The sequence below is a fragment of the Bradyrhizobium sp. UFLA05-89 genome, assembly GCF_059803475.1.
In genome coordinates, this window is record NZ_JBANBA010000004.1 from 1 (window position 1) to 52,473 (window position 52,473).

Annotated in this window: 77 protein-coding genes, 1 tRNA gene and 1 pseudogene (1 of these 79 only partly in view); 3 read left to right on the forward strand and 76 right to left on the reverse strand. The window is 57.6% G+C overall.

The window, feature by feature from the left end; all coding sequences use genetic code 11:
* Positions 1-176 precede the first annotated feature (176 nt).
* The 12 genes and pseudogenes from SO139_RS03010 to SO139_RS03065 all read right to left on the reverse strand — a co-directional run bounded on the left by SO139_RS03010 (position 177) and on the right by SO139_RS03065 (position 6,030).
* Positions 177-707 carry a hypothetical protein gene (locus SO139_RS03010; protein WP_498539591.1) on the reverse strand — a complete coding sequence of 177 codons (531 nt, stop codon included), beginning with the start codon at positions 705-707 and terminating at the stop codon, positions 177-179.
* Positions 704-988: a hypothetical protein gene (locus SO139_RS03015; RefSeq protein ID WP_498539592.1), complete on the reverse strand. Its 285-nt coding sequence runs from the start codon at positions 986-988 to the stop codon at positions 704-706. The genes SO139_RS03010 and SO139_RS03015 overlap by 4 nt, the downstream gene beginning before the upstream one ends.
* 255 nt (positions 989-1,243) lie before the next feature.
* The gene (locus SO139_RS03020) at positions 1,244-1,441 is read right to left on the reverse strand and encodes a hypothetical protein (RefSeq protein WP_498539593.1); all 198 of its coding nucleotides are present in this window, start codon (positions 1,439-1,441) and stop codon (positions 1,244-1,246) included.
* Positions 1,438-1,683 carry a hypothetical protein gene (locus tag SO139_RS03025; protein ID WP_498539594.1) on the reverse strand — a complete coding sequence of 82 codons (246 nt, stop codon included), beginning with the start codon at positions 1,681-1,683 and terminating at the stop codon, positions 1,438-1,440. Before SO139_RS03025 ends, SO139_RS03020 begins: the two co-directional genes overlap by 4 nt.
* Complete coding sequence (locus SO139_RS03030; protein WP_498539595.1) at positions 1,680-2,102, reverse strand: GNAT family N-acetyltransferase; 423 nt, start codon at positions 2,100-2,102, stop codon at positions 1,680-1,682. The genes SO139_RS03025 and SO139_RS03030 overlap by 4 nt, the downstream gene beginning before the upstream one ends.
* Positions 2,102-2,356, reverse strand: a pseudogene (locus tag SO139_RS03035) (septal ring lytic transglycosylase RlpA family protein); the annotation flags it as partial. The pseudogene SO139_RS03035 and the gene SO139_RS03030, both read right to left, overlap by 1 nt.
* Positions 2,357-2,809: 453 nt before the next feature.
* Positions 2,810-3,952, reverse strand: a complete 1,143-nt coding sequence (locus SO139_RS03040) for an oxidoreductase (protein WP_498539596.1) — start codon at positions 3,950-3,952, stop codon at positions 2,810-2,812.
* A 219-nt stretch (positions 3,953-4,171) separates the two neighbouring features.
* Positions 4,172-4,462, reverse strand: coding sequence for a hypothetical protein (locus SO139_RS03045; RefSeq protein WP_498539597.1), 291 nt, complete (start codon positions 4,460-4,462; stop codon positions 4,172-4,174).
* Positions 4,462-4,734: a hypothetical protein gene (locus SO139_RS03050; RefSeq protein ID WP_498539598.1), complete on the reverse strand. Its 273-nt coding sequence runs from the start codon at positions 4,732-4,734 to the stop codon at positions 4,462-4,464. Before SO139_RS03050 ends, SO139_RS03045 begins: the two co-directional genes overlap by 1 nt.
* Positions 4,731-5,132: a hypothetical protein gene (locus SO139_RS03055; RefSeq protein ID WP_498539599.1), complete on the reverse strand. Its 402-nt coding sequence runs from the start codon at positions 5,130-5,132 to the stop codon at positions 4,731-4,733. The genes SO139_RS03050 and SO139_RS03055 overlap by 4 nt, the downstream gene beginning before the upstream one ends.
* Positions 5,117-5,806, reverse strand: a complete 690-nt coding sequence (locus SO139_RS03060) for a glycoside hydrolase family protein (RefSeq protein ID WP_498539600.1) — start codon at positions 5,804-5,806, stop codon at positions 5,117-5,119. Before SO139_RS03060 ends, SO139_RS03055 begins: the two co-directional genes overlap by 16 nt.
* Positions 5,803-6,030: a DUF7940 domain-containing protein gene (locus SO139_RS03065; protein ID WP_498539601.1), complete on the reverse strand. Its 228-nt coding sequence runs from the start codon at positions 6,028-6,030 to the stop codon at positions 5,803-5,805. The genes SO139_RS03060 and SO139_RS03065 overlap by 4 nt, the downstream gene beginning before the upstream one ends.
* Before the next feature lie 134 nt (positions 6,031-6,164).
* Here SO139_RS03065 and SO139_RS03070 point away from each other — a divergent pair, with 134 nt between their 5' ends.
* Entirely contained in the window at positions 6,165-6,941 is a 777-nt protein-coding gene (locus SO139_RS03070) for a phytanoyl-CoA dioxygenase family protein (protein ID WP_498539602.1), read from the forward strand.
* Between the two features lie 163 nt (positions 6,942-7,104).
* Here SO139_RS03070 and SO139_RS03075 read toward each other — a convergent pair whose 3' ends face one another.
* From SO139_RS03075 to SO139_RS03135, 13 genes are all read right to left on the reverse strand, one after another.
* Positions 7,105-7,530, reverse strand: coding sequence for a hypothetical protein (locus SO139_RS03075; RefSeq protein ID WP_498539603.1), 426 nt, complete (start codon positions 7,528-7,530; stop codon positions 7,105-7,107).
* Complete coding sequence (locus SO139_RS03080; RefSeq protein WP_498539604.1) at positions 7,527-9,482, reverse strand: hypothetical protein; 1,956 nt, start codon at positions 9,480-9,482, stop codon at positions 7,527-7,529. The genes SO139_RS03075 and SO139_RS03080 overlap by 4 nt, the downstream gene beginning before the upstream one ends.
* Positions 9,479-9,805: a hypothetical protein gene (locus SO139_RS03085; protein WP_498539605.1), complete on the reverse strand. Its 327-nt coding sequence runs from the start codon at positions 9,803-9,805 to the stop codon at positions 9,479-9,481. The genes SO139_RS03080 and SO139_RS03085 overlap by 4 nt, the downstream gene beginning before the upstream one ends.
* Positions 9,802-10,218 carry a hypothetical protein gene (locus SO139_RS03090; RefSeq protein ID WP_498539606.1) on the reverse strand — a complete coding sequence of 139 codons (417 nt, stop codon included), beginning with the start codon at positions 10,216-10,218 and terminating at the stop codon, positions 9,802-9,804. The genes SO139_RS03085 and SO139_RS03090 overlap by 4 nt, the downstream gene beginning before the upstream one ends.
* Positions 10,218-10,787: a hypothetical protein gene (locus tag SO139_RS03095; protein WP_498539607.1), complete on the reverse strand. Its 570-nt coding sequence runs from the start codon at positions 10,785-10,787 to the stop codon at positions 10,218-10,220. Before SO139_RS03095 ends, SO139_RS03090 begins: the two co-directional genes overlap by 1 nt.
* Complete coding sequence (locus SO139_RS03100) at positions 10,787-11,233, reverse strand: hypothetical protein (protein WP_498539608.1); 447 nt, start codon at positions 11,231-11,233, stop codon at positions 10,787-10,789. Before SO139_RS03100 ends, SO139_RS03095 begins: the two co-directional genes overlap by 1 nt.
* Before the next feature lie 2 nt (positions 11,234-11,235).
* Positions 11,236-11,445, reverse strand: coding sequence for a hypothetical protein (locus SO139_RS03105; RefSeq protein ID WP_498539609.1), 210 nt, complete (start codon positions 11,443-11,445; stop codon positions 11,236-11,238).
* Between the two features lie 215 nt (positions 11,446-11,660).
* Positions 11,661-14,384, reverse strand: coding sequence for a phage tail protein (locus SO139_RS03110; RefSeq protein WP_498539610.1), 2,724 nt, complete (start codon positions 14,382-14,384; stop codon positions 11,661-11,663).
* 9 nt (positions 14,385-14,393) lie between these two features.
* The gene (locus tag SO139_RS03115; protein WP_498539611.1) at positions 14,394-14,831 is read right to left on the reverse strand and encodes a GNAT family N-acetyltransferase; all 438 of its coding nucleotides are present in this window, start codon (positions 14,829-14,831) and stop codon (positions 14,394-14,396) included.
* Positions 14,828-15,487: a hypothetical protein gene (locus SO139_RS03120; protein ID WP_498539612.1), complete on the reverse strand. Its 660-nt coding sequence runs from the start codon at positions 15,485-15,487 to the stop codon at positions 14,828-14,830. Before SO139_RS03120 ends, SO139_RS03115 begins: the two co-directional genes overlap by 4 nt.
* Complete coding sequence (locus tag SO139_RS03125) at positions 15,487-16,116, reverse strand: hypothetical protein (RefSeq protein WP_498539613.1); 630 nt, start codon at positions 16,114-16,116, stop codon at positions 15,487-15,489. The genes SO139_RS03120 and SO139_RS03125 overlap by 1 nt, the downstream gene beginning before the upstream one ends.
* Positions 16,116-18,293, reverse strand: a complete 2,178-nt coding sequence (locus SO139_RS03130; protein ID WP_498539614.1) for a hypothetical protein — start codon at positions 18,291-18,293, stop codon at positions 16,116-16,118. The genes SO139_RS03125 and SO139_RS03130 overlap by 1 nt, the downstream gene beginning before the upstream one ends.
* Positions 18,294-18,468: 175 nt before the next feature.
* Positions 18,469-18,873 carry a gene transfer agent family protein gene (locus SO139_RS03135; RefSeq protein ID WP_498539615.1) on the reverse strand — a complete coding sequence of 135 codons (405 nt, stop codon included), beginning with the start codon at positions 18,871-18,873 and terminating at the stop codon, positions 18,469-18,471.
* 90 nt (positions 18,874-18,963) lie between these two features.
* Between SO139_RS03135 and SO139_RS03140 the strand changes: the two genes are divergently transcribed.
* The gene (locus tag SO139_RS03140; protein WP_498539616.1) at positions 18,964-19,101 is read left to right on the forward strand and encodes a hypothetical protein; all 138 of its coding nucleotides are present in this window, start codon (positions 18,964-18,966) and stop codon (positions 19,099-19,101) included.
* Complete coding sequence (locus SO139_RS03145) at positions 19,101-19,292, forward strand: helix-turn-helix domain-containing protein (RefSeq protein WP_498539617.1); 192 nt, start codon at positions 19,101-19,103, stop codon at positions 19,290-19,292. The genes SO139_RS03140 and SO139_RS03145 overlap by 1 nt, the downstream gene beginning before the upstream one ends.
* A gap of 2 nt (positions 19,293-19,294) precedes the next feature.
* Here the strand turns inward: SO139_RS03145 and SO139_RS03150 are convergent, their stop codons facing one another.
* The 51 genes from SO139_RS03150 to SO139_RS03400 form a co-directional block, all read right to left on the reverse strand.
* Entirely contained in the window at positions 19,295-19,684 is a 390-nt protein-coding gene (locus tag SO139_RS03150) for an HK97-gp10 family putative phage morphogenesis protein (protein WP_498539618.1), read from the reverse strand.
* The gene (locus SO139_RS03155) at positions 19,684-20,130 is read right to left on the reverse strand and encodes a phage tail tube protein (protein ID WP_498539619.1); all 447 of its coding nucleotides are present in this window, start codon (positions 20,128-20,130) and stop codon (positions 19,684-19,686) included. Before SO139_RS03155 ends, SO139_RS03150 begins: the two co-directional genes overlap by 1 nt.
* A gap of 92 nt (positions 20,131-20,222) precedes the next feature.
* Positions 20,223-20,633, reverse strand: a complete 411-nt coding sequence (locus tag SO139_RS03160; RefSeq protein ID WP_498539620.1) for a DUF3168 domain-containing protein — start codon at positions 20,631-20,633, stop codon at positions 20,223-20,225.
* Positions 20,626-20,829 (reverse strand): hypothetical protein, encoded by a 204-nt coding sequence (locus tag SO139_RS03165; protein ID WP_498539621.1) that lies wholly within the window; start codon positions 20,827-20,829, stop codon positions 20,626-20,628. The genes SO139_RS03160 and SO139_RS03165 overlap by 8 nt, the downstream gene beginning before the upstream one ends.
* 5 nt (positions 20,830-20,834) lie before the next feature.
* Entirely contained in the window at positions 20,835-21,185 is a 351-nt protein-coding gene (locus SO139_RS03170) for a phage head closure protein (RefSeq protein ID WP_498539622.1), read from the reverse strand.
* Positions 21,186-21,262: 77 nt separating this feature from the next.
* Entirely contained in the window at positions 21,263-22,576 is a 1,314-nt protein-coding gene (locus tag SO139_RS03175) for a hypothetical protein (protein ID WP_498539623.1), read from the reverse strand.
* Positions 22,577-23,338: a hypothetical protein gene (locus SO139_RS03180; protein ID WP_498539624.1), complete on the reverse strand. Its 762-nt coding sequence runs from the start codon at positions 23,336-23,338 to the stop codon at positions 22,577-22,579.
* 13 nt (positions 23,339-23,351) lie between these two features.
* Positions 23,352-23,540, reverse strand: a complete 189-nt coding sequence (locus SO139_RS03185; protein WP_498539625.1) for a hypothetical protein — start codon at positions 23,538-23,540, stop codon at positions 23,352-23,354.
* A gap of 2 nt (positions 23,541-23,542) precedes the next feature.
* A complete protein-coding gene (locus tag SO139_RS03190; RefSeq protein ID WP_498539626.1) occupies positions 23,543-24,037 on the reverse strand; it encodes a hypothetical protein in 495 nt (164 codons plus the stop codon).
* A 483-nt stretch (positions 24,038-24,520) separates the two neighbouring features.
* The gene (locus tag SO139_RS03195) at positions 24,521-24,811 is read right to left on the reverse strand and encodes a hypothetical protein (protein WP_498539627.1); all 291 of its coding nucleotides are present in this window, start codon (positions 24,809-24,811) and stop codon (positions 24,521-24,523) included.
* An 87-nt stretch (positions 24,812-24,898) separates the two neighbouring features.
* Entirely contained in the window at positions 24,899-25,534 is a 636-nt protein-coding gene (locus SO139_RS03200; RefSeq protein ID WP_498539628.1) for a head-tail connector protein, read from the reverse strand.
* Between the two features lie 215 nt (positions 25,535-25,749).
* Entirely contained in the window at positions 25,750-25,938 is a 189-nt protein-coding gene (locus SO139_RS03205; RefSeq protein ID WP_498539629.1) for a hypothetical protein, read from the reverse strand.
* A gap of 50 nt (positions 25,939-25,988) precedes the next feature.
* The gene (locus tag SO139_RS03210; RefSeq protein WP_498539630.1) at positions 25,989-27,269 is read right to left on the reverse strand and encodes a phage major capsid protein; all 1,281 of its coding nucleotides are present in this window, start codon (positions 27,267-27,269) and stop codon (positions 25,989-25,991) included.
* A gap of 77 nt (positions 27,270-27,346) precedes the next feature.
* Positions 27,347-27,994, reverse strand: a complete 648-nt coding sequence (locus SO139_RS03215; RefSeq protein ID WP_498539631.1) for an HK97 family phage prohead protease — start codon at positions 27,992-27,994, stop codon at positions 27,347-27,349.
* Positions 27,991-29,253 carry a phage portal protein gene (locus SO139_RS03220; RefSeq protein ID WP_498539632.1) on the reverse strand — a complete coding sequence of 421 codons (1,263 nt, stop codon included), beginning with the start codon at positions 29,251-29,253 and terminating at the stop codon, positions 27,991-27,993. Before SO139_RS03220 ends, SO139_RS03215 begins: the two co-directional genes overlap by 4 nt.
* Before the next feature lie 6 nt (positions 29,254-29,259).
* On the reverse strand, positions 29,260-30,846 hold the full coding sequence (locus SO139_RS03225) for a terminase large subunit (protein ID WP_498539633.1): 1,587 nt from the start codon (positions 30,844-30,846) through the stop codon (positions 29,260-29,262).
* Between the two features lie 26 nt (positions 30,847-30,872).
* Entirely contained in the window at positions 30,873-31,292 is a 420-nt protein-coding gene (locus SO139_RS03230) for a phage terminase small subunit P27 family (protein WP_498539634.1), read from the reverse strand.
* Between the two features lie 189 nt (positions 31,293-31,481).
* Positions 31,482-32,231 carry an HNH endonuclease gene (locus SO139_RS03235; protein WP_498539691.1) on the reverse strand — a complete coding sequence of 250 codons (750 nt, stop codon included), beginning with the start codon at positions 32,229-32,231 and terminating at the stop codon, positions 31,482-31,484.
* A complete protein-coding gene (locus SO139_RS03240; protein WP_498539635.1) occupies positions 32,231-32,533 on the reverse strand; it encodes an HNH endonuclease in 303 nt (100 codons plus the stop codon). The genes SO139_RS03235 and SO139_RS03240 overlap by 1 nt, the downstream gene beginning before the upstream one ends.
* Positions 32,534-32,609 (reverse strand) — tRNA-Pro (locus SO139_RS03245). It abuts the gene before it with no gap.
* A gap of 4 nt (positions 32,610-32,613) precedes the next feature.
* The gene (locus SO139_RS03250) at positions 32,614-32,838 is read right to left on the reverse strand and encodes a hypothetical protein (protein WP_498539636.1); all 225 of its coding nucleotides are present in this window, start codon (positions 32,836-32,838) and stop codon (positions 32,614-32,616) included.
* A gap of 99 nt (positions 32,839-32,937) precedes the next feature.
* Positions 32,938-33,084, reverse strand: coding sequence for a hypothetical protein (locus SO139_RS03255; RefSeq protein WP_498539637.1), 147 nt, complete (start codon positions 33,082-33,084; stop codon positions 32,938-32,940).
* 133 nt (positions 33,085-33,217) lie between these two features.
* The gene (locus SO139_RS03260) at positions 33,218-33,787 is read right to left on the reverse strand and encodes a hypothetical protein (RefSeq protein ID WP_498539638.1); all 570 of its coding nucleotides are present in this window, start codon (positions 33,785-33,787) and stop codon (positions 33,218-33,220) included.
* A complete protein-coding gene (locus SO139_RS03265) occupies positions 33,774-34,475 on the reverse strand; it encodes a hypothetical protein (protein ID WP_498539639.1) in 702 nt (233 codons plus the stop codon). The genes SO139_RS03260 and SO139_RS03265 overlap by 14 nt, the downstream gene beginning before the upstream one ends.
* Positions 34,465-35,010: a VRR-NUC domain-containing protein gene (locus tag SO139_RS03270; protein WP_498539640.1), complete on the reverse strand. Its 546-nt coding sequence runs from the start codon at positions 35,008-35,010 to the stop codon at positions 34,465-34,467. Before SO139_RS03270 ends, SO139_RS03265 begins: the two co-directional genes overlap by 11 nt.
* A 218-nt stretch (positions 35,011-35,228) precedes the next feature.
* Positions 35,229-37,442: a bifunctional DNA primase/polymerase gene (locus SO139_RS03275; RefSeq protein ID WP_498539641.1), complete on the reverse strand. Its 2,214-nt coding sequence runs from the start codon at positions 37,440-37,442 to the stop codon at positions 35,229-35,231.
* Positions 37,432-37,614, reverse strand: coding sequence for a hypothetical protein (locus tag SO139_RS03280; RefSeq protein ID WP_498539642.1), 183 nt, complete (start codon positions 37,612-37,614; stop codon positions 37,432-37,434). Before SO139_RS03280 ends, SO139_RS03275 begins: the two co-directional genes overlap by 11 nt.
* Positions 37,614-37,976 (reverse strand): DUF6511 domain-containing protein, encoded by a 363-nt coding sequence (locus SO139_RS03285; RefSeq protein ID WP_498539643.1) that lies wholly within the window; start codon positions 37,974-37,976, stop codon positions 37,614-37,616. Before SO139_RS03285 ends, SO139_RS03280 begins: the two co-directional genes overlap by 1 nt.
* The gene (locus SO139_RS03290; protein ID WP_498539644.1) at positions 37,973-38,542 is read right to left on the reverse strand and encodes an MT-A70 family methyltransferase; all 570 of its coding nucleotides are present in this window, start codon (positions 38,540-38,542) and stop codon (positions 37,973-37,975) included. The genes SO139_RS03285 and SO139_RS03290 overlap by 4 nt, the downstream gene beginning before the upstream one ends.
* Positions 38,539-39,108 carry a phosphohydrolase gene (locus SO139_RS03295; RefSeq protein WP_498539645.1) on the reverse strand — a complete coding sequence of 190 codons (570 nt, stop codon included), beginning with the start codon at positions 39,106-39,108 and terminating at the stop codon, positions 38,539-38,541. The genes SO139_RS03290 and SO139_RS03295 overlap by 4 nt, the downstream gene beginning before the upstream one ends.
* 52 nt (positions 39,109-39,160) lie before the next feature.
* Positions 39,161-40,849, reverse strand: a complete 1,689-nt coding sequence (locus tag SO139_RS03300; RefSeq protein ID WP_498539646.1) for a DEAD/DEAH box helicase — start codon at positions 40,847-40,849, stop codon at positions 39,161-39,163.
* Positions 40,849-41,337, reverse strand: a complete 489-nt coding sequence (locus SO139_RS03305; RefSeq protein ID WP_498539647.1) for a sigma-70 family RNA polymerase sigma factor — start codon at positions 41,335-41,337, stop codon at positions 40,849-40,851. The genes SO139_RS03300 and SO139_RS03305 overlap by 1 nt, the downstream gene beginning before the upstream one ends.
* Positions 41,334-42,464, reverse strand: coding sequence for an RNA ligase (locus SO139_RS03310; protein WP_498539648.1), 1,131 nt, complete (start codon positions 42,462-42,464; stop codon positions 41,334-41,336). The genes SO139_RS03305 and SO139_RS03310 overlap by 4 nt, the downstream gene beginning before the upstream one ends.
* A complete protein-coding gene (locus SO139_RS03315) occupies positions 42,442-43,143 on the reverse strand; it encodes a hypothetical protein (protein WP_498539649.1) in 702 nt (233 codons plus the stop codon). Before SO139_RS03315 ends, SO139_RS03310 begins: the two co-directional genes overlap by 23 nt.
* Entirely contained in the window at positions 43,143-44,096 is a 954-nt protein-coding gene (locus SO139_RS03320; protein WP_498539650.1) for a phosphatase domain-containing protein, read from the reverse strand. The genes SO139_RS03315 and SO139_RS03320 overlap by 1 nt, the downstream gene beginning before the upstream one ends.
* Before the next feature lie 361 nt (positions 44,097-44,457).
* Complete coding sequence (locus tag SO139_RS03325; RefSeq protein WP_498539651.1) at positions 44,458-45,399, reverse strand: PDDEXK family nuclease; 942 nt, start codon at positions 45,397-45,399, stop codon at positions 44,458-44,460.
* 2 nt (positions 45,400-45,401) lie between these two features.
* On the reverse strand, positions 45,402-45,644 hold the full coding sequence (locus SO139_RS03330) for a hypothetical protein (protein ID WP_498539652.1): 243 nt from the start codon (positions 45,642-45,644) through the stop codon (positions 45,402-45,404).
* Positions 45,644-45,907, reverse strand: coding sequence for a hypothetical protein (locus SO139_RS03335; protein ID WP_498539653.1), 264 nt, complete (start codon positions 45,905-45,907; stop codon positions 45,644-45,646). The genes SO139_RS03330 and SO139_RS03335 overlap by 1 nt, the downstream gene beginning before the upstream one ends.
* Positions 45,904-46,104, reverse strand: coding sequence for a hypothetical protein (locus tag SO139_RS03340; RefSeq protein WP_498539654.1), 201 nt, complete (start codon positions 46,102-46,104; stop codon positions 45,904-45,906). Before SO139_RS03340 ends, SO139_RS03335 begins: the two co-directional genes overlap by 4 nt.
* Before the next feature lie 199 nt (positions 46,105-46,303).
* Positions 46,304-47,353: a DNA polymerase III subunit beta gene (gene dnaN, locus SO139_RS03345; protein ID WP_498539655.1), complete on the reverse strand. Its 1,050-nt coding sequence runs from the start codon at positions 47,351-47,353 to the stop codon at positions 46,304-46,306.
* Between the two features lie 231 nt (positions 47,354-47,584).
* Positions 47,585-48,376: a Gabija anti-defense Gad2 family protein gene (locus SO139_RS03350; protein WP_498539656.1), complete on the reverse strand. Its 792-nt coding sequence runs from the start codon at positions 48,374-48,376 to the stop codon at positions 47,585-47,587.
* Positions 48,376-48,888 carry a siphovirus Gp157 family protein gene (locus tag SO139_RS03355; protein WP_498539657.1) on the reverse strand — a complete coding sequence of 171 codons (513 nt, stop codon included), beginning with the start codon at positions 48,886-48,888 and terminating at the stop codon, positions 48,376-48,378. Before SO139_RS03355 ends, SO139_RS03350 begins: the two co-directional genes overlap by 1 nt.
* Positions 48,888-49,052: a hypothetical protein gene (locus SO139_RS03360; RefSeq protein ID WP_498539658.1), complete on the reverse strand. Its 165-nt coding sequence runs from the start codon at positions 49,050-49,052 to the stop codon at positions 48,888-48,890. Before SO139_RS03360 ends, SO139_RS03355 begins: the two co-directional genes overlap by 1 nt.
* The gene (locus tag SO139_RS03365; protein ID WP_498539659.1) at positions 49,049-49,321 is read right to left on the reverse strand and encodes a DUF3850 domain-containing protein; all 273 of its coding nucleotides are present in this window, start codon (positions 49,319-49,321) and stop codon (positions 49,049-49,051) included. The genes SO139_RS03360 and SO139_RS03365 overlap by 4 nt, the downstream gene beginning before the upstream one ends.
* A 5-nt stretch (positions 49,322-49,326) precedes the next feature.
* Positions 49,327-49,713, reverse strand: coding sequence for a beta-sandwich lipoprotein (locus SO139_RS03370; protein WP_498539660.1), 387 nt, complete (start codon positions 49,711-49,713; stop codon positions 49,327-49,329).
* 59 nt (positions 49,714-49,772) lie between these two features.
* Complete coding sequence (locus SO139_RS03375) at positions 49,773-50,372, reverse strand: DUF669 domain-containing protein (RefSeq protein ID WP_498539661.1); 600 nt, start codon at positions 50,370-50,372, stop codon at positions 49,773-49,775.
* A 76-nt stretch (positions 50,373-50,448) separates the two neighbouring features.
* Positions 50,449-50,952: an HNH endonuclease gene (locus tag SO139_RS03380; protein WP_498539662.1), complete on the reverse strand. Its 504-nt coding sequence runs from the start codon at positions 50,950-50,952 to the stop codon at positions 50,449-50,451.
* Between the two features lie 150 nt (positions 50,953-51,102).
* Positions 51,103-51,291 (reverse strand): hypothetical protein, encoded by a 189-nt coding sequence (locus SO139_RS03385; RefSeq protein ID WP_498539663.1) that lies wholly within the window; start codon positions 51,289-51,291, stop codon positions 51,103-51,105.
* Positions 51,288-51,464: a hypothetical protein gene (locus SO139_RS03390; protein WP_498539664.1), complete on the reverse strand. Its 177-nt coding sequence runs from the start codon at positions 51,462-51,464 to the stop codon at positions 51,288-51,290. The genes SO139_RS03385 and SO139_RS03390 overlap by 4 nt, the downstream gene beginning before the upstream one ends.
* Positions 51,464-51,781: a hypothetical protein gene (locus SO139_RS03395; protein ID WP_498539665.1), complete on the reverse strand. Its 318-nt coding sequence runs from the start codon at positions 51,779-51,781 to the stop codon at positions 51,464-51,466. The genes SO139_RS03390 and SO139_RS03395 overlap by 1 nt, the downstream gene beginning before the upstream one ends.
* A protein-coding gene (locus SO139_RS03400; RefSeq protein WP_498539666.1) for an ATP-binding protein crosses the window boundary here: on the reverse strand, positions 51,781-52,473 show its 3' portion. It continues 120 nt past the right edge of the window; only the last 693 of its 813 coding nucleotides appear in the window; its start codon lies beyond the right edge, outside the window; its stop codon occupies positions 51,781-51,783. Before SO139_RS03400 ends, SO139_RS03395 begins: the two co-directional genes overlap by 1 nt.

Sequence of the window (52,473 nt, forward strand, 5' to 3'; positions counted from 1 at the left end):
CATGATGTGGCTCGCACTAAGATTCTCCAAGCCACCTAGGCCGATCCGACCCGAGATCCTTGAGCGCGCGGTTCAACGAGCGTTGTTTCCCGGTACGTCATGGAGCAGGATAGTAAAACGCCGCCTACTGCGCGAGCAATAGACGGCGTTTGCACCACCCGCACTGTGGTCGACGGTTAACCCGCCTTATATCTAGCCGCGCCGCCAGGCAGCACATACCCAGTCCCGCGCTGTTCATGCATCCACGCCACAGCGCCAGCCAGATAGTTGATTGCGCCAAGGCACTCCGCTTCCGCGGCGTCAAGCTCGCCGCGGTCAATCATGCCGGCCGCCTCTCCGGCCTTCTTGATAGCCTGGCCGAGCGGGAATCCCTTACCGACAAGGCGCGTTGTCGTCATCATGGGCTGCTCATCGAACGGCAGATCTCGTGCATGGCGCTCCTTGCCTTTGCCGGTTGCGGCGTGGTTGAACGCGGCATCGAGGACGGTTCGGAGCGTGCGATAACCAGCCGGGTCAACGCGAGTGCCGACGTCAAGGCGCAGGCTCACAAGCCCGACTGCGCCACCACTCGCTAGCGGAGTAACCAGTTCAGGACCGCCCTCATTGTTGGCGTCGCGGCCAATAGTCGGGTGCCATTCTGATGTGGGCAGCATCTCTCTTGGTGCCGTGTCGTACTTTTCTTTTTCGTATTGGCTTGCGTAAATCACACCGCCTCCAATTCTTTCTTCTTCACACCACCGACCAGAGGCCTGAACCGCCACGAGGCGAACGGCTTCTCGAAGTCCACAATTTCACCGCCAACCTGGTAAGGCAGGCGATCGTTGCGGATCTCATTCAACAGCAGTCCCTCCACGCCGAAGTGGTCAACCACCACGTCACGCACGGTGTAGGTTTCGCCTTTGGACGGATAAAGTTCGTCGCCGTAGCCGAGCGTGCCAAGGTTGGTGTCATCGACAAAGGCAACGGAGTCGCCAGGGTTGAAGTACATGCTAGTCCTCCCACTCGCCTACAGACGGCACCATCCGATACACGCCATCGCCACCACGCGCCCACTTTGGCCTTCCCGAAGACACCCATGCATGGAGGTCTGTTAGATTCTCACGCAGATTGCCGAGTCGCCTTACATAGTGATCGGCCACCGCGACTGCGGAAATTGTTGCCACAGCAATAAGCGCCGCCGCGAACGCTAAAGCTCCGGCGCCAAGCACTCCAGCGCCAGTCCACCAGATTGCGGTCTCCAGCATCACTTGTCGTAAACCACGTCGTCAAACTTCACCAGCCTGCACTGGATTGTGTCAAAGTCCGCTTTGTTGAGATACTGACTTGCAGCCAACACCGCGTCCCGGGCCGTGTAGCAGTTGCGCGGCTCAGAATATTGACCAAGCGTTACCTGGTGGGCATTGGCCAAGGTTAGCACCAGAGCGAAGATTGCTGGGGTCACGCGGCCTCCGCAGCTTGCGTAGTGGAGCGGAATAAGTGCGGATACAAGGCGCGTGCCGAATACTCCAGCCACGGAGCTCTATGGTGAATTGTCAGCCACCAAATATCGCGCCTCATTGCATTAGCCAGCCTGAACTTACCGAAAAACGGATGATTCCATTTCCAGCCAACTTTAAATAGCTTGGCTTTCGGCAATTTGCGCTTTACGTGATCCCATTCACTATCGAACTCTGGATTTTTCACCGTAACTCCTTCTTCCAATATAAGCTGTGCTCCAGCGCCCATGGCTCAGGTCGAAACAATAGATATCCAGCCTTGATGAGATTGTTGGAACTCGGCACGTTGTCAGTCGTGTCCGTTATGACTGAGGTCCAGCCGAGTTGACGAGCCTTGCGCTCGCGCACCTTCAGCAAGCGCCGTTGTAGCCCTTGCCCTCTGTGCGCTGGCAGAACGCCTGCGCGCTTCAGGTAGCCAACGCCAGGACCGATTGAACTTGGCACTATACCGGCAAAGCCAACCGGATCCTTGCCATGGTAGGCTAGCCACCAGTGGCCGTAGTATTTGACCTTCGGGGCAGCATCCAGGAAGCAAGCGTCGTGAAGCTCATCTAGAGTTTCGGCAATGTCTTCGTCGTCACCGTCCACTCCGCGGATGGCGTACATTACTCACGCCCCAGCGTCACATTGCCGGTACCGTGCAATCCAATCGATCGAGCCGCCCCCTTCGATAGATCAATGCACCGACCGCGCACGAATGGCCCCCGATCGTTCACACGCACCACAACACAGCCGTTATGGCATACCTTCAGCATCGTTCCGAACGGCAGAGTCCGATGTGCCGCGGTCAGTCCGTTTGGGTTGAACCGCTCGCCAGAAGCCGTGCGCGGACCAGATTCCGCGCCATACCACGACGCCACACAGGCGGGCGCTGGCGTGGCGAATAGGAGGATAGCCAAGACAATCGGCAGGTGCATCACGCCCTCCGCGCCAGCAGAGCAACGGCCGGCTGGCCGCCATTAATCCACAATTCCACAGACCCACCAGCATTAAGAATTTGCAGATCCGCCCGCGACGGGCGCCATCGACTGATTGCGAAATCTGCCGTGCGCTGCACAGGAAGGTCAACGCACGGGCCATTAGCGGCTTCATCCCAGTCGGCTGGGGCCTTGTATATTGCGGTGACTTCTGGGAAGTGGATTGGCTGCATTATGCTGCCCTCTCAATGCAATCGCGCTTCATGGCCCAGCATTTGAACACTGCACCGCTGAAGCCTCGCGCCGTTACTTTGACCATCCACGGCAGCAGCGTCTTGCCGGTAACAACCCCACGAAACGCAACGCCAGGGCAAGCCTCAAGCCAAATACGTTTCCTCACGCCGCCCTCCGCAGTTCGTTGTCGTTCGCGGCGCCGGGCAGGCCAGACGCGCCAGCAACCATCTCGGGTCGCAACGTTAGTCGGCCAACTTCGCCGTATTTCTTGCTGTATGAGATGACCTTGGCAGATCGGCCCGAGAGCCACCCACCCCCAGCAGCATACGCATCAGGCGCTGCGAGCGTCTCGTGGCGCTCGATGTGCATCAGCTGCGTTGATACAACAGCATCGCTGTGAAGATGCCCACCGTGGCCATAGTTGAACTTGCAGCGCCCATACATCTCACGGAACATGCCAGCGAATACGCGGTCCAGGTCTTTCACGCCGCGTTTGTGCATGTGATGGTAGTAGAGGCCGGTGGAGCCCCACTCGTATGCATAATAAAGCGACGGACTTCGGTCGACCGTAATGCGTGGCTCGTTCTCGTACAGCGTCGCAAGCAACTCGCGCACCCAAACCGACGACGCTGGATCATGATTACCAGACGCCATGACGATGTGGACTCGCCTGTGCTTCTGCAGCAGCATATCGATGACGCGCCGCAACGTGCGAACGACAACGCGGATAACCTTGTGCAATCTCGAATCCGCGTCCAGCACGTGCTTGTGCAGCGGCGTCACGCTCTCAAGCGAATCGTGGTGGAGCAGGTCGCCTAGCTGGGCCAGCACAGCCGTGTCCGCTTCTGGGGCACACTTGATGGCAGCAGCAAACCAATCGGTCAGCAACTGCTCAGCCAGCTTCAGGTCGTAGTCCGCGCCGGTCTCCTCTCGGTGCGCCAACATCCCGAAATGGTTGTCGGTTACGGTGTACTGGTTGAGCAAGTCGTCGGCCGCATTGCCAAGGAATGGCATGGCCATAAGGCGCGGCAAGTCCTCCTTCGCCGCATCCAGTGCAGCCTGCAAAGCTGCGTCCCGCGACTTCGCGTCGGCGCGCTCCATCACCACCTGCTGAGTGACGCGCCCCTCGGCGTTCACCCACGTGGTTTTGCCCTTAACCTCCAACCCAGAGGTTGGCTCAAATTCCGGCCCAGCCTCTTTGGTAAACTTAACTATGGAGCCATCAGCGGCCTTCGTGGTTAGGCTTTTGACGGCATACCCAGGCTGGGCAGCAAGTGGCCCCAGCAGACCCCGTTCTGCGGCCATGACCATATGCCGGCGCACCGTCTTCTCATCAACGCCAAGCTCTCTGGCCGCCTCAACGTTGGTTGAATGGCGCCTCCGGACGTCTACGGTGCGGGCAATATCTTCGCTAGAAATAGGCGGTGTAGGCATATGGCCCCATGTTTGGATAACTAAACAAATATGGTATGTGGCGTAGAAAATGTGCTGGAAAAAAATGGCCCGGATTACCGGGCCTTTTTCTTAGGGCTTGGGCAGGAAATGCAGGAATAGGCCGTCCAGCCTGTCACCCAGTCTATTAATCGCTGCGGTAATCTCGGCCATGGCATCTCGCGAGACATATTCCGCAGCCACATGCTCGCGGTGCTCGGCAAGGTCGCGCTCCAGCCCACTGGCCTTAGCCGAGGCATTTGATGCAGCCGTTTCGGCCCCAGTGATTCGGCCCTCCTGGCTGGCCAGCCTCCACGAGAGCCGCCAAATGAGTCCGCCAATGGCGATAACGGCCGAGACTGCCCCCCACTCGAAAATGCCCATCACCGCCAGCCCTTCCTGAGATCGCCATACCAGGCCAGAAACCGCTTGCCGCAGCGCTGCTCTACAATCAGGCGCACACGGTCCTCTTTCCAAAGAGACTCAACCTCGGCCACGGTCAGGGCTTTCTGCGGCACGCTGGCGGGGCCCGCTCGGAAGCAGGTCTGAATGTCGGCCGGCACCGATGGCAGCGAACCTGACACGGGGGGAGTCCCCTGGCAGCCTGCCAGCGCAAGGCCAACGGCGAGCGCCAAGGCTATTGCAATGTACTTCACTTGATATCCCTCACCCTCTTGGCTGCATCTTCCGGCAAACATGCTGCGTCATTGGCTGGCGTCTGCGAGGCCATCTGTCTCAGCCTGCTAAGTTCGGCTGCATCAGCCACAGCGCGTGCAGCGTCATTGGCGCTCGCTTGCTCGAGCACCGCGATGCGCCCCTGCAGCACGGTCACCTCACGGGCCTTCTGCTCGGCCTGCGCTCTGTTGTAGGCGTTGTGGTCAATCTGCTGGTATGCAAGGCCGGCGATGAGGACGGCCCCAGCGGCGACAGCCACCTTCCAGTTCTTGGCAAACCACGCGATTGCGCCCAAGGCCAGCACGGCCAAGGTGACGGCAATGATTAGCGCGAAATTCGCGCTAATGTAGGATAGAGCCCATATCATTTGAAAATCCACTTGTGCCAGGCAGGCTTGGCAGGTGCCGGTGCAGACGCGACAGGGCACTGCTTGCCTGCACTCATCGCCTGATACCGCCCGGCGCCGAAGCAAGCGTACGGATCCGCGTCGAACTCCGCTTTGGTGATCGGCTTTGGCGCAGGTAATGCCGGTGGCTTATCGAGATCAGAAAAACACATCTTCTGGTCGTCGCGGCGCCGGTTGATTAGGCCCTTGACCACCCTGCCCTGCGCGCGAATGTACCAGCCAGTATAGATGCGCTTTCCCTCAACGATCTTTGAAGTCAGCAGCGCAGCGCACGCGCCTCGGAAGTCGCCTCTGTTAATGGCCGCAACCATAGGCGACTTGCAGACCGCTCCAGTGCCAGCATTGTACGACGTGGTAATCATCGCAGCGCGAACGCTGTCCGGTGCGTCAACCTTGATGCACTCGCCAATGCGGGCATCGTACTCGCGCAAGCGCACGGCCAGCCTATCGGACCAGAACTTTTCATCGTGCGTCTCGCCGCACTTGACGCCTTCGGTCTCGCCATAGCCGCCCGTGCAGGGTCGGCCAGTGCCGATGGTGTCTACTTTGACGGTCGGCCAGTAGCCCTCGGACTGCTTGACGGCCGGCAACACCATGGCGAGAGCAGCCGCGCTGGCGACCGTGATTGCTGTCTTGCGCGCACTCATGCGGCGCCCCCGATGTCAGCGGCCGGCACCTGCTTGACCAAGCGCAGATACCCAATCAGGCCGTATCCGGCGCAGCTCAGCCCCAGAAAGAACCATGGGTTGAAAACATCAACGAAGGCCGCCAAACCCAGCACGGCGCCCGTCAAAACGAACATGAACAGACTGGCGCGCACCGTCCACAGCCGGTGAATTTCGGTTTTCCAATTATCAATGAGCCGCGGCAATTGGCGGTCCTTTTCGCAATACGTGTGGGGCGAAGCACGGGCCGAGGCTCACCGCGCGGGTAGTGTCAAGCCCCTTGCACGGGGCGGTTGTGACGGGGTAGGGTTCCTATGCCCAATCGTTTACAGGTGTCGCAGTGCGATTTTCGTTTTCCCGACTTCTCCGACAGCCAGCCGCCCTAGACGAAATCCAACTATTTGAACGCGATGGATACGCGGTCTTTCGATCCGCACTAGACACCGGACTGATGCGGGAAGTGAGAAGCCACGTTGACCGGTTAACGCAAGTTCTCGGCACCGATCCCGAAAACATCGCGCATCACGAACAGCCAAAAGACCCGTTTTGGTTACGGCTTGTCAGTGATCCCCGCTTGCTTGACATTGCAGAAAAGTTTATCGGCCCTGACATTGCCCTGTTCGCGTCGGCTTACATCAGCAAGCCGCCCCGCGACGGCAAGCCAGTGCTTTGGCATCAGGACGCAAGTTACTGGCCGATTGAGCCGATGAAAGTCGTATCTCTATGGCTGGCCGTTGATGACGCCACACCGGAGAACGGCTGTATGCGCGTCATACCGGGAACGCACAGATCCGAGATCGGAAGTCTTATTCCGCGCGGCGACGTTGCGAACATTCTTGGATCGAGCATGGACGAAACGCTTGTTGACGAGTCAAAGGCGGTCGACATTGTACTTAAGAGTGGTGACGTGTCCGTTCACCACCCGAACATTTTCCACGGGTCGAAAGCAAACCTCTCTGACAAGAGACGCTGCGGACTAACGATCCGATACATTCCAACAAGTTCGAAGATTGTCCTAAATGGCAACGCATTCGAACCGTTGACAGTCGGCGGCATCTGGCCAAGCGCCTTTCACTTGCGCGGCAAGCCCGGCGTGAACGCTTACAATACGCTTTAGCCCACATCCGCGATGCCGTAGCTTCCGTCGTCTGGAACGTTGCAGCCTGCCCGGCGAGCGAGAACGAGCCAGCAGCAGCCGTTAGAACTATGTTTGTCGGGCCACCCCGGATCTGCCCAAGGGCGAGCCTGCCGATCGCGTCAAAGCCGAGCAATGACATCCGCTACAGCTCCGCGGCGGCGCTAAACAGCGCGTCCATCTGAGCGGGCGTCCACCCGTACGCCTGCCCGATCGCGATAGTAAGCGGGTGGTTGCGCTCAAATGTCGTCGCCCCAGCAACGATCATGGTCGCACCGAACTGCTGATCCGCCGGCAGGCCGGCTATGAGCTGCTGCAACGCCGCAGGAATTGCACCCGTCTTGACGGCAGCAAGAGCCTCATCCTGTGTGATGATCCCCTGCACCGCGAGTTGCTGGAAGAACTGCCGATCTGAAATAGAGGACGGCACCGGAGGCGTGGGCGGGTTGCGAAACGCAACGACCGCAGGATCTTCGTCGGAGAGCGCCTCTTCGGCATACCCCGGCTGTAGGTTCGCGTAGATGCCCTGGATTGTTCCCTTGGCGTTACGCTGTACGTAAACGATCATCACGCATCGCTCCCTCTGCGGTCAATCCAAGCTTGGGTGGTGATGTACAGGGTGGTGCCGGATGCTGATAGGGTAAGGCGACTACGCACCTGCGCTAATGTGTTTGTCATAACAGACGCCATGCCGCCGATCTGGGAGTTGGCCTGGTAACTAATAATGGTTAGGACGCCGGTCACATTCGGCGCTTGATCCGAGATTGAAAGGTCGGATATCAAGATACCGGCGGAATTGTCCGTCGCTGGGGTGGCGAACAGACCGCACACATTCATTATCGCCCGAACACGAACGCCTGTAGGCACCGTCAAAGTTCGCGTGACCGCAGATGTTCCCGGATTTACAGCAGCAACGTCAGCAACGGCTGCGTCCCATTGGAACAGATCGCCATCCTGAATGAACTTAACCCACACCAACGAGCCGTTAATCTTCGCTGATCCGATCCGCCTAAAGAGCGTGTAAGACGACGGAATGTTGACGCCGAAGGTCGGGGCGGTTGCCGACAATGACATGCAAAAATCGACCACGCCGGTATCGGGGCGCTTCATGATGTAGATATGATACCATGTGTTCGCAGCGCCTACGCTCCCGGTGTCCAGCAATCCGCCTGAACCCGGACCCGCCCAATTAGCGATATTTCGGACGGATCCTGCCGAAATCAGTACATCGGCGCTTGTACTATCGGTCGCCGATCCCGCTGCAATCGTGATGACGTTCGACCCGCCCGCCGTAGATAGTGTCAGGCCAGCAATGTATCCCCGCAGTGCCAGGGGGATGCCGGTGTTCTTTTGGGCTTGGGACTTCTGCAAGCTGGTCAGCGATTGCGCAACGTTGTAATTTACACCATGCAAGTTGATAAGCGCAGTGTCAGGGCTAGCAACGTCAGATAGGTTATTTGCGCTTGAAAGATCGCCGGCGCCGGGCTGACCCGCAATATTAAGATTCCAGTCGGTAAACGTGCCAGCACCGTTCGTCTTGTCTACAGTGATTGTAAGCGTAGTGCCGCTATACGTCGCCACGCCTTCCATCCAATTGGATGGACTGCCGTTCGATGCAGCGCGAACTCGCGCGCCGTTCTGGTAGGCCATGCCGGCTTGCGTGGCGAACACCTTGCTGCCTGTGCCAATCGCAAGTGACGTTGCAGACGTTCCGCCATATGTAGGCGCGTTCACGCCTGCCTGTGCAACCAACCCCCACTTGCCGTCCGCAAGATCGGTCGCAAACGAACCCGATGTATGTGCAACCAAGCACATATACGAAGACCCGCCGCTACTGACGTAATCAGCGGGCGGCCCGACGACGTATGCATGTCCCGTCACCCACGCTGCGACGGGATTTAGCACAGCCGGCCCGACGCTACCGACCGCCGCTAGTTGTTGCCAGTACGTCGCGTTGGGCGGCGCGTGGCCAGAGCCCGATGCAGCGTTGATCCAGACATACGAAGAGCCGCCAGAAGTGACGTAGTCGCCAACGTTATACGTTGCCGCGTTGTCGTACGCTCCGCGCGCGTTGAACGCCTTATATATCCCGAGATACGACCAAGCGCCAGAAACCTTCGCCCATGTCTTACCGGTTGTCGGCTGAAACGCATACTGTCCATCGTCGCCGTATGAGGGGTCCGGCACGGTGTCAGACGGCCCGACGAAGACGTAAAATCCAGTCGTGTTGAGCGCGGCAACAAGGTCACTGACCTGTTGCATCGCTTGCGCGCCGGTGACGCGCTGCGGAAACCACTGCCAAATGGTGTATGCGACACCAGACTGCGCGGCGCCGCCCCACGGAGGAATGACAAGGTGATTGGTATCGGTGACGTCTGAAATGATTGTCTGAAAATCGCCAACCTGAAGAATATCGCCCGGCCGAACGTTGACACCAGACCAGATAGTTCCAGTCCCGGTCACAGTGGTGCCGTTCGCGGCGATCGTGACGGTGCCGGTGGAGTAGGAAGAGAGAGCGGTCATTTATACCCCAAAGTAGCCGCGTCCAACTCCGCGGGAGTCGTCGCAGCATCGATTTGCAGAAGCGCGGTCTGGCGCTTGAATTCGCGCGTCGCCGAGTTGTCGGGCTTGGACAGGATTAGCGTGGCCAAAGCTTCCACAGTCACGCCGCGCAACTTTGCCTCGTCGGCAAACTTGTCCAACTGCCCAGCAGCAGCCCATTCGCGTTTTTGCTTGTGCGCGGCGTCCCGGTGCAGGTTGCACGCAGCGTCTTCATTCGCGCGACCGTTCACGTAATCAATCGCGGCCTGCTTCAGCGCAGGGAATGGATCGGCCTTGATCTTCATCGCGCGTCTACCGTGATTGTCGTCGGCAGGTAGCGCGGCAACATGAACAGGAACGTATAGGTGCCTGCAGTTGTGGTTGAGAATTCAACCTGGCCGTCAGTCACTGTCTCGTCAGCCACGTCCGCACCTGAGCGGGTGACGCCGAGCGCAGCGCCGTTCGGAATGCCGGTGATTGTAGCCGTATCTAAGCCGTCCGCATTGATTGCGGCCTTGTCGGCCGTGAGCGTCATCTCTTGTTTCTTCACCACATCCAACGTCACCGGATCAAGGCAGTCGGTAATGGGATTTACGCTGACGTTCTCAGTATAGAACTTCCACTTCTTACCTTCCTTGGTCAGAAGATCGCCGTACGTCTCGTCTGGGCCAATTATGGTTGCGATGATTTCAAAGTTGTCACTATAGACGACAAACACTATTGGTTCTCCAAAACGAGATACTTGACCGTCACGTTGGATTTGCAGTTCATTTTGAATTCGACGTGATCGGTAAATGGAATGATGATGATGCGCGCCGAGTACCAATCAACTCGCAGATGATCATTAGTTGAAGCGCCATCCTTGAACAGAACCTTGCCGGGCCAATAATCGCCAATATTAGTATTCGCAAAGCATGTCTCCATGATCTGCGTGTGCCATAGGCCAGCTAGGTAATTCAGACTTCCATTGTTGTTCGTTAGAGTCAGCGTCCAGTCGGATGCCGTTGCGATCATGAATGCAGCAGGCGCACTGGCGAGCGTTTGGCCGTATGAAATGGACAGCGCGCTCTCTGCCGCACCGTTCGAGACTCCGGAACCAAACGGTGCAACTCCACTGGTTGGCGCAATTACAGCCGACCCTTGGATAACCACCTTAGGATGAACGTAGTCCGACGAGAACGCCATCTGCATGATGTTGGCCGTTTTGACGTCGAAACCCGGCTTGGATATCCAAAAGCCGTAAGCGCCAGTGTTTGGGTTCTTCCCGCGCAGAAACCGTCCGACCATCAAAATCCGCCTCGAAAGATCGTGTACGCTGCGCGGTGAGAGAAGCTCACACTGCTGCTTCCCGTGCCTCCATTTGAGCGAAACGTCAGGTTAAGGTAGAGAGTGCCGCCAGCGATGTGAAACGTGAGATAGGTAATGGAAATGTTCGGCGCGGTGAACACGGTGCCATTGTTCTGCACTATGTAGTATGTCGCCAGCATTGCCAGGTTGGAGAACGGGGCAAACGCGGCAGGCAGTGCTACTGTAGTCGTATATGTACCGGCCGGGACCGTTGCCGAGCCCTCTGTCTTGACCAGAGAGTCGCCCGCCAACACGGACTGAAACACCTGCGACGTCGTGTCGACCAAGAACTGGCCTGTTACGGCGGTCGTTACGTCAATGCCTGGCTTGGAAATCCAGGCACCATAAACCCCGCCACGTTTACCGAATTGCGCGCGCCACACCATGACTAACCTGACGCAAAGACGTAGTAGAGATAATATTGGCCATTCGGGTTGTAGACACCGAGGTTGCTATACCAGGGGAACGAATGTGCCTTCACCTCAATCGTGCTCTGCGTCACCACCGCGTAGGCGGGCAACCACATATGTCCGACACCGCTGCCATAGACGTAAACGTAATCAGACAGATTGGAGCCGTCCCACGCAAGGATCTGCACAATCGGCACGTACGGCAGTGTGCCAGGGAAGCTGATTGGACCTCCACCGCACTGAATAAGGCCGGACGCGATGACAGTTCCGATGTCGCTAATGCGCGTATCAAGCGCAATACCGACCGAGCCAAGCGGCTCGGCGCTGACATCGTAACCGGGCCTGGAGACGCGAAGTCCGTATGCACCTCCACCAAGGCTTCCACTGCGTACACGTCCGGTCATCAGTCGCTGATAAGTTCGTATTCGTTATTGAGGTCGATCAGATATTTTCCGCTCGCGCTCTGGATAACGCCAGCGGTCAGCGTGCCCATGTTTGCTGTAATGGCGCTGAGCGTCCCGACGTTGAGAACCCGCGCCGTAATGGCGCCGTCAAGGTAGAGGTTTCCGCTAACGCCAATCGCTGGCGCTCCGGACAACGTGCCGACCGTGAACACAGATAGGGGCGCACTGCCATTGTATCCCGGCTGCTGGATCTGAAACTTGTCAGAAACAATAGTGAAGGCCGATGTGCCGGCACCACCGTTGACCAGGTTGAAACCGGTGGCGTAGCCGTTGACGTTCAGTGTCACCGCATACTGCGCGGCGGCGTATCCGTTGAGCGTGGCAATTGCCGTGCTATTGGTAGTAACGCTGGCGTTGGTCGATGCAAACTGCGCGGTGACCGTCGTCTCAAAACTCGCAAGCGCGGTCTGCGTGCCGACGGCAACTGTCTGCACTTGGTCGATTTCGGCAAACGCCGCATCAGACCTTGCCGCAAGCTGAGAGCGAACTTCCTTCTTATCCAACCAATTGCGCGCATCCTGATTTGACGCAATCGCCGCGATGGACTGCGTGATCGCGTCAATCTGGTCCTGCAACTGGTCCTGGATCTTTGTCACCTGCGCCTTCAGCGCAGCGTCAAAGTCGGAAAGGCTAGTATTCGCGTTAGGCGTGGTGACATCGATCCAATCGGACCACAGCATGTCGCGCGGCGCGTTGGGGATGTACTGCCCTCGCACACGGTAGGGCTCGTCGGCCAGCAAGCCGTTCCAGATAATGAGCGCGCCCGCGGCAACCTGATCCGTGCGATTGCGGTCAATCGTAACCCATGCGTCGGTGCTGTAGTCCTGGTGAGCCAACTCATACTGCACACCGACAACACCTGGCACATCACCATCCCACGACAGTTGGATGGCCGGCCTGCGGGTATACCCGTCGCGGTCAATCAGCGTATAGCCGGTGGCCGCCCACGAAAGTACGCCTTGGGCTGGCACCCAGACGACACCAACCTGTCCTGTCGTCGGGGGTTGGTATTCGCCATGGTCCCAGTCGTAGTCGGACGGGTCGACCTCGGTTATGACCAGAATTACATCAAGATTTGCCTTATCTGTGCAGCCATCGACGCGGAAAAGCTTGTTGACGTAGCCGTTACGGGCCGACGTCCACGATACGAAGTCGCCCGGCTCAACCGGCCAGAATCCTGGCGGCAACACGATGGTGTGCTGACGGGCGCGGCGCGCCTCGTTCAATGCCGACTTCATCAGCCGCTGGACTTGCTCCGAATACGGAACAAAGTCGTACTGCACGGCAGCCATAAGGCGGCGATTGCCGTCCTCGGTCTCGAAATCAGAGTCTGTCAGGTCAGGCGCAGGCTTGCTCGCCCAGCCTTCAGCCGGCTCTGGATAAGAACCGGAGATACCGTTGACGCTTTCGCTCAAGCCGAAGAATGGCGAGAAGGATTGCTCTTCGGTCGACAGAATATCGTCATCGGTGAAACTGGCGCTGGATCCGTCAGGCTCGCCAACATGCAGTTTATAGGCGCCGCCGACCTCCGATAGGCGCCCCTGGCAGCCGGTCAAAAATGCCTGAACGGTGTCCGCAATCTGCGCACTGACGTTTACCTGACCGCCAGTGCGATACTGAGGCTCAGAGCCGTCAACGCCGGTAACCGTGGCGCGGCACTTGTTAATCGCTTGCGACCAGCTGACGTAAGGCAACTTGGCCGCAGTTACGTTCTGAAGCCCGTAGAACCACCCGCCGTTATAGTCGATGCCGCGCAGGATGTTATAGATTTGGACTGCCGGCAGATTATCGCCATCACCACCCCACGTTGATGGGTCTGACCATCTGTGCGAGCCAGAGCCGCCCGCTGTAGTGTCCTTGCTAATGTCGTAAAGCTTAGCGCCCTGGATCTCGAACTTGAACTGCGGGATACCGGTGTAAAGCGTGTCCTCTATGAGCGCGGTGCAAACGGCATAGGCGCAGCCGTATCCGACGCGTGACGACTGATATGGTCGGGCTGCTGTCGAGACCTTCGTTGTGCAGAGGCTATCAGCTGCGGTCTGCGTGCCGTCATAGAACTTGACCCACAGATAGTCCTTGCTGTTTTTTCTGTACTCGAGAACCGGAAGGCCCTTATCAACCAGGATGCCATCGGATGGGCCAAACGCTCCATTAGTAGCGAGATAATTGGAGATGAAGCTCGTACCAGCCGAGCTCCACGGGACACTGCCGGCTGCTCGAGCCGCCGCAATAGCCGCCTGCAGCAGCGATTGATTGGAGGTACCGTTGCTAGGCGCGTCGGTAGTCAGCGTGCATTTCAGGCCATTAACCCAGACACCAGCCAGCCCGGACACTGGTATATCGCTGAGTGCGATGACCTGAGTGACATAGGCGTTGGGCGTCTTGCCGTCCGTGGATGTTCCCCACGTATTCGCATACACCAGCGAACCTGCCGTGGCGCAATAGCCAAGAAGAGCGCAACGCGCGACGGTGCCGCCGAACGATAGCGTGCCCTGCGTGGAGAAGGACGGTGTGTCGGATGTGGTGGCAGACGGCTTCCCAGCGAGTGCCTGTGCGGCGTAGCTGATGCCAACCGACGCGGCCATGGTGATGCCGAAGTCAATAGCAGCCGCAAAGAATGTGCCAGCGCCAGCAATGGCGGCGCCGATACCTATAAATGCCACAACGTAACCCTAGATTAGTCGCTTCACGCGATTGGATTCCGCGAACTGATAGCCGTTGCGATCGCACCACTTGGTGAGAGCGCCGTCATCGCTGATGTTGGTGAGCGAACAGCCGTTACCGACTGCCCACGCTTCAAACCAACGCACCATCTTGGGCCACGCCGAGCCGCGATGCTTTGGCGAGATCCATTTGACGATTTCAACGCCTATGCGTAACGGTGCATTCGGATAGTCAACTGCAGCGCCGACAAACAGGCCTTCCGCTTGGCCATTGACATCGTGCACCAAGCACAGTGAGGCGCGCGAGCCGAGGTGATTCAGAAATTGATTGCGCGCAATCTCAGGCGAGAATGTCGTATATTGCGCGAATGGCGAGGCAGGGAATGCTTCCTCGCAAAGGGCAACAACACGCTCGGTATCGCCGATATTCGCCAGACGAACCGTCACCGCGACACTATCCGAGCCGGTGGCGCGGCAGTGGTGCCGCCGTCCTTGCCCCAGAATAACTGCCAGTCCCCAACGACAGTTGTGTCCTGAAAGAAATTGTCCGACGCGTTACGCAGCCGCTGGCTTGCATCAGAACGCGTATCGGGATTGTAGCGCGTCATTTCCTGCGTATGCGAATTGCACGTGACAACGACGCTACCGTTGTTGTTCTCGCTCGGCGTGGTGATGGCAATCTTGTCGACAAACCCAACGAAGCGCGGGAACGCTGGCGCAACCATCTGCCTGGTGCCGGGATTAAATAGCCCCCGGAAAATCTGGACCTGGGCCTGCTTCAGGTCGTAAGTGCGGATATAATCGTTGGTCTCCTCGATAAGCTGGGACCAAGTGATCGTCACCGTCTGCGCGGATAGGCCGGTCAAAAGCGGAATGTCGCTGATTTGGATCAGGCCGCCAGCACCCAACCAGCTGCGCGACTGTGGGCCGCCCGTATCCGGGTCAATAACATCAGCGGTAATCGGACCAACATCGGACCACAAACCTGTAGGAACAGGGGAGCCATCGGTGAGGTTGCGTGCAATCACCCACACGAAGTCGCGCGGCTGGAGGAGGCGCTGCTGAAGCGCGGTATTGTTTTCGGCGGAAAGGCTTCTAGTCACTACCGAGCCTCTGTCGCCTGAAAACTTACGCTGCCCCACCCGGTTGACGGGTTCGCCGTTGACTTTACAGATCCGGGGTTAACGGCCATCAGGCAATGCGGGTTCTTCACGACGACGCTACCGGACGTGACGCCAGGCCAAATCGGTGGCGCAACCTGAAACAATCCGGTCGTACCGCTGGGTGCTGTTGCGTCTTCCTCAACACGATGTAGATCGTCGCCGATTGACAGGAAGTCGCCGACCGAAAGCTCATAGCCATTCGGTAGACCAGACACAGTAATGGACTTGCTATCGCTACTCACACTGGCAAGCGTTGCTGTCCCGCTGAACGAACTTCCGGTTGGCCACGTACCATTCGGGTAAAGGATTGGATAACACCGTGACATGGGGCGCCCGAGGAACGTCCATTTGCCGTTTTCGAGCGCTCCGAGCCTGGCCCGCCAATAATCCAGTTTATTGGGTGACAACTGCTTCGACTGCGCAGTCAGCGACCAAAGCGGCGAACCGAGGTCCTTGACGATGGTGCGACCAGCTGCGGTGCGGGACTGCTCTTGACGCCACAGGAAATCAAATTCCGTGGTCCAGAACACGCTGCCTTGCAGAATGTCGAATGGTTCGGATAGTGCCATTAAGCGAGTACCCGCCGCGCCTTAGCGTCCCTAACCGTTGTAACGATGCGTGAAGGCAACTCGGCTTTAAGTTGCTCGATTTGTCCCTGCAGGCGAGCGAGGCCGGCCGAATCTGCGCCGCGGGCATCGATGCTGATGGAAACTGGCGCGTTCACGCCGCCGCCCATGCCGCCGTTGCGCAGAATGTCGTTGGGGACTACCTGAGAGCCGCGGGGCAGATTTACAATCTCGGGGCCATTCTCGCCGACAAGAGCCATGCCACCCGGAGCAAAGTCGGTTCCGCTGGCGAAGCCTGGACCAAAGAAGGCGCCTCCGCTGTTGTTCGCCAACGTGCTTGCAGACGCAGCCTGCGCTGACGCGCCGGACGACTTAGCGCCAATGCCCAATAGCCCAAGCAACCCGCCTCCGAGCCCGCCACCAGACGAGCCACCGAACGCCGCTGACCACAGATTGTCGGCAGCCATCTGAGCCAACTTGTCGGCAATCTTGCCCAGCGCGTTGAGGCCGGCATTCTTGAGCGCGTCCATAGCTGTCGCGCCATTGCGAATCTGAGTCTCGAAGTCGACCAGAAAGCTGCGGTTAATGTCCTGTCCTAGAGTCCCAAGTTCTCTGATGGTGGCATTGAATTTGAGAGACGCGGCCTCCGCACTCTGAAGCGCGGTCGCAATGTCAGGGTAGATACCCTTGAGCTGATTGGCGATTGCCAGATCCTCAGGCGTAAGGAACGCCGACTGCTGACCACGCGAGATTTCATTATCAACCTTAGCCTTGGCCAGTGCAGCAGCTGCGGCCTCTGCCCTATCCTGCAACACCTTGAACTGAGCAGCCTGCTCAGCGGTCTCTTCGCCCCCATTGGCCTGGACAGCGGCTGTTTCTGCAGCCTGCGCCCTAAACTTGGCAAGCGCTGCATCGCCGAGCCCAACGGCCCTAGTGTCAGCTTCAGTTTGTTCGGTGTGCTTGCGGAGTGAATTGATTGCCCTGTCGACAGCGTCTTCAGCTTCTTCTGTCTTGTTGGGGTTTTTCGACGTGTCCCCACGGACAGCAGTAGCAACGTCGGTCGCCTGCTGCATTGCACGGCGCACATTAGCCGGATTTTGCAGCTGCGCCGCAAGTTTAGCGTTGATTCCGACGCTTGCGATGTCTTTCGGGTCGGTGGAAATGCCCATCGACTCTGGAGTGGAGTTCAGCCCAAGCGCGCCACTGGCGGCAGTGATTGATGACCAAATCGACGCGTTGCCGATACGGTTCGCAAACCAATCTGGCACCTGCTTAAGCGCCTGGTAAAGCTGGGTTGCATAACCAACTGCAGCAGCCAAATCCTCAACGATGTTGACCCACGACTCGTGGTAGTTCGTGCCGAGTTGGGCTAGGTCGCTTTGAACTGGCTTCCACTTATCTGCCAGAACCTTCTGCGCCTCTTCCATCCGATTCTTGAGATCGATGGCGCGGCCCACATCCTCATCAGATATGAGCTTCTGCGCAGACATCGCGTCCGCGCGCTTAAGCATATCGTCCAGATACCCGCTATCTTGCTGGATCGCAGTTCTGACGGTGGGACCGAATGCCTTGCCAGCAATATCGAGCGCTGCCAGGCGCTCGCCCTTGTCCATCATCTGGTCAATCAGCGCTACAACACTTCGAAGTTTTCCCTCAGTGTCATTGCCGACAATCGACAAGCCAGACGCATTGCCGACCTTCTGCAGTTCATCTAACCGCTGCTGAAGATCAGAGCCGCCAAGCTTGTCCGTGGTGGCCTCGTTGAACTTCTTGAGCGCCTCGCTGATGTCGTCAACCGCAACTGCGCCGCCCTTGGCTGCACCGGTAATTCTCTGAAAGAACTGAGTCGAAAAACCCGACTCGTTGGCTTGCTGAGCAAGCTTGTTGTAGTCCTCGATCTGCTGCTTGGCCAACTCGGTCATGTAGTTCATGAGCCGAAACGCCTCAACAACAGCAGTGATGCCTAAGGCGATCGGACCGAGCATACGCGTTACGTTACGCAACGCGACAACCATGCCACCTATGGAGCCAGAGGCAACAAGCGCAGACGAGTTTAGATCAACAAATTTCTTGATGGCGAACGACGTCATTTCAGACGTCGCTGACTTCGCATCATTAACGCCTCTTTTGAAGGCGTCCATGTCTAGGGCCAACGGAATTTTTAGCGACGGTGCGGCCATCTGAAATTTTATTGACCTATATTGTGCTCTGATAGCAGTGCATCAAACTCGTCGTCGCTCATTGGGCCTTCTTTGCCGTTAGCTTTGTTCAAGCCGTCAGCGTAGGCCGCAATTTCCCAGAGGGAGCACTCTTCAATTTCTCTGGGGTGCCACTCAAGAGCGGCAGCGAGCGCAATTACTTCGGATCGTCGGAGGCGTCCGTCGTCTCTATAGAGCCGGTTTCTGGCGCCCCCGCCGGCTTCCCTTTTCCCACGGGGTCATCCGGCACGCCGACCAATACGGCTTCAAGAACTGCGTATGCAACCATAACGCTCGGTGCCAGCCCGTTGGGATTCTCATCAACATGGTTGCGCACTGCAGACATTGCCTTTTCGGGGGACATGCCGCCACCAATCAGGCCGAGCCGAATGGGCTCACGAACGTCGTTAAGTCCCCACTGAGAATTGCCAAGGCGGGTAATGATCGCAGCGATACCAGCCTTGCACTTCTCCTCAAGGTCGAGGATTAGCCCGACCTTAGACAGGCAGAATTGATCCTCGCCGTGAGCCCAGATGATGGATCTCGTTGCCGGAGCGCTCATTAATCCTCAATTGTAACATTTCGTGATTACGCAGCACTTGCGTATACGCAGGAATAGCGTATTGTCCAGTTATCGAAACGGAGCAAGCAAATGACCAAGCAGCAGCAAATCGAAACCATCGCGAAGCTCGAAGCGCTAGTTGCCAAGAACGGCTCAACCCCGCTTCTTCAGATGCTCATCGCCCAAGCCAAGGCTGGCAAGCTCGTTGCTCCGAAGCGCATGATCTGATGACTCCCACCCAATACAAAGCGGCCATTAAGGCGTTAGGGCTGTCCCAAGAGCGCGCTGGTGATTGGCTCGGCATCGGCCGAAGAACGTCTCAGGGCTACGCGCTGGACGAACATCCAGTGCCTGAGCCGGTGGCGAAATTGCTGCGGCTCATGCTGCGACTGGGGCTTAAGCCAGAAGATGTGAAATAGGCTCAGTCATTAAGCGCCTCATCAATCGCGTCTTCAATCTCATCTCGCAACTCGGGAGCGACGCGTCTTACTGTGTTGTAAAAGAACGGCTGCGCCTCTTCGTTTCTAGTTCCAAACTCTGTGGCCATTGCGTAATCGTAAGGAACGCCAGAACCATTGCGGACTTCCTTGGTGGTCAAATCACCACCAGCAGTAACCCAGAACGTTCCATCATCGTCCTGACGCACCTGCACGGATTCCTTTAGATTGCCGGTGGGCCCGCGAGGCGCTGCATCCTTGATGGCCCCAGCCAACGTATCGGCAGCCTCCGTCAGCTTGGCTGACATCTTGCGCTGAACCTTATCAGGCATTTCGTCAAACCAAGACTGAACGTCGTCGTCAGGGCCGGGCACTATGCCCCAGGCACGTATGTGATGATATCAGCGTTATCCAGCGTGATATCCACGGTAACCTTCTGGCCGCGAGTACCAGTCAGCTTGAAGTTCGCCAGCACCCACGGACCTTCGTACGAGCCAAGAGACGGATTATCCAACTTGACGTGCGCATTCTTGGCCGAGCCACTCAGGAACCAGTTATTCCAAACAGCGAACGACTCAACGGCCATAACGCCGGTGCCCGTCACCTGCGCGGACAAAGAAGTGACTTCCTTAGTGTCCCACGCCGCCGCCTCTGGATCGTCGCAGAACGGCACTACCGTGTTGCCAATCGAGGAGGTCAGCGTAAACGTGGTGTTGGTCAATCCACACGGCTGCGAAAACACTTCAGGGCTCGCTCCGTCGCCAACAAGGATCAGGAGCTTCGTGCCCGCAATAACGGTCGGCTTAACGGTGCCGGTCATGAACGTAACCTCTTATATAGGTTTAATGAAATGGCCGGTTGGCCGTATTGCTGCCCATGGCAGCGTTACCAGCGCGCAATGCGCAGGATTGACTAGGACGCTGTAACTTGCGCCTTGAGGGTCATTCTGACCCGCCTGGAGACCCCATCTGGGTCGCGCAGTGTCATGTAATCGTGGATCTCGAGAACGACGACGTTAAATCCAGCAACAGTTAGGTTCTGCGGCTGCTCATCGAGCAGAGCGAGGATCGCAGCAGCGATAGTCTTCGCCTCTGCATAGCCCTTGTACGTCGACCAGATGTCGATGATCGGATAGCAAATATATCCGTCGATGCACTCCGCCTTGTCAGGTAGAACCTGGCAGTCACCCAACGACACATATGGCGTTTGGGTGTTCTGCGGGGCTTCGTCATAAACACGACCACCAACAACAGCGGGCAAGACACCGGGAGCCGTTAGGGCCGCATAAATGGCGGTTTGCAGCGGGAGGGAGGGGTCAAGCATCTTCCAAAATACGTCCAGCAGATGCCGATACAATTGCGCTTACAACGGCATCCGGCACCTTGCGGTAAGTCTCGCCAGCCAGATACTTGATGTGAATTCCGCCAGCACGGAACGTGTAATCGCTGGCCATCCCAACCGACTGTGCGCCGCCGGCAATGGCTGAAAAAATAGCGGCGCGGGCTCTTTGGCAGGCCATGCACGTCACGGAGTAGCACCGGCAGGAACAGTTCCGTCAACCTCGACGGTAAACTCCAGAACGTCGTTCAGCTGATCTACGTTCTCGTGCGATCTGATATTGTAAGTCACGCCCTTGATGATGACACGGTATGTACCGTCAATGGCCCTCGCCGCCACACTAGACCTGATATGCAGCACGCCCGCCTGATTGTCGGCAATGCGACCCTGCATGATCTTTTCGCGGGCCTTCTCTGGCGTAAACGACGCCCAGACCGTAATATAATCGGTCCACAGCGTTGTGCTGCCGCCTGAGCCGTCTGGCGTCGTCACCAGCCGCTGGAATGTTGCACGCCTATTGAGTGGGCCGGCCTTCATTTGCTACCGATATATCAATGCTATACAAATCTGCCGGGCGGGAATCAGGCTCCAACTCCCCCTGAGGGAGCGGACGGCTAAGGCTGTATCTGGATCAGCGCAGCTTCGCCCGGCCCAAGCGTCACGGCCTGCCCCCGGTTGATCGAAAACGTTGAACCACTCCAAGAGCCGCCGTTGCCGATCGCAGCGCCGCCGATGGTCGGGTTTGGATCAAGCACGCCTTGCGCGCCCTGAATTTGCAGAACCGTCGCCGTCGTCCAAGCGCTCGATTGATCGACCGTCACGGCATGCGATTGCAAAACATCGTTGTTGACCACGATGATATTTGCATTGCCGTGGGCGCCAATCGTCGCGATGGCGTTAATCTCGCCACCCTGAATTTGCGCGTTGACGATCTGTTGTCCCAGCAGCTTCGAGAACAGATATTGCCCATAGAAGATTGGTCCAGCCGTCCAGTTGCCGCCGCCCGCTGACAGGAGCGGGTTATAGTGCGGCGTGAAAGGATCACTTCCGTTCATGATGCTGTGGGTATCGATACCCTGCCAGCCGTGCGAGGCGAAAGTGATTGCTTCGTTTAGATACCAAGTGGCCGCAACCATCGTATCACTCAGACCAGCTTGGCCGCCGCCCGTGTGGGTGTTGCTTTCGGTCAAACGCTGCGGCGTGCTTCCGGCCCAAGCGTTATTGCGGAACATCGAGGCGCCACCGGAGAGGGTGAAATTCCATCCCCTGATGCTGCCGAGCAACTGGCCGGGTGTGATGTTTCCGCCCGCCGTCCACCCATAGAAATGCTGGGTGATGAGCGAGAGACCCGCCTTTCCGGGCGTTAGGCCACCAATGACCGTCTGCGTTTGGAGGAAATCGAAATCATCCCACGCCGCCAGCTTCACGCCTGGAACGGCTCCAGTCACCGAGGTATAGTAGCTATTCCACATCGTCTGATAGCTGGAGACGGTGAAGTGGTTTACGTCGATAGGCTCGTTACCGAACTGGAAAATTACGTTCGACGTACCGAGAGCCGCCGCGATGGTTGTCGCGTGATTGGCTGCCGTGGTGGCGTCATTCGCGACCGCATCGAGCCCCCAGATTACCGACCAGCCCGCACCGAGCGCCGCAACAAAACTCGCCAGCGCGGCAGCGTTCGTGCTGTTGACGTTCGGAGGCGTCGCCTTGTCGGAGGCGTTGCCTCCGATTCTGAGTACGCTATTTGACCCTATCAGCTTCATGAGATTGACGAGCGACGTATTCGACGGATCGAAATAGCCGTTGATGAAGTCTGTAGTCTCGACGGAGAACCCGACAAAATTGTTAGGGATGGTGATGCCCGGCGAGGTCAAATCAGCATTGACCGTCAACGCCGGTCGAGATGCGCCAGCGGAAAACGAAAACAATTACATCACTCCATAGATGCGGACGAACGCCGCTCCCGGCACGCTGCCAGCGGCATTGAAGCCACCACCACCACCGCCGCCGCCATGGCCCTGCGACGGTGCAGATCCAGCAACGCCGGTTGCGCCGCCCGCTCCACCGTTACCGAAGGCCCCCGAAGCGCCGCCACCGCCGCCTGAGTTGCCAGCGTTACCGCCAGAGGTCCATCCTCCAACGCCGCCAGCTCCTGAGCCTGCGCCAGTGTTGCCGCCGCCACCCCCGCCAGCGCCACCGCCTTGAATGGCTGTTCTCGGTGTGGAGCCCGTGCCGCCAGAGCCTGCGGAAGCACCGGAGCCAGCATTCGGGCCGCCGCCGTTTCCGCCCGTGCCGCCCGTGCCAGCCGAACCAGCGGCACCCGGAAGGCCGCCCAGCAGAACCGGGAACGGATCGGTCGCGCCCGTGATCGTGACGGAAGACGCTTGTGAGCCCGCAGCGCCCGCTGCTGGAGCCGTTGGCGTGCCGGGAATGAAGATGGTCAGCGTTTGGCCGCTTGCCACCGCAAGCGGATAGTTGTTAACCCAATGGCCGCTACCGCCGCCGCCACCGCCGCCACCAGTCGCAGTTGCCCCGCCGCCACCGGGGCCGCCAGCACCGGACGCATCAACCCAAACGAGGCCGCTTGTCGTCGTCGGAATGGACAGCGTGTAAGTGCCGGGAGTGGAATACTCGTATGCCTTCAGAGTGGCGAGGTTTGTTGCCACGCCGGGAACATTGATCACAGTCATTGACGTGGCTCCTTTAAGAAAGTGGCGCGATCAGCGGGTAGTAATTTCCGCTCGCGTCCTGATAGAGGATCAGTTGATTTTGGCCGTTGCCGTCGATCCAGTAACGGTAGCCGTAGCCGGGGGGCAGGCTGGATTGCCAGACGTTCGCACCCCCAAGGAGAGTGAGCAGCTGACGGCGCGAAGTATTGGGATTCGTGGACACGATTAGACGATGAATCCATAGAGCCAGATCTGGCGCGCAACGGCAGCTGCGGTGAACGTGCCTGCATTGACCAACTCGATGAACAGGCTGCTGCCGGCCAGTTCGAAGTCTTGCGTGTCCGTGAACTGCGTCTTCACGTAGCAGGTGCCGCCAGCCGCGACTGGCGCGCCGAGCGCGAGCGAGCCTCGGTAAGCAGGCAAGTCGCCAGAGGCGCGAGCCCAGGCGGTATTGTTAGCGCGCCCGCTCGGCGGCGTGACACTGTATGTGTGAGCCGTATATGCCCCCTCGCCCGAAATGACGGCGCTGGCATCGATCTTGATGACCGAACTCAGCATGCGGATGAGCGAACCAGGAGGGACTAGCCTACCGAGGCGGTCGGCAAAAACAAACTCCTTCGCAGTATCAATGATGTTGCCGGCCGCATACGACGCTGCAGACGGCGTGAAGTTGGCGCTCGCCTTGACGAAGGTGCCGTTGATGAAGCTGATCTCAGCCATCAGAGCGTAACGCCCGTATTCTGGATGTTCAGGTTAAGCACGGTGGTGCTAGTAGCAACACCAAGGACCACAACGTCACCGCCGGTCGTGATGTCAGCCTGAGGGCAGATGCCGCCCGGAGTCACCGACTGACAGTATGTGGTGCCCTTAACAAGCGTGCCACCAACCGTAACCGGGCCACTCTTTTGGATAGTGAGGGGTTGCCCTACAGCAGCGCTGTTCAGCGCGACACCACGACAGGTCTTGGCGCCCACCGGGTCACGCGCGAGGATCTGATGGCCGACATGGCACAGTCCGCCCGCCGTCCACCCATAGAAATAGCGTTGGAATCCGACAGCTTGTAAGTATTGGTGGCGGTATCCAGATAGACATACTGACCAGCCGTGATAGCGGCGCCAGCGGTCATGGTCTCTCGAGGCGAAGAGCCGTCGCCAATAACGTTCGCCGCGGTAATCGCAACATCAGCCATAACAATTCCTCAGGTTAAGCGGTGTACGGGGGTTTGTCCGCGGGCACTTCGGCGGGGCCAGTCTGGCCATCTAAAGGGGGGCCACCGTTGTCGCCCGCAACCATGCTCTCAATCGTGTTACGCAGGTCGGACTCGTATTGCTCCATGCTGCTAACGTGGTCGACGCCAGCGCCAGTAAGCTCGTCAATCTTGTCCATCACAGCGTCATACCGCTTGCCAACAGCAGCAATGTCAGCCTCTTGCTTTTTGGCTCGCGCCAGCCTGCCTTTTAGGCCGGCCAACTCCATCGGGCGCTTAATTTCCATATCTAATAATTCCGGATTTCTCTGGAGTATTTCAAGTCGCAGCTTGAGGTGGTGGAGTGCGACGAATGCCGTTAGACGGTCCACACCCTAAAGCCAGTGCCCGCGGAAATAGGAGTGTTCGTGGTGCGAACCTTCGTAGGGAGTCCCGCGCCTATAGTTCGCCAAGAGACTGTCAACAGTAGACCAGCCAGCAACCCATAGCGCGCCAGGCACGGGCCGAGCGCCTGCCGGAATATCAGCTGGCTCCCTGTTGGCGTATGAACCGCCAACAATGAGCAAGATTGCGTTCTTCACAGGATCTGGCGCGACGCTATATCCGACAACAGCAGTAACGGTGATGCGCGAGCGTGGCTGCACAGCAGGCCATTGCTGGCCGTATTTCAGCACAATAGCAACATCCAATCCGTCAGCGCGAACCTCGTAGACCGCCGTGTCAAGCGTCTGCGTTGTGCCCGTGGTATCAATATAGGTGATCCCAGAAACAGACTGTAGCGGGGCCTCAGGCAGAAATGCAAAATCAGAGAACCTGTCGCACTTCATCACGACGGTCTGCGTCGCGAGGCGCGTATTGCAATATTTCTCGACGTATCCGGTCGCACCAGCAATCATCAAAGTGACGTCGGATGCATCGTCGGCAGCATCAATGCGCAAGCGAAGCTTAGCCTCGTCAATCGAGACTGGCGCGTCTGTTGCAGCAACTGTGACGCTGGCAGGATACCACATAGATCAGGCTGCCTTACGTGGACGACCGCGGCGGCGCACCTCAACCGCCGGGTCAACTGCAACAGCGCGCTCGAAACCATCACCGGCCACCACAGGCACGGCGTATTCCGCGGCGATAAGGCGCATAGCCTCCTCGCCTGAGAACCGTTCCGTTTCGTCGCCGGGATGAAAATCAAATCCAGGCCCGGCGACACTGGTGGTAATACGGAGAAGCACTAGCCGGCGCTCACCGTAAGCACGCCAGCATTACTCCAAAGCTGGCCGAGCACGTGCGGGTCTGCAGTCGGTAGGGTAAGAATGAGAGCGCCGCCAGACTCAACGACAAGCTTGCCGCCGCTGGCTACCGTAAGCGTGTTGCCGCCATTCGATTCTTGGATTTTGGTAACGTAAGTGGCATCAGCCATCTATGCATCTCCAGAAGTGGTGGGGCGGCTAGTTAAGCCGCCCCAAACTATTACGGCTGAACCAGATACTTAACGGCAGCGGCGTCGAGCAATTCGCCGTCAAACCGGATCAGGCCAGCGATGCCGAGATCCGGCCAGAAGCGCTCGCGCAGCACGCCGATAACCGGGGCACCAACCTTGCGGACCCAATACTTGCCGAAGTCACCGAACAGCACCGTCTTGTTGCCCGTGGCAATCGTCGCCATGGCCTGATTGATGCTGTAATTGTAGCCGAGCAGATTGCCGGGAGCGCCTGTCTGAATGTTGCCCATGGTCCAGATATAACGACCGTCGCCGTCCTTCAGCTTGCGGAGGGCCGCCAGCGTCAGGTCGTTGAACATGAAGCGCACCTTCGGCGACTGCCGGTAGGCCGGATCGACAGAGTGGATGAGGTCAATAACCTCGTCATAGACGATAGCGGTGGAAGAAGCTGCGGTCTTGCCGGAGCTTGCAGCCGCAACGATACCATGCGGCGCCGAGGAACCAGTGCCGGTCGTAAGCTGCGAGTTAGCCAGTCGGCCAAGGCGTTCGCCGAGCAGGTCGGAAAGCAGAGATTCCATGTTGAAGATGGAGTCCTGCGCGAGCTGCCAGGAGAATTTCACGAACTTCGTGTTGAAGTCGTAAGCCTCAAGCTGCTTCTGACCAAACACCGCATCGGCCGAACCGTCGTCAGTCAGCCCAGTGCCTTCAGTACCCGCAACGCCGGTATTCGACGTATCGTCGGTGGTCGGGATCGGCAGCGCGTTACCTGACGATGTGTTCAACTCGCTAACGATATTTTCGTCATACATTGGCCCCCACATCTTCATGGACCGAACGAGCATGTCCTGAAGTTCAGTGGGAATGGTGTACCCGCCTGCCGTGGTGCTGCCACCAGTCTGGACGCGCTTTTCCATGTCCTGCACAACGCCAGCGCGCAGCACGGCGCGCTCATCGGAATCCAAAGCATCAAGCGAAGCGCCACCAGCGATGAACTTGAAGAACACCTGGCGATATTCGGGCTTGTCGCCTTCGTCCGCGCCGCGGGCCTCGCCTTCGCTGCCGGCGATCGGGCGCTTGGCCTTGCGTGCAGCTGCGGCGCGCTCTTCAGCGTCCTTCTCGGCAGCGGCAAGTCGCTCTTCACGCTCAATGTGCTTTTCGATCTTGTCGAATTCGGCCATAATGTCGTCATGGCGCTTTTCGAGTTCTGCCTCGCGCGAAGCGTCGGTGTTGGCACCAACCTCATCAAGCGCAGCGCGCGCCTGAGTCATCAGTTGGCCGCGCTTCTCCTGGAGTTCAGTAAGGGTAGGCATATAAATGTATCCTCAAGTGGTGTGCCGCATAGCGGCGTGGGATTAATGGCAGGGCGCTTGTCGCGTCCGCCCTCCGGCTATTTGCCGGGTGACACGGGCGCGTCCTGCCGGATGCCCCGAAACTGCTGTTCCTGTTTGGCCCTGCGCTCTGCAATGCGGCGCTTGGCAGCCGCAGCATCTGCGGCTCGCTTTTCCGCATCAACCTTTGCGGTCTCGGCCTCTTTGCGCGCTGACTCAAGCGAGCGCGCAGCAAGGGTGGTGTCGTCATATGCAGGGAACGCAACCGCGCTCACCTCATAAAGCTCAACGGCCTGAATGGTGCGGATGGGATTTTCCGGGTCGGTATCGTCCCATTCTTGCTTCGTCACTCGGAAGCCGAACGACATTCCAGAGATGTCACCGCGCTCAACGAGAGTCCAAAGGTCGTTACCATCGCTGGTGTCCGGCACGTCGACTTCTACGCGCAGGCCCTTGGTATCCTGTGACAATCGCAACGTGCCAGACTTGGTGCGCCCGATGACGCGCCCAGAGTCGTGGTCGACCAATGCCCTAACATCAGCAGTCATGGCAGAGTCGAATGCGCCCGGCGCGATCGACTCGGTGAAATACCCGCCGATATCGGTTTTCGAATTGAATACAGCAGCGTAGCCCGTCAGGGTCCGCTTATCGCCGTTCGCGCGAACCTCAACGCCTAGGCTTGCGCCACGCCGCTCAATCTCAGTCATGCTGCTTTGGATTCCTTGGAAGCCGATCCCGCGTCCGGGTTGGGCTGGTTATCGTTCGCTGGCTTTGCAGCCAGTGCAGGCTGGCTGCCTAGTGGCACAGTGGCGCCCTGCACCAACAATTTATCCGCAGCGCCGCCCTTTGCAGGAAGATTCTCTATCGCCCGCACTTCATCCGGGGTGCGAATGGCGTTCTGGATCGCGGTTGCGTAACCAGTCATACGGCTGGCGAAGTCGCCGCGGAGCAAGCCGTCCAGATTGTGCTCTACGTATCGACCGTTATTTCCCCGACCGAATAGCTTGAGGTTCAACTCTCCCTCAAACGCCTCTGACCACTGGCCGATCAAGTGCTTGACGAAGAACAAATCCTGCTGCTCGGTGTTGCTGAACGTACCCTGCGTAAGATCCTGCAGGAACACCGGAGGAATCTGCCAGGCACGCGCGATTTCCTCAACCTGGAAGCGCCGCGCATCAATCATCTGGCCCTTGGCCGGATCAAAGCCAACCGGCTTCAACTCGTAGCCGGAAGGAACTGGAAAGACCGCTTGGTTGCTAGACTTTGCCGAGTCGATCGCACGCTTAATGTCTGCCTGCGCGCGCTTAATTGCCTCGGCGCCGGCCGGTAGCGGACCAACCAGAGCCAAGGGCGGAACACCACCACCAGCAAAGAAGTTGCTGGCGTAATCGTTCATGGCCAAGGCAAGCTGAATTGCCTTCGATGCCAAGACAACCGGCCCGTAGTGTCTGACGCCACAGGGCCGCAGCATGAACGGAAGATCGATAATGTCTTCTGACGGATAATCCTTGCCGTCGAAGCTGTAGACCAACTTCATGCCAGAGCGGCGGATGGTGGTCTTGAAAGGGTTCATGGGCCAAATGGCCTCGACACCCTGCGGCGCGCGTTCAATCCACGCTAGGCCGCGACCGCCCGTGAACACTTGCTGCCAAAAATACTGACGAAACTTGAAGCTATCCATTTCATCGTTCGGCGCATCATGGATAACAGACTCGAGCTTACCGCTGATTTTCTTTGGGCCATCCTTCGTGTCTCGATACGCATGAAGTGGCAGAGCAGCCATGGTACGAGACAGAAAAGCAACCGCAGCAGCAACAGCAGGCACACAAAGCGCACTATCGACCGTGACATGCGGCAAATTCGTTTGATTGACGCCAAAAAACGCCAGAAAACCGTCAGAACTAACCGGAATCGTCGGGTTTTCGACGTTTCTAGCTTCGCTTTTTTTGCCTCGTCGCGATGCCATATTTAGTTAAGTGCCGATCTTAGCGAGGGAAAAATTTGGATCGTCCCAGGGGGAAATAGCCGAGCCTTCCGGTACCATCTCACGGGCCTTCAAACCAAGGCACATCGCGGTAGCCACCGCGCCGTCAATTCGAAACCGCGTCTTGCTTTTATCCAGTTTACGGTTGCCGGAAGCGTCCGTCACCGCAATGGCGTTCGCAAAACAGAAGCCAAGGACCGGGTTGCCGTCGTGCTTCATGCGCCGATGCACGACGGAAGCCTCTAGAGCCTCAACTGCTGGCGACATATCGCGGTAACCCTGGCCCCACGGGATAAGGCGCAACGCGCCGTCGTAAGACTTGTCCTTGCCGTCAATGTAGACGTCGACACCAAGGCGCTGAAATTCAACCAGCAACTGCTCGATGCGCCAGCGGTCATAGGCAATGCCGCGGACAACATACTCTTCGCGGATCTCGGCTATACGCGAGGCAACAAATGAATAATCGATTGCACGACCGTGAGGTGTCTCAAGCCAACCATCCTTAGCCCAGACATCATATGGTGCCCGATCGCGCTTAACGTGGTCATGTAACCATTCTTTCGGCTTCCAGTGCCACGCCTTAAGTCGGTCTTCTTTCGGGTCCGCGTTGACGCCTACCAGCGACGTCAAGTCGTGCACACCGGACAAGTCGAGCGCGAGGTAAACTTCCTCGCTAGCAACAAGCGTTTCGCCCGTTTGGCAGGCCTTCCATTCCGACCGCGGTATAAGCGGCGAAGTCTGGTCAACTCGCTGGTTGAGGTACAGATTCCGGAATGACGCTTCTAGCGTCTTCATTCGGCCGGCCTGAACAGCCAGCGCTCGCAAATCTTCGGTAGAGCGAAAGTCACCAAGTGCAGGATTTGCAGCGGCCCATGCCGCCTCATCCATCACCTCGGCCTCATCATCTGCGCAGTACAGATGAACCAAAACCGTTTCGTCGTTCGCCACCAGGCCGTCATCAATCAGCTTGGAAAGCGGATGCTCCGGATCCGGCGATTGCGTCGAAATGACAATACCAAGAGGTTCCTTGCGGGCGCCCTGCGAGGTGTTCATAACCTCGTACAGCTCTTGGTCTCTGGCCTGCGCCAGCTCGTCGTAAATCCAAACCGATGGATTCAGACCATGCTTGGTGCCTGCCTCGGCAGACAGCGCCCGATAGAATGAACCATTTGGCTTGTGCAGCAGCGTCTTCGTTGAAGGCACTACGGTAATTGGCAACTCGCCACCTGGCGCGAATTCAGGCTCAGCCTCCACCAGTTGTCTGGCGAACTTGAACACCTGACCGGCCTGCTCACGGTCTGTGGCGGCCGAATAGATTTCTCCATTCGGTATCGCCTCTGGCCCGACAAGGTGCGCCAACACGAGCGCAGCAATCAGCATTGTCTTGCCGTTCTTTCGGGCCACCGAAAGAATTGCGCGCCTTACCTTGCGGTTGCCGGCGGCGTGGTGCGGCGCATACAGGTCACGGATGAACTGCTTTTGCCAGTCGCGGAGGCGGATAAACCCGCCCTGCCCCTCGCCGCTTGGCACCCTAAGCAGCTCAATGAACGCAATAACGCGTTCAGCGCGGGCCAATCCGTCCTTGGTAAAGCCTAACCGCTTTACTGCCCAATCAGGCCGGCGAACTTGGACTTTGGCTTGTCCTGCGGGAGCGATATTGCTGCCCTCGCCTTCGGATCCAACCCCAGCCTGTCGCCCATCGCCATCATTATGCGGGCGGCCTCGTTCTTGATCTTGTACCATGGGTTGGGCTGAAGATTTCCCGTGGACCCCGGCACAATCGACGGCTCAACCAGCAGCGCCTGCGTCGCTTTCTTGTGGTCTGCCCATGCCGTTGCATAAACCGCGATACCGCCAACGTCAGTTGAGGCGTAAGTTGATGGCGGCATGGCCGCCACGATCATCTCGAAACAATCCCGCGCGTCACCTTGAAGGTAGTTCGGGATATAGACGTCGCCGGATGGTCGAATGGACGGTGGGCGCTTTGTGCGCTTGCCAGGGTTTCCCTTCAGCGCCTGCATCTCTGGCGTCTCTGGCCGCCTACCCCTCGCACCCATGATCTAAATGCATATCAAAAATAAGGTCGAAATTTGCGGGATTTAACGTGTGATTGGGGCGGCGGTCTTTGGGCGCGATGCCCTAAGGTTTGACCATCCCCCTACCAGGCAAATCAATTCCATCGCTCTGTGACGGTCGGCCGGGGTACAACATCAACCAAATAATCTTAATTGACCCAACACGTTATTGCTTTTGTCGCCATTGCACTGACGACAGAGGCATTGTGTGTTGCGGGCTGTATGCTCACCGCCCATAGACAGTGGCACGATGTGATCCAGTTCTGGCGCGTTAGGTTCAATGGTTCCGCGCAACCGCCTTGGAGTCGCTATATCGCAGAACTGACACCGCCAACCATCACGCTCGAGAACATCTATTGGATCAAAGTTATCGTTGGCAGCACCGCGTTCCCTTGCTTTGCGGCGAGAACGATACATCCGAACGTTGCGTCTATGGCTGCATTCGTTGCTGCAGTATACCGCATGCGCTCGCCCATAAGGCGGTATGAATACTACACTACAGTTAGGACACGTCCGTTCCGAGCGCACGACGCTACGTAAGGAATCTTGGCGAGCTATCTTACATGTCTCACAGCGTGCGGCCTGAACGCTCTTTGCGCTGAACCACTTCGAACATTCAACGCAAACACATCTCGCGATGGAGAAGCTAACGCGAAACTCTCTTGCCGACTTCCTGTTTTCTTCTGTTACCAGTCTCGGTCGGCCAGAGCCACCTGTTGCAAACGCGCATTCGCGTGAGCAATATTTCGCAGCGTCCTTGCTATTGCCCTTGCGACGAAACGCCACTCCGCAGCCGACACATTCACGCTCAGGAGCATTTCTGTACCTACTTGGCGCGACATTATCGTTTGCTGCGCTAAGAATCTCTTCGCAAACAAACGACATTAAAGCGGCCAACCATCAGATCCGAATGAAACGATCGTCTGACCCAACTCAATTCGCTGCTTGGTGCTGTCGTGACACGCTGCACATAGTGACTGCAAGTTGTTAGGATCAAAGAACAAATCCACATCGCCCTTATGTGGCTTGATGTGGTCGGCAACGTTTGCTGGCTCTACTAACTCTTGCTGCATACAGAACCGACACAACGGCTCTGTACGCAACTGATGCTCACGTAAACGCTTCCAACGTCCAGAATTGTAAAGCTTGCGATATTCGCTTGCTTGTGCACTACGCTGGTCGGTCATTGGTCTGGATGGCTCGGCTCGAACGAGCGACCCCCTGACTCCAAATCAGGTGCGCTACCTACTGCGCTACATCCAGTCAGTTACGGCAAAGAAGCCGGACCTTTTGGCAATGCGTATTTGCCAACAGTGGCGCCGCTACCATTCATCACGTAAGCGACGCCGCCAACAAGCGTTAGCGGCAGCTGCAGATCCGGGCGCGTCACTAAAATACAGCCAGCGTACTCATGGTCTGGCCCAAGGGTGGCGACCTCTTCAGCGTGATAATAAACGTCGCCAATGTCGGTCTTGTGCAATACGGTAAACATCGAAACTTCCTTCTACTTCTGCTTATAAAATCCGGGAACGTCCCGGTGGCGTCAGTCTTTATTGGGACTGATATTGCGCATTTTCAACGCGGGCATAAATTATTCCGAATCATCAGGCACAAACACCAAGCGCCAACCGGCTTCCTCGAGCGCAGCAATAACGTCATCGGCGGCGCTGTTCGGGTCATCGTGGTCCCACAGCTCTTCAGCAATGATATCAGCGGGCTTGCGAGCGTGAACGACCATGGCACTTCTGAAAATAACCCCGGCCGGTATATCGGCTGTCGGGGGCACCACTAAACGTGCGTGCAAGAAATACTCGGGGCAGAAAAATTGCCCCATGCTCTTTAGTAAACGGTAGCGCCGGCAAACCGTTGGTCTAAGCGGCTGCTTTATCCCAGAACGTCTTCGCGACACCCTTCACTTCCTTCTTCCCGGCCCTTTCCAGCGTGTCGTCTGAGCCGGTTGCCCCGATATGTCTACCCACATCTCGGTAAGTGTGTGGTCCGATTGCCATATCTAGGATTTCTGCATCTGCGCCAAGCCAGGCCCGCATTCTCTTTGATTCAATGCTGCGCTCCATTTCCGACTCAGCATCAACGTCGGCTGGCGGAGGCATTGATTTCTTTGTTCTGCGAATCTTTGGAGTCTGGGTTTCCCCATGGAGAGTGGCGCTGTATCTCGGCTCATAACCCGGCTCTCCCTCCATACTCTTGTCCTCCTCATACGCCGCAATTAGCTCTTCAGCCGACCTCTCGTACCTATTCGTTTCCCACTCCACTGGGCAGACGTCAGGATCATTGTCGTTGGCGGCCAACTGAGGAGGCCCATCATGGTAATCAGTCATCCAAAGGCGAAGTGCGCCCAGCGAAAACGTGTCACCTTCGCGCTTTAGTGCCGACAGGATTGGATATGGCTTGCGGTTGGTTGCAACGTTATGCGGCTTCATTAGTCGCGCCTTCCGTTGGCTCACAATTGTCGTTTGCCGCTTGAGGGAACGGCTCCCTCCCAGTTATCTTGCGGTAAAGGAACCTGCGGACCTTCCCGAGATTTTCAATCTGGAATTTGAGTAGGGGCCGCCCCTTCCCCGTTGTTGACTTGTTACCAGCCCAAAGTATCTGAGCCTGATCTGGCGTTATATCTTGCCTGTAATACTTCAGCATCCAGTGACAAAAAATAGACCACTCGGGTTGGCTCATTTCGTCGCGCGGGTGCCTAAATTTCTGCCCGCTCCTTGGGTCAAGCCAGAACTTATCATCATCGATTTCTTCTATAGCGTCTTCGCCATGCCATCTGCATGTGCCATCGTCGCTCACAACGAGATATTTGATATCCGAATCGGAATATCTTCGCGCTTGCTCGTGCTGGCCTGCGCTCCACTTCGTGAAGCCGTTTTTGCAATCTGGATCGTATCCCTGGGATTTCACATCTACCCAGACCACCTCGCCACTATCCCAATTCTTGGCTACGAGGTCGGCGCGGCCCACTGGTGCAACGTTCCGGAATACGTTGTACCCTTGGCGCATCAGCCACGTTGTTGCGATATGCTCATTAATCGATCCCTTCACTGCATACAGAACTTTCTTCCGGGTTCCGTCCGGCGCATTGATAAAAACTTCCTTGGCGTTAACTGCCACCTTTTACCTCGCCCCTCTCGTTATCATTCGCCGCCAACCACCCCATCACGGTAGACACGGCCTGCATCGCAGCGTCGTCCTCCGTGGCGGCCTTAATCACCATTTGGCGGTGGAAACCCAGCCGGGCCAGCAGCGCGCCCCTGTCCTTTTGCTCTGGCGACAAGCGGCCTTTCTCGGCTTTCATCTCGATTAGGCCGAGCCGCCCGCCTTCTAGGTAGATTCTTAGGTCCGCTTCACCGGCCACCATGCCGGTGGCTTTGGCTATGGCCGCGTTCTGCCGGCCTCGCTTGCCAGCCGCCATGTCGGCAGCCAGCGTGAACCGTTTGTTAAATTCCGGTAAGGAGCGCAGAGCGCGTACGGAAGCGGCCTGTAGCCGCCACTCGGGTGTGGCCTTAGTGAGGCGCACGACCTTTGTGCCGTTCTTGAGTTTTGTGGTTTTTGTCCCCATGCCAAATATGGTCGGCGGGGAAGGAAACCTGCGGATTATTTTTGTATTGCCCGTCCAGCCACAGTCCGGAATCTGCCCAATCTGCACGATAGGCTATCTGGTCCTATTGTGGCGCCGCACGTTACTGCCCGATTATACATATGTATATTATCGGGCATGTAAGCGGACGTGTTTTGCACGATAGAAAAGGGCAAAAAAGTCCTATCGTGCACTTATTATCGTGCAGCATCATAGGTTGTGGTGAAATAACCTGTGGTTGTGCTCATGGACAAAAAAATAGCGCGGACAAACCGCGCTATTTCGCCTTACGCTGCTGCCTTGAATTCATCCGACCGGATGAAAACTGCGGCCTCCCGCCGCACGTGGTCATGCTCCTCCGACTTCACCAGGTGGCCCTCCTTGGCCATAGCCTTGTAAATCGCTGTGACCTTGCGCCTGGTTGTCTCCTCCTCCATGTCCAAGCTCAGTGCGTATGCAATCGCATTGCCAACCCAGTTCTTAGCCCGGTGGCCCTCCTTGTACTCGCTGGTGTCTACCCTGACCTTGATCATCTTGATTTGGTCTGGCGTCAGCTCAGCCACGATATCCTCACTGCCAGGCCAGTGCCACTCCGTCACCACGCCAGCAAAGTCCTGCGGCTTCGTCATGCCGACGCCGTTCCCGAGTCCAACACTCTCAAGTCGGCGCCACGATGCATTGGCGGCACGCTTGGTCAGGTTGCTCTTGCCCTGATAGATGCTGAAGTACTCAAACCTGTTTTGTTTGGCGAGGCCCGCGCTGGTGGCGTCATCCTCCGACATCTGATTGAGAACGCGCACCGATCGGGCGGCCCCCAACAGCGCAACGGCACCGCGGGAGTCCTCAACCGTGGCCTCGCGGTCGCCGACCTTTCTGAGATGGTGGACAATATCAATGGCGCAGTTCGTCCGGTCGGCAATATGCGACCACAGCTTTGCCACCTTGTCGATCGCGCCATTGTCATTCTCGTTAACGGCATGGGTGGACACAAACGGGTCCACAATCATGACGTCGATCTTCAGGGCGTTGATCTGGTTGGTAATGGCCTCCACGATGGGCTCGACTATCCGAACGCCCTTTTTGTCGTCCTTGGCAATGACAAGCTCCTGCTCGCGGCCGGTATCGAGAAATAGGCGACCTTCCACGTCTTCTGGCTTGAGCTTGTAGTGTAGGTAGGCGGCCATGATGCGTCGCTGCAGTTCGTCGCGAGGATCCTCAGAGTTGAAGACCCACACATTGAGTTTGCCGGGTGGCTTAGTCCCCACGAGATCCTTACCGGATACCATCGAAAGCGCCTCCACGATGCTGTTGGATGTCTTGCCCAACCCGCCCGGGGCAACCGTCACGGAGACATATTTGCGAATGTAGTGGGTCCCGAACGTGAATTCCCGGCGCGGTAGCGTACGCGGGTCGACCACCGCGAATGGCGTTGCGGTAAGCGGCCTATTGTCCTGCTTTACCGGTTCCCTTTCAGGCGCGGGTTCGTCCGGCTCATCGTCTACCGGCTGCTGGGTGGTTGGCTGGGCCTTGGTCTTCGCCTTGCGCAGCCCGTTCTCAATCATTCGGCTGATGTCCACCAGCCTGGTGTTGTCCTGCTCGGGCTGCGGAATCTCGCGCGGCTGCTTTATGCCAGCTGCCAAGCCGTTCTCAATCGTCTTCTGGCAGCGCGACCAGTCCCTACCCCAACCACGCGCAACGTCCTGAAGCAAGGCTCGAGCCTCGGACTCGGGCAACGCGCCGGCACCGACGAACTGTCCCAGATTGAAAGCACTGTCATTGAGGGCATTGTTCCGGTTGCCCATGCCAGTGCCGGCGAGCTCGGCCAACTCGCGGTCTACCGCGGCATTGACGTACGCGCTGTTGGTGTGGGCTGAGCTCGCGGGCTGGTTCGTAGATGGCCGTTCCTTGCGCACCACCAGATCCAACAGCCACTGCGGCGCGTCAACCGGCTTTAGGTCGTTGTCCCACTCATATCGGCCGCCGGCCATGGTGACGCTGCCGGGCGCGATGACGTATCCGCCGTCTCCCCGCACGTCGATCCCGGGGCCGAGGTTTCCGCGATTGCGCACTCCCTGCACGTGGCGGAAATAGTAGTGCTTGCCCCCGCTTGCCGTGGTTGCTGTCAGTGTGTCGGGCAGAGGTTCATATTCAGCCTCAAGGGCGGCCAGCGTCTCGTTGCCGTCATGGCGCGGATCGATATCCAGTACCCACGCGCCGATGCGCTCGCCTGTCGGTACACCGACCATCGCCGTGGGATTGTCCTGCCACCAGCGCCGCACGATATGCGCGAACCTGGTGGCAGCCTTGAACCCGTTGTCCGTGATTGGCGTCTTGACCTTGAGGATATCCACCTCGCCCGTTTCCGGGTCAAATTTGGTCTGCCCGGTAACGCGGTCTACGGCTTCCTCGTCAGCGGCCCGACATGGAAAAACCGGCCATGTGCGGCCGGTGATGTAGGATAGCGCGATGTCTAGTGGCTGGGCGGCGGTTTCAATCTGCATGCTGCCCCTCGCAGCTAAAGCTTGGCGTGACTGCGCGCCAAATGGTATAGCCGTAGTGCTGGCGCATATGCTCAATGATGTGCTCGGCCATCTCGCGCTCGCCGATGATCAGGCCGTGGTTCAGCGCGGCGTAATCGCTGATGGCGCTCTCAAGTGCGTCCTGCGGTGTCATCAGTATGGAACTTCCTTTGAAATGATCTCCCGCATGCTGTCGGCATACCCGACTAGCACCTTGCCCAAGAACGTGCCCCACTCTTCTTCGTCCAGGCTCGCGAGGTCGGTCTTGCCGATGCTGTCCAGATACTCGCCGCCGGCATTGCCACCATCCTCGAGGGCGCGGCGCTCGTAATCGTCGATTTGCTTGCGTGCCATGTGATAGATCCTTGGTAGTTTCGAACGAATGCCGTTGTGCGTTTCGTCTAGACAGTCCCAGCACACCCATTTGACGGGTGCGCGGTCATGCGGTGCCCAGCCGATATTATCGTGCCGGCGTTTGCAGATCAGGCAGGTGCCTACTGGGTTTAGGCTGGTCATGCGGCACTCACGTGCGGCAAGGCGTTGTCGTTGGCCGGAACAAACTTGTCGGTCTGGTTGCCCCACGCTATCCAACCCGGCCACGCCTGACGTGCGAACAATTCCAGATACGGACCAGCAACCAATCGCTCAATGCGTCTGTATTGCTCATCAGGCTTGCGCGAGTGTTCGCGGCGAGGCGCTCTGATCATCTGGCGGACGTCTGCGTTCAGGCGCTTGGGCTTGCCGCGTGTGTATAGCTTGCAGATTTCCGCCTCTTGGCGCGTCCAATAGCCCATGCCAACGCGCCCCTTATCCCAGATAAAGGCAACGCTTTTCGGGACGAAGCCCCATGCCTTGGCTAGTTCGGTTGCTTCGTCCTGCAGATGGGCCACCGTCCACATGAACAGAATGCAGTCTTTAGCTGCGACGGACTGAACTGGTAGCGCCTTAAGATCGGCGAGCGACATGACTGGATAGGGTTGATCGCCCTGCGTTGGAGCCAAGTTCTTTCCGCCGTAGGTGCGGAAGGACCAGGGAGGATCGCAGAGGATGGCGCCGAATGGGCCTTGCGGTAGTGGCGTCACGCTGCCACCTCGCGTTCAAGCGTGTACTCGCGGTAGCAATCAATGAACGCGACCTTCGCCCGTTCTGGCGTCCAACACTGCAACTCAACGCCAAGCGGCTCAGTTGTTGTGCTCCACTCCGTAGCGCAGAAAGCCATATTCTGACTTGCTTCGGTCGAAAGCATGCGGATGTCGGCTTCTTTGATGCATGGCGGAAGTTTTGCAGGCAGATCGAGCGCTGCAGCGATAGCAAGCCAATTCCGGTGCTCTATTTCCTTGTAATTGGAAAGAAACGGCTTCAGTGGCCTAGGCACGTCAATAACATACGCTTCTGTCGCGTCGTGCAGGAGGCCATAAAGAGCAATGCGTGCGCCATGACGCGGATAAAGCCAACGCGCGATGTGCACGCTGTGCTCAGCCACGCTATAGAATTCCAGGCAGTGCCCGCCGAAGCGGCACAGCATTGAAAGCGCGTGCGCGATATCTATAATGTCAACGTCTTCGGGTCTGGGATCGATCGGCCAATATTGCTTGCCGGTGTAGGTTTGCTTCCAGTCGCCTTGTCGATCGGTAGTCTGTAGCGTCATTTCGTGCCCCGTTAGTCGGCTTGCACGCTTTACCTCGGCCTAGTGGCCGCACTTAGAATGGAATATCCTCGTCCCAATCATCACCGGCCGCACGCAACGGCTTCCAGTTGTCGTTGTCGGCCACGGGCTTTGGATCGGATGCCTCTCCCGCCTTCCACCCGACCACGGATTGATACTTTCCGTCTGGCTTGAGTTGAACCTCAGCCGTCGTCAGGAGCTCGCTAGCGCGATCCAAGAACTCATCTACAGTCTTAGGAAACGGTCGTTGTCCGCCGTGCTGCGCCCAAAAGCGTTGGGCCTTTGCTCCAGCAAACCCTGCGTGTTGCGGGCAAAGCCATTCGTTAACCGCCGTGAGTCCAACCATGTATGTGGTTTTTATGCTCGGCGGCTTACCCGGTTTAGGTGGATGCTCCCGGAATGTTCGGCCGCTAACCGCGTGCCAAACGGGCGCAGCCGTAGACAGGACAGGCGCGATGTCCGCATTGGCGGTTATCTTCTCCTCTTCCGAAGGCGGGAAGATATAGCCGCAGCACTGACACGTCATGCGCGAAATCGGAATCAACTCGCCGCAACCTGTTTTGCCGTCCTCGTCTTTTCTGTCTTGCGGGCAGAGCTTGGTTGGCTGCTCGCCCATCCCCTCGCCCGGCGCCTTCGGCCTGATTTGGTCGATCGGCCCGTGATAAGCTAGGTTCTTGCCATGGTCGGCAATCAAGCAATCCGCCTTGCCGGGCGAGTTGCGGGTGCCTCGGCCAAGGATCTGCACCAGCTTTCCGGCAGACTTGGTGCTGAGCAGCAGCGATATGAAGTCAACGAACGGGAAATTGGTGCCCGTCGTTATCATGTTGACAGATGAGATCGCCCAATACTCGCCAGCACGGAACGCATCAAAGATTTGCCGCGTCTGGTGCGCATTGTCGCTGGTCAATACCGCGCAAGTTCTGCCATGCCTACGGATCGCCTCAGCAATATGGGTGGCATTCTCCTTGCTGGTGCTAAAGTACAACGCCGCGCGTCGCCCCTCGGACATAATCATGTCCTCGGCAATGGCGTCCTCAATGATCCGCTCGGCCGCATTAGACAGCTGGCCTGGAATGTAGTCGCCACCGCGCGTGCCGACGCCCTTCAGGTCAATCTTGGCCGTTGTCTTGCTGCTGACGAGCCGCGTGAGATACCCTTCGTCAATGAGGTCTGTGAGCTTGGCCTCATAGACAACGGTATCAAACAGCCGGTCATCGCCCTCCGTCAGGCGTCCCGAGTCAAGCCGGTAATCCGTGGCTGTCGTGCCCGCAATGCGCCGTTCCGGGTTGATCTCCTTCGTTGCCGCAAAGAACTTCCCATACTGCGTTTCGCTGTTGCGGCTGATGGCGTGGGCCTCGTCCACAATGATGAGGTCAATTTCGCCCAGCAACTCGGCCCGATTGCACACTGACTGGATGCCGCAGAAGAGCACCTGCGCACGCGCATCACGCCGCCCAAGGCTGGCCGAGTAAATGCCAGCCGGCGCGAACGGGCTGAGGCTAATGAACTCCTTGAAGTTCTGCTCAACAAGCGAGGCCGAATGCGTGATGTTGACAATCCGCATGTCCGGATAGTCGCGCAGCAATTCCTCAATCAGCTTGGCAATGACCAGCGCCTTACCAGCGCCGGTCGGCAGAACGATTAACCCGTTGCCACCACCCTCCTCCCAGTACTTGTACAGTGCGTCCAGGCTTTCGCGTTGGTATTGTCGCAGCTCAAGCATCAGGCCGCCTTACGCTGGTAGTTATCGTTGCCAACCTTGGCGCGCGCACGAGCTAGAATGTTGTCCAGCGCCTCGCGCGAGACACCCATCTTTTTGCGGGTGTCGAGTTTGGTGTGGCCGATGGCTACCAGCGTCACAGCACGTGCCTCGCGCCTAGTGAGCCGGGACATAACGCGGGTGATATCAAGCGCTGCTTCTTGCGTCGGCTGGGTGACGGCCTCCGACTGCGCAGCCATGTCGGGCACGTGCTTGTGCTCGCGCAGGATGTCCCGGCACATGAACGAAAGCCAAACCGCGAAGTTCTTGCCGGGCTTATACTGGTGCCACTTCTCGAGCGCGCGCAGCGTTATCGCCTGCGCGGTTTCGTCCACCTCAATGTGCGGCGCAGCGATGCACCGCTTGTAAATGAAGGGTTGATAGTTGATCAGAAGCTCATCGAACCACGCGGGTCGCGCACTAGGCTGGGTGTTGTCGTTTGCGGGGATCATGCTGCCACCTTGGTAGGACGGTTATCGTTAGCCGCGAACACCGCACCGAACAGTGGGCGCACGTGGTCGACTCCGGACGCTGAGCCAGCGTTCTTGATGATTGCCGAAAGGATGGCTTCTCGAGCCTGCGCTCCAGCGCGAACCTGGAACGCCAACGAACGCACCTGCGGGATAACGTCGCCTAGCAGGACGGTCGCGAACGTCTTCTGGTCAACGCCATTGCCGGCAGATACCATGCGCGTCAGGACGTCTTCAGCCTCGTTGATGCCCGCTAACACGTCAGCCCGGTAGCGCTCAACCTTGGCTCGATCGGGCGCATCAAGAAGAGGCAGAACGTCATCAAGTTCGTCGCGCACAATAAGCGCGAGCACGTTCTTTTCCTGCAACACAGCATCTTTGGCGCGGTGCTTAAGAACGTAGTCCTCGCCCTTGGCCTTCACCATGAAGCCATCAGCGAACCGGATCACAAAGCCTTCCATTCCCTTGACCGACCTGGCATGGTGCAGGAATAGCTTAGGGTCGTCGGACATTTCGTGGATGGGGACAGGCTCGATACCCATGCTCTTCGCAGTAATCTCGGCGGTTTCCTGCCACGCGTAATACCCGTGAACGGTGCTGCGCAGAGCCAGCAGGGTGAGTGCCGATTCCTCGTAATGGACCACAATGCGGTTGTCAGGCGCGGTAAACTCGAATATCGGAGTCCATCCAGCCTCTAGATTGAGGCGGCAGTGTTTGGCCACCTTGGGCGTCAAATGCCGCTCGGCTTTCCGCGCCACATCCGTACGGCCCATCCGAGTCATGAACACAACTTCGTCGTTTACGATGGCCGGATGGATCATAGATCCATCCATCTTTTCCATGACTGTGTGCGGCTTGGAGAGCTCTATGCGGTCAATCGATGTCTCTGGACGCTCGTTCAGATTCCAGAATTTCTGAAATGGCCTGGCCAAGATTCTACCATCTGGGGCAAACTTCAAGCCACGGCACTCGACTCTAGCCGGATGGTCAAATGTATCGGGGCCGACGAATACATAATCTATAACCTGATAATCACCCTTGTTCACGACAACGAAATCTTTGCGCCCCTCGACGTGGGGCAGGACGTCAGTGATATGTTCGATTTTCATCCGATGCCGCCTCTGCAAGAAATTTTATAGCCCTTGAATGCCACTCCGGCATCCATCTTGACATCTCGTCTAGCGTCGCGTCGCTCTTCATGTGATTGATGCGTAGGACGGCGAGAACCACATTGTCTTTTGTGTATCCACATTCATTTCGAACCCTATCGAATGATAGAGATGCATCCCTGTCGCCAACACCGCGCCCTCTGCCGGCTCCCACCTCAATTGGAAGGTCTGTGTAGAAGCAAAGCCCGTTTTGCTGCTCCAGGCGACGAAGTATCCACGTGGCGTCCAGGTTGAACTCCAACCCCTTCTTACCAGCCCTGTGTTTTATTTGTTGCAGGCGAAAGCGAATGAACTTTTCCCTATCTGCGTTCAGCGAGACTGAGTTTCTTGCTTGTAGACACGAGTTGCAGTAGCTCCGCCTATATGGGACCTTGCCGTTTTTAAGTATTGCGAATTTGTTTATTCGCTTAATCTCTCCGCAATCTGAGCATTTCGCCTCGGTCAGGCTGACAAGCTCTAGAGGCCTTGGGGTCCTCGCGTTGGATCTCAAGCCATTTGCTTTAAGAACTTTCCTTATTGTCGTTGCAGATAGTCCGACTTCCTTTGCAATTGCATTATTCTTCAGCCCGCCGCTGTGGAGGCTGAGTATTTCCTCACTATGCTCCGCACCTGTGCCCACTATGCAGCCACCTTCATCTCAGCGCTGCCAATGCGCGCGTCATACACGGAAACGTTGGGCAAGCCGTCGCCGGCCAGAATGTCTTTTAGGCCCGACTGGAACCGCTCATGGTGCGCGACAATCAATTCCTTGCCCTTGACCATCACAGATGCGCGCCACCCTGCAGTTGAGAGCTTGTCCAAAAGCGGCCGATCAACGACAACGTATTCCACGTGTACACCTGGCGGGGCCAGACTGACCAACGCCAGCCTGTCTCGGCGCCTCAGGTTGGTGGCGTCAATGACCACAGGCAAGCCGCACTCAAGCCGTGCGCGAGCCAGGCGACGCATAGCCTCGAAAACGTCGTCGTTGCGCTCCTGCGATTTGAAGTCTCCGCAGTATTCATGCCTGAGTGTGTCAGAGGAAATTACCCACGCATCATTGAAATGCTGCCTGGCATAGGTGGACTTGCCCGCCCCACTCGGTCCAACCAGCAGCGCCATAAGCGGTTGCTGGACCGGCTCAATCAGGCGCGACGCTTCCCAGTTGGCCGCAACCTGGAAACACGCAATCCCCTCCTCGCGCCACATATCCACCACGCGCTGGCGATCGTCGTAAACGACGTCGGGCCGGTGATTAGGGTGGGTCTGGTGCAACCAATAGCGCTTCAACTCAACGTCAGGTGTGTTGTCTCCGGCACAGCGCATGTGGGTCAAACGCATTGGGTCAATGCCGGCATCAAAAGCAAGCCATTTATCCGTCTGGCGCTTGACGACGTCGCTGCGCGCTGACCATATCTCGACATCATCGAGCGCCACAAGGTGCGCCTTGAGCGCATTCACCACAGGCCAGTTCGGGATATCGTCCACGCAGGCGGCAAAGAACGATTCCCAGTCCTTGTTGTCGCCACGCACGAAATGCGTGCGGTGGCTGATATCGGCAATGGTGCCGTCAAGATCAAAAATGACTTTCATGCTGCTGCTAACCTCAGGTTCTCGTGCTTGTAATGCTGTGGCTTCGTTGCTTCGTACCAAAAGGCCACACGCGGCGGCTCTTCGTAACAGGCGATGACTAGCGGCGTTGTGCCCTCATACTTGCGAGCCGCTTTGCGAAGAGTTGATCCGCTCTCGCGCGCAGTGTCGATGATTAGGAGCCGTCCAAGCTGCTGCGGATGCTTTTGGCCGAACGGGATGAAAGGCACGCCAAGGATGTGTGATGCGTAAACCGCAGCAACAGCGCCACTGCGGCCAGGCCCTGTTACCGCACCAACGTTATCGCCAATGTCGGATAGCAATAGTCTAATGCGTGAATTGAATTCGGCCTCACTTACGATTCTCAAGCCGCCTCCCCCACCTTGTCCATTCCGTCAGTCCAGTCTTTGCCGTTCCAAAGCTTATAGCTCACGGTTTCGCTCTCATCGTCTGCATCAACTTGCTCGCCAGGCACAAGCGCCGGGATATAAAGGTGCGCAGGACAGGCAGCCTTTTGCTCGTCAACTCCAAGCGGCTTGGCCCACCTGGCGCAGGACCAATGAGCGTCTCCGCTCATTTCAGGCGTTGAGTGCAGGCACGATCTGCAGGTGACGCGCGGCCACCCCTTTCCGTGGCAGACGTCATGGTGCTTACAGAAGGCGCAACCGAAGAATTCCGGATCCTCAGACAGGCGCGATGGCGGCACAGGCGAGTTAATGATACGCTCGGCCCGCGCGAGTTGGCGGATGCACCATTCCGCGTCGTATTCAATGCGTTCCACGTATCTTGCGTCATCATTCTTGTTCGTCACCATGTAGAGACAGCGAGTTAGGCCGAAGGCATGCATTCCAATCTGGCATTGCCCGTAATGCAGCGGCTTGGCCTTCTTGCACTTGTGCTTCCGGATTTCCTTGAAGCCTTTGTCATTGCTGGACTTGAACTCGCACAGGTGCTCTGTCTTGGGTGCCTCGAGGATCCCCAGCGCCTTGCCGTCGCACTTGCCGCGGACGTGGCCGGCCACAAGTCGGATACGGTCCTGCTGCCCCCACACCTCAACGCCGATGCGCTCCAGGTCAGCAACCATCACCTCCTCCCAGCGGTCGCCAGTGCGGAAGATTGACAGCTTACGGCCCTCGATCTCCTCAGGCTTGCTGACCCAGCGAAAGGTGTACCAAAGCGCCCTATCGCACTCCGTGGCGATCTCACCCACGCTGATGCCCAACGAGTCGTAGTGCTCGTTGGCCTGTTCGTAGGCGCGATAAATGGCCGCGACGGTGGGGCTGATTGGCTTGGAGATAGGGGCCACGGTTAGTCGTGCTCCCCGACATCAAAAACAAGAATGCCGCAGTCGCTAGCGATGTGGTCAAACTCGACGGACAACGCCACACATTGACGCGCAAACGCCGCCACCTCCCTTATCAGATCGCTTTGTTCAGCCTCCACGTATGAAAGCCCCATCGCCTTTTGGCGCTCGTCTGCTCTGGCGGTGTATTTCCTTTTGATGAAGTCTTCTGCCAAGCGATGAACCGAGTCGAGAATTTCAGCCGCCATCACGCCACCCTCGCAAAGCTAGCCAATTCCTTAGCGCGGGACAGAACGTCGGCATGCGCAACCAACGGGTCACCCCAGAATGCGTCACCAGGAACGCCCAAGGCGCGCGCCAAGGCCGAATAGTCGTCCTTCAGCTGATGCCAGCTAATCTCAAGACCCTTGTAATCGTCCCGCAATTCGGCATAGCGCCCGCCAAGGTCCGTTAACTCGGCCTTGGCGTCGATTAGTTCGTCAGTCAGCGCGTTGATGTCAGACTCCGTCACACCAACTCCTCCATGCCGCGCCAGAGTGTGTATTCATCAGGCACGATCTTGAACCAAGAGTCGCTATACTCGCCGCTAAACTTCGCGCGGAGTGCATCGCGCATGCATTCGGCATACGCCTCATGCTTGATTCCTTCTGCAACAACGTACTCAGCGACGCTCTCGCGGTTATAATTGTCAGTCCAAACGATCTTCACGCCGTCCTCCCCATCACTTCCCGATACCGAGCCTCACAATCCGCAGCGTCTTGCCAAGTAGGGAAGAAGTTGCGCTCAAGCGTAAGGACAGCATCCTCAAATAGGCCGCGGTTGATCTGCGAAATGGCCTCAAGCGCCGCGTCTTTAAGGTTGGCCTCGGCATCCCAACGGCCTTCCCAGTAGCTAGCTTCACTCATGCTCAAACCCGCACCGGCATCACCAGGCCCAGCCACTCGCCATCGCCTTGGAATATTGCGGGCGTGCCGCTATCACTCAGGCTGATGCGCACTTCGTCGCCAGGCGCAGCCGCAAGAACGTCGGTCGCGTACTGGCAGTTGAAGCCAATCTCAATCGGCTCGCCGCTGTATGAGGCCGGCACGTCCTCATGCGCGGTGCCGTCATCGGCTCGCATGTCGATCGCGATGTTATCGCCAGCCACGCTGAACTTGGCGCCCTTACCGCGTTCGCTGGCCACAGCCGTTGCTCGTGCAACTGCATTGGCCAGGTCCTTACGGTCGACAGTCACAACATTGTCGTTGTTGGCCGGGATGACGCGCTGGTAGTCAGGAAACGTGCCGTCAATCAGCTTGGACACAATGATGGTGTCAGCGGTGGCGAAGCGCACCCTGTTCTTGCTGAGCGACACCGCGACGACACCGGTCGGAACAACTCCAACAGTCTTGGATGGGATAATCACAGCCGGGATCTGCGGCATGCCGGACGCGGTGTTGTGCGCCAAGCGATGGCCGTCCGTGGCAACAGCGCGAATACCGGCCTCGGCAGTACTGTGGAGGTGGATGCCGCAGAGATAGTAGCGGGTAGCCTCGCTGGACATGGCAAACTTCACCGGCGCTACAAGCTCAGCGAAGTCCAAATCAAACTCAACCTCGGGCGTTCCAGCGTCAAGGTGCGGGAAATCGTCAACCGGCAAGGTTGGTAGCGTAAATCGGGATCGGCCCGATTTGACAACCAGCTTGTCTTCCTTAACCTCCATAGTGACGGCATCACCAGAAATACGCCGGGCGATATCGCTAAGCCGCTTGGCGTCGACCGTGGCACTGAGCTCGCCATCGCCCGGAGCCATCGCAGATACCTGGATGTCAAGATCGGTGCCGGTCACCGTCAGCGTTCCAGCCGTGGCTGATAGCAGCACATTGCCGAGAATGGGGATGGTGTTGCGGGATTCTACCGGCTTTGTGGCGGCCGAAAGCACGCGCGCCAGATCGGCGCGTTGGATGGCGAGAGTCATTATTCAAATATCCGTCTGTTGTGAGCTATTTACACGCTTGTGCAATAGCAGGACAATTCAGGTAGTCCGCAGGCGTTGCGTCGCGCCAGAAGGTGCGTGTGTCGCACTCGATGTGGCCAAGTCCGAGGTTTTCGCAGACCATGGCCTCGTACTCGACTTGCATTACTTGTTTGACGCCAAACCACACCCGTTTGTTGCGCCAGCGCGTTCGTCCAGTCAGGCGCGGCCCCATCACGCTGCCTCCAGCACAGGCCAACCATCATCATCGCGCGGCCCTTCCACGTACTCAATGCCGTTCAGCTCGGCCAACTTGCGCAAGAGTGAGCCCGCATCGCCTGGCTGATTGTTGTCATTGGCGGCAACAACAAACGTATCCTTGCCGGCCTCATTAACCGTCAGAGCGTCAATGGCTGCATCAACGCTGAACTCACGGTCAGCCCCGTCAAGCACCACCTTGTTGCCATAGGCGCCGCCAATCTGGTCCTTAAGGTCGTCCCAACTATTGATTTTAACCCCACGGCAGGCCATCCCTATCTTGAGGATATCGCCCTTGCCGATGGTATAGCCTCTCTGCTGATACTTCAGCACCCGAGTAAGCGAGGCCAAAGGATAGCGAGTGCCTTTGTTGAATCGGAGAAATCGCTGCGAATTGTGCTTCAAGAAGTCGTCGTGGAAGACGAACTCCTTTGTATCCAGGTCCAGAGCAGCCATATTGATAGTGAAATCAAACGCCTTAAAGATGTCCGCCGCAGTCGGAAAGAAATCAAAGTGCATCAACTGCATGATCTTCCCGCCATCCGAGAACGTTACCGCTCGCTTGCTGGCATCAACGCACCATAAACCGTCCTCGTATGCCTGGAACACTGCATATTCAAACGCGGCGCGACTCTTGAAGTAGATATCCGCGTCGTTGATCGGCCGCGCGGTGAACACACTGGTCACTGCGCCACCAGCCACAAAGCCGCCCTTGAACCAATTGGCCGCAGCGCGCACCAACTTCTTTTCTGCTTCGTATGTCTGCATCACCGCACCTGTAACGTTTCATCGCCAGCGACCAGCCGAGCACCAAGCACAGCAATGCCAGCGTCGATCGCATCTTTGATCGCGGTCTTACTGACTTTCTTGTCAACCTCGACCTTGAACGCCCAAGTGGGCAGCGCAGACTCGTCCGTTACCTCAACCGATTCGCGGCCCTTGACGCGGGACAGCGTTCCTTCCGGCAGCTTTACCGACTTAAGGTCGCCAGCAGCCATCAAACGCAAAGCAAGTCGACGCATGGCACGACCGCGCTTATCTGCACTGTCCTTGCGAGCCGCCAGCCGGTCAATCCGCGCATCAATGGCGGATGCGTCCGCCTCAGCTTCGCGGAAGCGCGTAAGGATCCGGTCCAGCACGTCATAAGCTGCCGTGCTGCCCTCGACCATATCGGCGCGCAATTCCTCATCCTCGGCCAACTCGGGATAGCTGGCGATAAGGTTGGACAGTTCGAGTTCGATAAGCTGAACGTCCAGCATAATGTTTTCGTTTTTTGGCATTAGTCGCATCCACCCAGTTCATAGGCACGCAGCAATTGCGTCGTTATTGCCTCAGTCAGCACGCGGCGCAGTTCGACGTCCGTAATCTCCACCTGCGCGCCAACCTCACCATTAGAAATTGCCAGTTCTGCCATGTTACGCATGTGCTTCTGATGTTCCGTCATTCAATTCGCCGCTGAATGCTAAGGATTGCGTAATCGGGCGGCAATACCGCGCTGGAGAATGCGCACGGCACGGCCTTGCTGGTGATGTACGTCACCTCGACAGGCAACTCTTCGCCGGTGTACATGCCGTTGATGTTGTCGTACCGCTGAAGGATGAGGGTATCGCCAACATGATAATTGCGGTCGTTCTTGCGGAGATCGTGCGTCTTGTCCCCGGCCTCGATGGCATCAAAGAAATGCGCCCAAGACTTTACGTGGTGCGTGGTCATGCGCCTCAGCCCTTAAAGTTGATATCGGGAATGATCGCAGCCGGCTTGAACGTCACGCGGTAGTGGTAGACGTTCGCAGGCGCCGCTTCCATCTGCTCAGAGAAGTAAGTCACGTTGTCGCTGAGGCCGAGGAAATGCTTCTTGTACGTGCCTGGACCGACCTTGCATGTAACCTCAAGCTTGCGGTCTTTCGGTTCCTGCGAGCACAGGCCCTCAATCGTCAGCATGTAGTCGCCGGTAACACCGTTGTAGAATACGATGCGCCGATTGATCTGAAAGCTGTCAGCAGCCTGCGACAGATTGTAGGAGGCAACCTGCGCGTCGTTGGAGCAGGCGCCGAGGCATCCGGCCAGGCCCGCAGTAGCTAGCGCGAAAGCATTTCGCTTAATCATGGAAATCTCCGGTTTGCAGGACTACTGGTGCGCGGTGCGCACCAGTAGTGTGTTGCGCCCTACTTCTTGCCCCACGGCCTGGCTTTGCCGCCTGCTGTCGCAGCGGCACCGCCGTTGCCAGTCGTGCGCGCGTCACCGCTCGCAGGCCTGTTGTCGTTGGCCACCTTGCGGTTGTCGTTCGCAGCCGCCGGGCCGGTCACACCCACCTCAGGCAGGTCGCCCTCATCGGGATAGAACAGAGTTTTCAGTTCGTTTTTGGCCGGATACTGAGGCGAGCCATCGGGGTTTTTGGCCTTGGACGGTTTGCCCATGCCGACCTTTGCGCGGAATGAGATGAAGTGGAGAGCATCGCTATCATCCACCTCATCGACACCAAGAGCGCGGCACAGCCTTGCGAACTGCTTCTGCCCGATCTCTTGGGTGCTAGAGACATCATGTTCCAGAGTGATGTTACCGAAGATGAGGCGACCCTTGTAATCCTCTGGTGCCACAACGCTGTATCGCAGCGTGAGCATCTTGCCGGATCCCTTGTCGGTGTTTGTCTCTTTGACTTCCGACTGGATGATTTCCAGGTCGTAAATTCCATCGGGAAGATTGGTGTAGTCGTTCTGCGTTGTGTCGTGTTCAGTGCTTTTGAACTTGGTTCCAAGCTGAGCCAAGGATAGTCTCCTGATTTGAGTCAGGTTGCGGCTGTGCCGCTTAGCACTCGGCGAAAGGGCCGATCATGCCGGCAGTTTAAATCAAGCGACCACGCTCTTTGGCGAAGTCAATTGGATGTTTGCCACCCTTCTTTTTGTTGCACGTTGGGCACAACACCTGAAGGTTTGAGCGATTGTTTGAGCCGCCAAGAATTAGCGGGATGATATGGTCAACTTGCCTACTGGCTCGCTTCCTCACCGAACAACCACATTCCGCGCATCTGTATTTCTGCTTCCGCAGAATCTCTGCAATGTCATCTGCTGTGTGGCTGCCTTCGCTTCCGCGCAAACGAGCCCTTCGCTTGCGCACACTGGCCTGCACTTTCTCGGGGTTATTGGCGGCGTATCGGCGGGTGGATTCGGCCCTCTTCTCCGGATTGTTTGTGACCCACTTCTTTCGACTGGCAATAACCTTGTCTGGATTCCTCTCTCGCCAGGCGCAGACTTGCTGTTTTACCTTTGGGTTCGCGTGGTATCTGCGCAAGTCAGACGCGGCTTTTCGCTCCCTATTATCGCCGTACCACTTCGTGGCTCTCTCCATCGCGCACGGAACGCAACTGCCAGAGTTTGAATATCTCTTGCCCCTGTGCCCATGCCTGCAAGGATTGCCATCGGAGTAGAACCTAAACCCCTTCTCAATCGCCTCCGCGCGAGTGCGCGGAAGCTCATTGTCGTTATCGTGATGCACTGGTCAGAAATACCACTTCGTTGCCTCGGCGCCGGCCCTCTCAAGCCATCGCTCTGTTACGTACATGTAGGTCTCGGCCTCGGCGTAGTGGTCGTAGTTCATCTTGACCACCGCCCTCTCAAACGCAGCCTTGGCGAGCTTCGCCCATGAACGCTTGATGGCGGCGTCGACGATTTTGGAGCGTTTGGTCATTCTGACACCAAAAAATCACGCAGTGCCTTAAGCGCCACATCGACGCTAAACCAGATTGCGGCCAGCCAAACGTACCACCACGCAGATTCTCCGTTGCACCATGCCACACCAACCTGCGCGGCGGTTAGCGCCGCGCAGACCAGAACGAGGATATGCCATGCCTTGGCGGCCATCACTGCCCGCTCCGAAACACGTCATCCAAGTCAACGCCAACCAGGCGCGCCACCTTGCGGAGCAGCGCCATCTTCTCCTCGATCTCGCAATCGGGCTCGTTATTGCGCTCATCGTACTCCTTGGCGCGCTGCAGCAGAGCCTTCATTTCTTCGACCTCCCTTTTCAGGTCGTCGAATTCCTCGCGGGAGATTCCCGGAATGGGATTGAGACCACCTGGTCCGGGGTACGGCACCTCGTCCGACCAAGGCGGCAAGTCAGGAAAGAGCGGACGCCACTTGTCGCTGTAATGATCGCCAACCATGGATACGACGCACATCACGCCGCCTCCTGCACGCTCGGCAGATACTTCGCCAACTCGGCGTAGCCTTTGCCCTTTACGTACTTGATGGACTCGGGCGTCGGGAAACGCGACTTGGCGACAAAGCCCGCGTTCTCGGCCAGATGGATATAACGCTCCTTGCCTTCAGCGTGGTGCGCAGACTTCTTATTGCTCGGGTCGGCCTTAACCAGCGTCACCCGGTAGTTCACGAAGCCAACAATGTCCGACTTTTCGCGAATGAGGGCCGCGCCACGCTTGTGCAGCTTGATCTCATACCGGCTGTACGGATCGGACACCGGCGAATTGAACGTGACGATACCAGGATGCGCTAGAAGGACGACGTTGATGCCCGCCTCTGCCATAGCGTCTACAGCATCTGTGAATTCGGTCCACTCAACGTCAGCCTCGCGATAGCCACGCCCGAAGGCGGCAACGGATCCAGAGCTACTGTCGTCAATAGCAGCGGCTCCGATGCGAGCGCACGTCACCTTGTGAATCAGAGGCTCGAGACCGTCCAAGCTGTCAATAATCACCGTCTTGAATTCGTGCTTCAGGTTGCCTTCGTCATCGCGGTCCAGTAATTCACCCACGATGTCATACATATCCTCGAGGGATTCCACCGTGCCTGGCGTTGGCAGGTCGATGTCTGAAGGCGCGCGCTCGCCGGAAGTCGGGATATACACTGGGTT

What these genes read in the sequence shown, in the direction of transcription:
- SO139_RS03380 (WP_498539662.1), bottom strand. Translation starts at nt 50,952, where the DNA reads ATGGAGAGAGCCACGAAGTGGTACGGCGATAATAGGGAGCGAAAAGCC.
- SO139_RS03360 (WP_498539658.1), bottom strand. Translation starts at nt 49,052, where the DNA reads ATGACGGAACATCAGAAGCACATGCGTAACATGGCAGAACTGGCAATT.
- SO139_RS03205 (WP_498539629.1), bottom strand. Translation starts at nt 25,938, where the DNA reads ATGGCTGATGCCACTTACGTTACCAAAATCCAAGAATCGAATGGCGGC.
- SO139_RS03170 (WP_498539622.1), bottom strand. Translation starts at nt 21,185, where the DNA reads ATGAAGGCCGGCCCACTCAATAGGCGTGCAACATTCCAGCGGCTGGTG.
- SO139_RS03045 (WP_498539597.1), bottom strand. Translation starts at nt 4,462, where the DNA reads ATGGGCATTTTCGAGTGGGGGGCAGTCTCGGCCGTTATCGCCATTGGC.
- SO139_RS03350 (WP_498539656.1), bottom strand. Translation starts at nt 48,376, where the DNA reads ATGCAGACATACGAAGCAGAAAAGAAGTTGGTGCGCGCTGCGGCCAAT.
- SO139_RS03280 (WP_498539642.1), bottom strand. Translation starts at nt 37,614, where the DNA reads ATGACACCGCAGGACGCACTTGAGAGCGCCATCAGCGATTACGCCGCG.
- SO139_RS03180 (WP_498539624.1), bottom strand. Translation starts at nt 23,338, where the DNA reads ATGACTGTGATCAATGTTCCCGGCGTGGCAACAAACCTCGCCACTCTG.
- SO139_RS03275 (WP_498539641.1), bottom strand. Translation starts at nt 37,442, where the DNA reads ATGCAGATTGAAACCGCCGCCCAGCCACTAGACATCGCGCTATCCTAC.
- SO139_RS03135 (WP_498539615.1), bottom strand. Translation starts at nt 18,873, where the DNA reads ATGAGCGCTCCGGCAACGAGATCCATCATCTGGGCTCACGGCGAGGAT.
- SO139_RS03140 (WP_498539616.1), top strand. Translation starts at nt 18,964, where the DNA reads ATGACCAAGCAGCAGCAAATCGAAACCATCGCGAAGCTCGAAGCGCTA.
- SO139_RS03250 (WP_498539636.1), bottom strand. Translation starts at nt 32,838, where the DNA reads ATGTTTACCGTATTGCACAAGACCGACATTGGCGACGTTTATTATCAC.
- SO139_RS03395 (WP_498539665.1), bottom strand. Translation starts at nt 51,781, where the DNA reads ATGTGCGTCGTATCCATGGTTGGCGATCATTACAGCGACAAGTGGCGT.
- SO139_RS03060 (WP_498539600.1), bottom strand. Translation starts at nt 5,806, where the DNA reads ATGAGTGCGCGCAAGACAGCAATCACGGTCGCCAGCGCGGCTGCTCTC.
- SO139_RS03385 (WP_498539663.1), bottom strand. Translation starts at nt 51,291, where the DNA reads ATGACCAAACGCTCCAAAATCGTCGACGCCGCCATCAAGCGTTCATGG.
- SO139_RS03390 (WP_498539664.1), bottom strand. Translation starts at nt 51,464, where the DNA reads ATGGCCGCCAAGGCATGGCATATCCTCGTTCTGGTCTGCGCGGCGCTA.
- SO139_RS03320 (WP_498539650.1), bottom strand. Translation starts at nt 44,096, where the DNA reads ATGAAAGTCATTTTTGATCTTGACGGCACCATTGCCGATATCAGCCAC.
- SO139_RS03370 (WP_498539660.1), bottom strand. Translation starts at nt 49,713, where the DNA reads ATGATTAAGCGAAATGCTTTCGCGCTAGCTACTGCGGGCCTGGCCGGA.
- SO139_RS03145 (WP_498539617.1), top strand. Translation starts at nt 19,101, where the DNA reads ATGACTCCCACCCAATACAAAGCGGCCATTAAGGCGTTAGGGCTGTCC.
- SO139_RS03305 (WP_498539647.1), bottom strand. Translation starts at nt 41,337, where the DNA reads ATGATCCCCGCAAACGACAACACCCAGCCTAGTGCGCGACCCGCGTGG.
- SO139_RS03220 (WP_498539632.1), bottom strand. Translation starts at nt 29,253, where the DNA reads ATGGCATCGCGACGAGGCAAAAAAAGCGAAGCTAGAAACGTCGAAAAC.
- SO139_RS03200 (WP_498539628.1), bottom strand. Translation starts at nt 25,534, where the DNA reads ATGTGGTATCCTGCCAGCGTCACAGTTGCTGCAACAGACGCGCCAGTC.
- SO139_RS03300 (WP_498539646.1), bottom strand. Translation starts at nt 40,849, where the DNA reads ATGCTTGAGCTGCGACAATACCAACGCGAAAGCCTGGACGCACTGTAC.
- SO139_RS03195 (WP_498539627.1), bottom strand. Translation starts at nt 24,811, where the DNA reads ATGGAAATTAAGCGCCCGATGGAGTTGGCCGGCCTAAAAGGCAGGCTG.
- SO139_RS03310 (WP_498539648.1), bottom strand. Translation starts at nt 42,464, where the DNA reads ATGAAAATCGAACATATCACTGACGTCCTGCCCCACGTCGAGGGGCGC.
- SO139_RS03155 (WP_498539619.1), bottom strand. Translation starts at nt 20,130, where the DNA reads ATGACCGGCACCGTTAAGCCGACCGTTATTGCGGGCACGAAGCTCCTG.
- SO139_RS03125 (WP_498539613.1), bottom strand. Translation starts at nt 16,116, where the DNA reads ATGGCACTATCCGAACCATTCGACATTCTGCAAGGCAGCGTGTTCTGG.
- SO139_RS03285 (WP_498539643.1), bottom strand. Translation starts at nt 37,976, where the DNA reads ATGACCAGCCTAAACCCAGTAGGCACCTGCCTGATCTGCAAACGCCGG.
- SO139_RS03215 (WP_498539631.1), bottom strand. Translation starts at nt 27,994, where the DNA reads ATGACTGAGATTGAGCGGCGTGGCGCAAGCCTAGGCGTTGAGGTTCGC.
- SO139_RS03130 (WP_498539614.1), bottom strand. Translation starts at nt 18,293, where the DNA reads ATGGCCGCACCGTCGCTAAAAATTCCGTTGGCCCTAGACATGGACGCC.
- SO139_RS03255 (WP_498539637.1), bottom strand. Translation starts at nt 33,084, where the DNA reads ATGGTCGTTCACGCTCGCAAGCCCGCTGATATCATTGCTGAAGAGCTG.
- SO139_RS03210 (WP_498539630.1), bottom strand. Translation starts at nt 27,269, where the DNA reads ATGCCTACCCTTACTGAACTCCAGGAGAAGCGCGGCCAACTGATGACT.
- SO139_RS03030 (WP_498539595.1), bottom strand. Translation starts at nt 2,102, where the DNA reads ATGTACGCCATCCGCGGAGTGGACGGTGACGACGAAGACATTGCCGAA.
- SO139_RS03095 (WP_498539607.1), bottom strand. Translation starts at nt 10,787, where the DNA reads ATGGTCGGACGGTTTCTGCGCGGGAAGAACCCAAACACTGGCGCTTAC.
- SO139_RS03085 (WP_498539605.1), bottom strand. Translation starts at nt 9,805, where the DNA reads ATGAAGATCAAGGCCGATCCATTCCCTGCGCTGAAGCAGGCCGCGATT.
- SO139_RS03040 (WP_498539596.1), bottom strand. Translation starts at nt 3,952, where the DNA reads ATGGCCGCAGAACGGGGTCTGCTGGGGCCACTTGCTGCCCAGCCTGGG.
- SO139_RS03230 (WP_498539634.1), bottom strand. Translation starts at nt 31,292, where the DNA reads ATGCAGGCGCTGAAGGGAAACCCTGGCAAGCGCACAAAGCGCCCACCG.
- SO139_RS03295 (WP_498539645.1), bottom strand. Translation starts at nt 39,108, where the DNA reads ATGACGCTACAGACTACCGATCGACAAGGCGACTGGAAGCAAACCTAC.
- SO139_RS03235 (WP_498539691.1), bottom strand. Translation starts at nt 32,231, where the DNA reads ATGTCGTTTGTTTGCGAAGAGATTCTTAGCGCAGCAAACGATAATGTC.
- SO139_RS03015 (WP_498539592.1), bottom strand. Translation starts at nt 988, where the DNA reads ATGTACTTCAACCCTGGCGACTCCGTTGCCTTTGTCGATGACACCAAC.
- SO139_RS03100 (WP_498539608.1), bottom strand. Translation starts at nt 11,233, where the DNA reads ATGGTGTGGCGCGCGCAATTCGGTAAACGTGGCGGGGTTTATGGTGCC.
- SO139_RS03330 (WP_498539652.1), bottom strand. Translation starts at nt 45,644, where the DNA reads ATGGCGGCTGAAATTCTCGACTCGGTTCATCGCTTGGCAGAAGACTTC.
- SO139_RS03190 (WP_498539626.1), bottom strand. Translation starts at nt 24,037, where the DNA reads ATGGCTGAGATCAGCTTCATCAACGGCACCTTCGTCAAGGCGAGCGCC.
- SO139_RS03160 (WP_498539620.1), bottom strand. Translation starts at nt 20,633, where the DNA reads ATGCTTGACCCCTCCCTCCCGCTGCAAACCGCCATTTATGCGGCCCTA.
- SO139_RS03355 (WP_498539657.1), bottom strand. Translation starts at nt 48,888, where the DNA reads ATGCCAAAAAACGAAAACATTATGCTGGACGTTCAGCTTATCGAACTC.
- SO139_RS03240 (WP_498539635.1), bottom strand. Translation starts at nt 32,533, where the DNA reads ATGACCGACCAGCGTAGTGCACAAGCAAGCGAATATCGCAAGCTTTAC.
- SO139_RS03365 (WP_498539659.1), bottom strand. Translation starts at nt 49,321, where the DNA reads ATGACCACGCACCACGTAAAGTCTTGGGCGCATTTCTTTGATGCCATC.
- SO139_RS03080 (WP_498539604.1), bottom strand. Translation starts at nt 9,482, where the DNA reads ATGACCGCTCTCTCTTCCTACTCCACCGGCACCGTCACGATCGCCGCG.
- SO139_RS03260 (WP_498539638.1), bottom strand. Translation starts at nt 33,787, where the DNA reads ATGAAGCCGCATAACGTTGCAACCAACCGCAAGCCATATCCAATCCTG.
- SO139_RS03165 (WP_498539621.1), bottom strand. Translation starts at nt 20,829, where the DNA reads ATGGCCTGCCAAAGAGCCCGCGCCGCTATTTTTTCAGCCATTGCCGGC.
- dnaN (WP_498539655.1), bottom strand. Translation starts at nt 47,353, where the DNA reads ATGACTCTCGCCATCCAACGCGCCGATCTGGCGCGCGTGCTTTCGGCC.